Raw genomic sequence first — 57,671 nt, 5'->3', positions numbered from 1 at the left:
CGGCGGCGTTCCGCCTTGCTGGGTTCCGAAAGGGAGGTATCCGTGCCGGCTTCCGTCAGATCAGGGGTTTCGCCCGTCGCGGGGGGCGCCTGCGGGGCGGCGTCCGATCCGGTATCCGCCGCCGCAGTCGTATTACCGCTCTCATCCGGAGCAGTGGCCGCGGGAGCAGATGCGGCGGGAGCTGGTGCGGCGGGAGCTGGTGCGGCGGGCGTGTCCCCGCCGCCGGTAACGGCGTTCAGCATATTTCCGAAAGGATCTTCCTTGGGAGGAGCGGCAGCGATGGGCGCGCTGTCGGCAGGAGCGGCATTCGCTGGCGCGCTGTCTGCGGGAGCGGAATCCCCTGCCGGCGGCTGCGCCGCAGGCGCCGCCGCTACGGCGGGCGGCGTATCAACGGGCAGCTGCTGATCCCCTCCGCTGTCTGCGGGAGCAGGAGCGGCAGGCTGCTGCTCCGACGCGGCCAGGGCCGGGTCTTCAGCGGCCGCGCCACCCGGCTTTGCCGGCGCGATCATACTGAAATCCTGCATGTCGTACAACACAAAATGCTTTCCCTGCTTTTTCAGCAGGAATCCCTGGTCCTGGCTGCCGCCGATCCGGATCGAGAAACGGGCTTCGGGATATTCGTTTTTCGGGAAGCCGATCACCAGCGAGTTGGTCCCCGGCTGCAGCCCCGGAATAATAATATAACCTGCCGAAGAGGCGCTCAGCAGCTTGTCCTTCACCTTCACATAAAAAGGCATCCCCTCCTCGTTCTGGATATATACAAATGATTTCTTGGCCGACTGGGCACCGGCGGGCAGCGCAGCTGCCACGGCACAGGCCAGCAGTATTCCCCATTTTAGTTTTCGCATCATAGCATTTTTTGCCACGCAAGAATTATTCCATCTATCAGGTATACAAAATTAAACTTTTATCTGAATGACGGTCAACCCATACAGCCCTGCCGGGGCCGCCCGGCGTGTTCCCCAAAATTATCCCGTACGTTTGCACAAAATTTCAGCCGTCATGAATAATCTGTACCGCCTTTTTTACAGGCCTTTAACGATCCTGCTCGGTGTGACCATCTTCGCCGGCCATCGCGCCCAGGCGCAATCCCAAACGAACGACAGCAGCGCCACCGCCGTCCAACAGCAAAGCATGCCCCTGCTCGAGGTGCATGCCGGATCAGATCCGCTGCGCGACTACCGGGCTACCGCCGAGCGGATCACCGATCTTGTGGACACCCGTCTTGACGTGCGTTTTGATTTTGCCAAACGTTACCTCTACGGCAAGGAATGGGTGACCCTGCAACCCCACTTCTATCCCACCGACTCCCTCACCCTCGACGCCAAAGGCATGGATATCCACCGGGTGGCCCTCCTGAAAAACGGCCGGCAGGTGCCCCTGAAATACCGGTACGACAGCCTTCAGCTGCATATACAGCTCGATAAAACCTACACCCGGGATCAGCGCTACACGCTGTATCTGGATTATACCGCGCGGCCCGACGAGCTCAAGATGTCCGGGGGCAGCGCCGCCATTACTTCCTCAAAGGGCCTTTACTTTATCAATCCCGATGGCAAAGACCCCTATAAGCCCACCGAAGTATGGACCCAGGGCGAGTCGGAATCCAGCTCGGTATGGTTTCCCACCATCGACAAGCCCAATCAGAAAACAACCGAACAGATCACCATGACGGTCCCGGACGAATATACTACTTTGTCCAACGGCATGCTGATCTCCCAGAAGAAAAACAACGACGGTACCCGCACCGATACCTGGAAGATGAAACATCCGAACTCGCCCTATCTCTTTATGATGGCGGCAGGTCCCTTCAGCATAGTGAAGGACCACTGGAAAAACATCCCTGTAAATTATTACGTCGAAAAGGCCTATGCGCCGTATGCCAGGGCCATTTTCGGTCATACCCCGGAAATGATCGGCTTTTACTCCGACATCCTGGGGGTTCCCTATCAATGGAGCAAGTACGCCCAGATCGTAGGCCGGGATTATGTGAGCGGCGCCATGGAAAACACCACCGCTACCCTGCACGGGGAATTCCTGTACCAGACCGACCGGCAGATGCTGGACGATGATTACCGGAACGAATCAGTGATCGCCCACGAGCTTTTTCATCACTGGTTCGGCGATCTGGTGACCACTGAATCCTGGAGCAACCTTACGGTCAACGAGTCCTTTGCCGACTTTTCCGAAATGCTCTGGGCAGAACACAAATACGGCCAGGACCTGGCCGATCAGCACAGCTATGAAGCCATGCAGGACTATTTCGACTTTGCCAGATCCGGAAAAGATCATCCGCTGGTAAACTTTTACTACGCCGATAAAGAGGACGTGTTTGACCAGGTCACCTACCAGAAAGGCGGACGCGTGCTGAACATGCTTCGCAACTACGTCGGCAAGGACGCCTTTTTCAGCGCCCTGCACCAGTACCTGGAGCAAAACAAGTTCAAACCGGCCGAAGCGCAGCAGCTGCGGCTGGCCTTTGAGCAGGTAACGGGCAAGGACCTGTCCTGGTTCTGGAACCAATGGTATTACGGCGAAGGGTATCCCAAGCTGGACATCAGCTACCGGTATGAGGACGACCTGCACCTTGTACGGGTGATCGTAAGGCAGACACAGTCCGGCCGCGTTTTCCAGCTGCCCTTTGCCATAGATATCTATGCCGGCGGTAAAAAGGAAAGACACAGCGTGATGATGACGGAAAGGGCCGACACCTTCACCTATCATTACCGTGTACGGCCGGACCTCGTCAATGTGGACGGAGACAAGACGCTGCTCACCGAGAAGGAAGACCATAAAACCGTCAGCAACTTCGTCTACCAGTATCATCACGCACCTTTGTATCTGGACCGGCTCGAAGCCATCGAGGGCTGCGCCAAAGCGCAATCCTCCAGCGAAGCGGCCCGGCAGCTGCTGCTGGACGCGCTGAAAGATAAATTCGAAGGCCTACGCAGCGCGGCCATCAGCCATCTTGATCTCAAGGATGAAACAGTACGGCCGGCCGCACTGCCGCTGCTGACAAACCTGGCCCTCCGCGATCCCAAATCTTCCGTCAGGTCGGACGCCCTGCAGGCCATCACCGGCGACAGCGCTACGCTGAGCAGCCATGACGAGCTGATACAGCAGGCCCTGAAAGATTCCTCCCTGCGGGTGGAAAGCACCGCCCTGGATGCCTTCTCCGCCTACAACCCGCAGCAGGCTTATCAATGGGCAAAGCAGCATTCCCGGGAGGCGGAGGCGCCCCTTACCGAGGTCATCTGCGCTGTCCTGGCCCGGTACGGCGACGCGGCCGATTTCCCTTATGTGGCCATGAATTTCGACCGGAACGGCAGCTTCCAGAAGCTGGCTTATACCCAGCCTTATCTTTATATGCTGGCGCAGGTCATCACGGCTACGGACACCGTGAAGAACGGCCTGGACAAGACGAAGGACTTTGCACAGGAACTCGGCCCCCGGTATGGCGCCTATGTAATGAGCATGCTGGAAAATTTCGTAACGCTCAAGACCCGGCAGGCAGATGCCGCCGCGGACGACTCGCAGCGAACGGCCCTGCGGGAGCAGGCCGGCTACGGGCAACAGGCGATAGCGCACCTGCAGAAAACACTGAATAAATAGCTTTCCGAAGCATATACAGCAAAACGCCCGGTTTTTACCAGCCGGGCGTTTTTATTGAATAACATGTCTTTTTCAGGCCAATGCCGGACCCGTTCAGGGAACCTCGGATTCCGTCGTTATTGAAGGAGTCTTTTTCCGGGTTACCAGCTTCCGCCGGCTCCACCGCCGCCAAAGCTGCCGCCGCCAAATCCACCGAATCCTCCTCCACCGCCGCCAAAGCCTCCGCCGCGTCCGCCGAATCCGCCGCTACCCATTCCGCCGAGGAAGCCCCCGATAAAAGGTCCGGCGCCCCAGCCGCGCCGGGTATAGGAAGTACCTCCTCCGCCACCGCCACCGCGACGGCTGATGAAAAAGATGATCAGGATAATGATGATAAAAACAAAAAAGAAAAACGCGCCTTTCCCGCCGTCCTTATCCTTGTGCGGTTGGGCCTTGTACTCTCCCGCGGCGGCGGCAATGATGTCGTTCACCGCCGCATCCAGACCGGCATAATATTGCTGTGCACGGAAGGCGGGGATAATGTCGTTTTCAACGATCTCCTTGCAGGTGGCGTCCGGCAGGGGGCCTTCCATGCCGTATCCGGTGGCGATAAAGGCTTTATGATCCTTTACCGCGATCAGCAGGATCACCCCGTTGTTGAACTGCTTACCGCCCACTCCCCAGCTGCGCCCCAGCTTTACGGCATAGTCCACCATGGCATAATCGCCTACGCTCTCCACGATCACTACGGCGATCTGTGTAGAGGTGGTATCGTTATAGTTCCGCAGCTTATGCTCCAGCACATCGGCCTGATCCGGCATCAGCAGCCGGGCAAAATCATTGACCAGGCGGGGCGGCTCCGGACGGGCGGGCACATCCTGCGCCTGTGCCGGCCATACGCACAACGATAACAGAACACAAAGCGCCATGACCGGGCGTAACAAAAAGTTATGTTTCATAATCCAAACACGATATCGTCCGGCAATTCGTTTTCATCATCCGGCTCATAAGGGAAATGCTCCCGCAGGGAGACGCCGACTGCTTTTACACAAGTTTCCAGCCCTTCCACCATCGCTCCTTTCCGCAGAAAGGACAGCAGCTGCAACGCCTGCTCCTTCCAGAAATCTTCACCCACCTTCCGGTGCATTCCCTCATCGCCATATATGGCAAACTGCCGGTCTTTAAGCGCCAGGTATACCAATACTCCGTTATGATCCCGGGTATGCTGCATATTCAGCCCGGCAAACACCTCCCGGGCACGGTCCATCGGATCCACAAAGCTGCAATGACTTTCTACGTATAGCCGTATCTCCCCCGAAGTCATCCGCTCCGCTTCGCGGATAGCGGCTACCAGGCGTTCGTCTTCCGCCGGGCTGAAAAGAGATTTGTTTTCTTTTGACGGAGATTTTTTCATCCGTTGTCATTTTTATTTCAGTGCAGACGTTCAGGGTGCGGTGGTATCCGCGGATGCAGCGGCATTGCTGTTGCCGAAATTCACCGTAGGCGCCGTCTCGGCTCCGGCCTGCGCTTTGAAAAAGCCCTTTTCCTTGAATCCGAATATGCCGGCCCAGAGCACAGCAGGGAAACGCTTTATCTTGGTGTTAAATCCCTGCACGGCGTCGTTGAAGTCTTTCCGGGCTACGGTAATCCGGTTTTCCGTTCCTTCCAGCTGCGCCTGCAGGTCACGGAAGTTCTGGTTGGCTTTTAGCTCCGGATAACGTTCCGAGACGACCATCAGCCGTCCCAGTGCCTGGCTCAGCTGTCCCTGCGCCTGCTGGAACTGCTGGATCTTTTCCGGACTCAGATCGTTGGGATCTACCTTTATCTGCGTAGCGGAAGCCCTGGCCTGGATCACCTGCGTAAGCGTGGATTTCTCAAAATCCGCGGCTCCCTTTACGGTATTGACGAGGTTCGGGATCAGGTCTGCCCGGCGCTGGTACTGGTTTTCCACCTGGCTCCACTGGCTTTGTACATTCTGATCCAGCGTCACCATATTATTATAGCTGTTTTTGATGCCACATCCGCCGATCAGGAGGATCAGCGCCACAATGATCAGTATGGGAATGCAACCTTTTTTCATAGTACTGTCGTTTTGGGTTGAGGTAGTTTATTCAAAGATAATGCTTTCGCCTGTTAAAAAACCGCACGTTAAAATGCATTTTATCCATTCCATTATCCCGTCCCGGGGATAGAAATCCATCAATTGACCAGATCCGCTTTAGGATGCCTCGCTCTTCCAATAATAATCCCGCCGCTGACCCGGTTATCGCCACGGCCCGTGTCCGCCATCCGCTGGCTGGGATCGATCTCTATGCTGCTGATAGCCGAAACGCTGTCGGGAAGGGACAGGTGGTACACAGGGTTTGTCCAGCGCCAGGGCTTGTGAACGATACGGCGCCCCGCGCTGTCTTCCCGGGGCTTTGTCCCAAACATCTCGTAAAGCGGGATATAATGCATCTCGGTGTGCCCGTCCTTGTACCGCACCAGGAGGTCCACCGGCATCGGCATTTCTCCGATACGGCGGAGGGTGATCTGTGCGTGTCCGTCTTCGTTCTTCAGGTCCTCAATGCCGTAGTCGATGGTCTTGGTGGTATTGATCCAGTATTCCTGATACCAGTCCAGCTGCATACCGCTCACCTTTTCGGCCACCCGCATAAAATCATTGGGATCGGGATGCTTGAAACGCCATTTGCGGTAATACTGCATAAGGATGCTGTCCCGCACCTGCGCGCCGGTGATATAGCCCAGCTGCTCCAGAAATACGGCGCCCTTGGAATAGGCATTCTGTCCGTAGGCGAAGTTGGTCTCGTAATGATCGGCATGGGTAGTCATGGGTTCCGCCAGCCCGCTTTCTACCAGCGAAAAATAACCGCGGTAGGCATCCGCAGCTCCCAGGGGGAGCGCCTTATCCAGCTTGCCCAGCGTGATCTCCCGGCCCTTCGGATCATCTTTAAAAACCGAATCCGCATAAGCATGATAGTAATAATAGGAGACCTTGCCTTCCGCATAAGTGGCAAAGCCCTCGTCCATCCAGGGGTACATGGACTCGTTGGTGCCCAGCATCATCTGGTACCAGCTATGCATCCATTCATGAAAGACGGTTCCCAGGCTGGGTCCTGCGATCAGCGTGCCCATGGGGTATTCCATGCCGCCGTCGCCGCCCTGTATAAAGGAATACTGTTTGTAAGGATAAGGGCCGAAATGCTTTTCGATAAACGGCAATGCGCGTACGGCCGCTTTCAGCACCTCTTGCCAGGCTGCGGCGCTGGCGGTGTCTTTCTTATAGATCACATGCAGGGTGGTCTGCGCGGCGTTGTTCACCGTCTGCGAGAGATGCCGGTATCGCGGGTCAGCCGCCCACATAAAATCATGAACGTTGGGCGCATAAAAATGCCAGCTCAGCAGGCCGCCCCGGGGGGAGCTGACCTTTGTACCGGCTGCCGCATAACCATAACCGGTCTGCTGCGGGTTCTGTAAATAACCGGTTCCGCCGACCAGGTAATGCTTATCGAGGTCGATGGTGACATCGTAATCACCCCAGACGCCGTAGAACTCCCTGGCTATATAAGGGGTAGGATGCCATCCCCGGTAATCGTACTCGCATATCTTGGGATACCACTGGCTCATCGAGTAACGCACGCCCGCCGCGTTATCCCTGCCGCTGCGCCGTATCTGCACGGGCACCTGGCACTTGAAGATCAGATCAAACCTGACGCTGGAGCCAGGCAACACGGGACGGTCGGGCAGCACTTCCAGAATGGTTTCATGATAGCGTATTTCCTGCCGGCGTCCGTCCATCTTCAGCGTAACGACGCTGTCGTACCCGATCTCATCCGGCTTCAGGTGCAGGATACGGTCCCGGACACGGCTGTCCCAGTCGCGAACGGTATCGCCTTTTTCATTCAGCCCCAGGACGATTTTCCCCAGCTCGCGGCTGCGCACATCCATCATGCTGCCCGGCTGGAAAGCATTCCAGTACAGGTGAAAGAAAATGCGGTGGAGGGTATCAGGGGAGTTATTGTAATAGGTCACCTGCTCGGTGCCCGTTAGCCGGTTGGTATGCACATCCAGCTTTACCGCCATCTTATATTCCGCTTTTTGCTGCCAGTAGGTTCGCTGGGCCGTCGCCGCAGCGCAAAAGAACATACAAAGGAAAATACCGGCAACAAAACATCGAAATCTCTGCATGAGGGAAATTTAGGCTAAAGTAAAGAAAATAACCCGGCCACCGCGGAAGGGACCGGTGGAAAGTGCGGTTTACAGCCGCATATGTATCCGGCTCAGTACATGGTGATCTTATCGCTCAGCAGGCGACCGCGCGTGCTGTAGTACAGGTTCTTTTTCTGGACCGCATTCTTTTCCACCTGCAGCTTGTACTGCAGGGTGCCGCCCGGAAGGTCCACACGGTATACGTTATCCTGCTGCCAGCTTGCGTACTTGCTTTTGTTGAATCCGTCCTGCACCCCAGCCGGCAGGTCTTCAAAGGCCAGCGTTGTTTCCGTCCACTGCCAGGCGCCCCGGGAGTTGTATTTGGCAGTAGCGGCGGCGCCGTCGTTTTCAAAATGCACCAGCACATCCACTACCCGGTCTTCGTACTGTACCTTGCGCGCCTGCGGGTATTTCTGTTCAAAGGCGTCCTTTACCGCCTCGGGCAGCTGACGCAGCTGCGCAGTAGCCCGCCCGGCGGCAAACAGTCCTGTTACAAAAAGAAGAGATAGATAAAATAACTGCTTCATGATATTCGGTTTTCAAGCTTCCCAGCAAAAACAGCACCAGAGTTCCCCGGCTTCTTACTTCCGGATTATTTTCTGTAGAGCAATATCCGATATTTAAGATTATCATAGGTCAGTCCGGCCAGCAGACAACCCACCGCCAATAACAGAATGATCCTGTCAAACAGGAAAAATCCCCAACCGCCGGCCATGCCGCCGAGAAAGAAGCAGCCAATGATGGCCAGACGCAGCTTCACCGAAGCCGATAGCTGCTGCCGCTGGTCAGGCTGCCGATAAAAGAACAGCTGGGACAGCTCTATGCCCAGATCGGTAAAGAGTCCGGTCAGGTGCGTGGTCCGTACGATGGCTTTGGAAATATTGGTCACCAGCGCATTCTGCAGCCCCATGGCGAACAGCAGCATACAAGCGATCTCGTTCCCAAAATGCCGGACGGTATTTCCGTGCAGCAGGGCAACCGTGGTGAGGATAATGATCTCTGCCGAAACCGGGAGAGCGCTGGCATAACGCGGCTCTTTTCTCAGGGTGGTCTCCACGAGCATATTGGAGACGAACGCGCCCAACAGGAAGAAAAGGATGAACAACAGATAAAAACCGGCCCCGCGAAAGTCCTTCTTAAGCATCTGGTCGGCGATGCCGGCAAAGTGTCCGGTTACGTTGGTCGTCAGCTTCTGGACCGAAAAAAAACCGGTCACATTCACGATACCGGCCACAAAAGATAACAAAGAGGCCAGTTTCAGATTATGGATATATGTCCTGTTCTTACCCCTGTGACGGAACATGGCTACCGAGAAATTTGCCAAAGATAATACTTTGGGCCATGCGGGGACATCTGTACGTCCTTAGCAGAAAAACCCTTCGCATCAGAAATGCGGCAGCGCGGCCAGTATCCGTTCCCGTGTGGCAGCGCGGCCCAACACGGCGGCGATACCAAAAACGGCAGGGCCGAATTTTCCGCCGCAAAGCATTACCCGGAGCGGCAGCTGCAGCTCCCCCACCTTGATCTGCCGGCTTTCGGCCAGCGAACGGAACAGCGTTTCAAAAACCGGTTCCGACCATTCTCCCTCCTGCCCGAGCTCGTCTGCCAGGGCTTTAAAAAACTGTTCCTTTTCGGCGCTCCATTTCTTCATGACAGCGGCCGTATCATACTGTTCCGGTTGCCGGAAAAAGAAAAAGCTGTGGTCCCACAGATCGGTCAGCAACGTGCAGCGCTCCTTCACCAGCTCGATGACCTCCAACATATATTCCTCCGGGACCGCGCCTCCCTTTTCCTGCAGCATATCCCGGAAAAACGGAAGCAGCCGGGCAGCTGAGGCGGTTTTGATATATTCGTGGTTGAACCAGCGCGCCTTTTCATAATCGAACTTTGCCCCGCCCTTGTGGATACGTTCGATGGAAAAACGGTCAACCAATTCCTCCAACGAAAAAATCTCCTGCCCGCTGCCGTCGTTCCAGCCCAGGAGCGCCAGCATGTTGACAAAAGCTTCCGGCAGAAACCCCAGCTCGCGGAACCCGTGGGTCAGGTCGCCCGTGACGGGATCGGTCCAGTTCATGGCATATACCGGGAAACCAAGCCGGTCCCCGTCGCGTTTGCTGAGCTTGCCGTTGCCGTCCGGCTTCAGGATAAGCGGCAGATGCGCCCATGCCGGCATACCGGCTTCCCAGCCCAGGTAGCGCCAAAGCAACACATGCGCCGGCGCGCTGGGCAGCCATTCCTCTCCCCGGAAGACATGCGATATCTCCATCAGGTGATCATCGACCACCACGGCCAGATGATAGGTAGGCATGCCGTCGGCTTTCAGCAGCACCTTATCGTCCAGGTTTTCGGTATCGAAGCTGACCTCGCCACGGATCATATCCTGCAAGACCACGGTTTCGGGCTGTTCCGGTATTTTTATCCGGATCACATGCGGCGTCTGCTGTTGCAGCAGCGCCTGTACTTCGGCTTCCGGAAGCGTCAGCGAGTTGCGTAATCCGTTACGGCTATGCTGATCGTATCTGAAGTTGGGTATTTCCTTCCGTTTGGCTTCCAGCTCCTCCGGAGTATCAAAGGCATAATAAGCATGCCCCTGCTGCACCAGCTGTTCGGCAAAAGGACGGTACAGCTCCCGGCGTTCGCTCTGGCGATAAGGGCCATAGCTGCCCCCCGTATGGGGTCCCTCATCGGGCTCCAGGCCGCACCAGTGCAGGCAATCGATGATATACTGCTCCGCGCCCGGCACATAACGGGCCTGGTCCGTATCTTCTATACGGAGAATAAAATCCCCGCCCTGCTGCCGGGCAAAAAGGTAGTTAAACAGTACCGTACGCACGCCGCCCAGGTGGAGGCCGCCGGTAGGACTGGGTGCAAACCGCACCCGAACACGCTTTTCCATGAGCGCAAAGTTAACCGATTCCTGCAGAGCGGAAAAGCGGGATACGCGGGTTCATGACGGATAAAGCCGTAAATTCGCTCGGACCTTTAACCTTTTACCCTTAACCTTTCACCTCTACAGCATGTCTTATTTCGTCAAAACGCCCGGCCTGCTGCGCGCCTTATATAAAAGCTGCGTCTGGCGCTTCCGGCCCGCGGCGCCCACCGTATACCTCACCTTCGACGACGGCCCGCATCCCAAAGCCACGCCCTTTGTGCTGGAGCAGCTGCGGAAATACAAGGCGCTGGCTACCTTCTTCTGCATCGGAAAGAACGTGGCCGCCTATCCCGATGTCTACCAGCAGATCTTTATCGACGGACACGCTGTGGGCAACCATACGCACAACCACCTGAACGGCTGGAAAACAGGAACCCGGAAATATGTAGAGAATGTGCGGCTGGCCGAGCAGTATATCGACTCCCGCCTTTTCCGCCCGCCTTACGGAAAGATCACCCCTTTCCAGATCCGGGAACTCAAAAACCCGACCGCCCCTGCCGGGGACAGCATATCCGATTCCGGCGGCGGCGCGACCGGTTCCGGCGAAGCCACCGCTCCCCCGGGCATCCTCCCGGCAAGCGCTTCCGTACAGGGCTTCCGCATCATCATGTGGGATGTGCTCAGCGGGGATTTTGATACCGACCTGGATCCGAAAGATTGCCTGCAAAACGTCCTGTTCCGGGCGGAGTCGGGCTCCATCATCGTCTTCCACGACAGTGAAAAAGCCTGGGAGCGGCTCGAATATGCGCTGCCCCGCGTGCTGGAACATTTTTCCCGTAACGGCTTCCGGATGGCCGCCATCCCGCAGGAGAACGGGGAATAACCGGATTCTCCGTATACTTGCCCTATGCAACTGATCGACACACACGCCCATCTTTACCTGGAAACTTTTTCGGCAGACCGGGAAGCCGTGCTGCAACGCGCCCGGGATAACGGCGTGCAAAAGATATTTCTCCCCAATATCGACGGGGGAAGCATCGCCGGCATGCTGGCGCTGGAGATTGCCTGCCCGGATCTTTGTCATGCCATGATGGGACTGCACCCCTGCTCGGTGGACGGGGAGGTGGACAAAGCCCTGGACACCGTTCACTCCTGGCTGCAGCGCAGGAAGTTTGCCGCTGTTGGAGAGATCGGGCTGGACTATCACTGGGATATCACCTGGAAGGAGCAGCAGCTTCTTGCTTTCCGCCGGCAGGCCGACTGGGCGCTGGAGTATGACCTGCCCATTGTGATCCACAGCCGCAACGCCACCGCCGACTGCATTGCGGTGTTGAAAGAAAAACAAAACGGAAAGCTGCGGGGTATCTTCCACTGCTTCTCCGGCACCGCTGAAGAAGCGCAGCAGATCACCGACCTGGGCTTCCTGCTGGGTATCGGCGGGGTGGTCACCTTCAAAAACGCAGGGCTGGACAAGGTGGTGCAGCAGCTCGATCTGCGGCACCTGGTGCTGGAAACCGATGCGCCTTACCTGGCGCCCGTTCCCTACCGGGGCAAACGGAACGAAAGCAGCTACCTTACGCTGATCGCCGGAAAGATCGCAGCGCTGAAGGGCACCACTCTCGAGGAAGTAGCCGGGAGCACGACCGCACAGGCCCTCCGGCTTTTTGGTTACGATTTTTGAAAAAACAAACAGAAAAACGCTTCCGCGCCAAATTATCAAAAGATGAAGACCGCCCGCCGTCATTTTTCAAACCTATCGCCTGTTTTGATAAAGAATCCTGCAGGGACCGGCGCTATCGGTCTCCCGGATAATGCGGAATTTCGCGGAAATATACGTCCTTGGATCCACTTACCGCTACCCTTGCTGAAGTAACTGATATGCCGGCTGCACCCAGCACCAAGATACTGATCATTTATACCGGCGGCACCATCGGGATGATCTTCGATCAGAAAAAACAGACGCTCCGCCCCCTGGCCTTTTCCGAGATCAAGAACAGCATCCCCGAAATGTACCGTCTGGGGTATCATTTTTTTGTCCATCATTTCAAACCGCCGATCGACTCTTCGGACATGCAGCCGGAAATATGGGTGGAGATCGCAGGCATCATCGAACGCAACTACGACTATTACGACGGCTTCGTGATCCTGCACGGATCGGATACCATGTCGTTTACCGCCTCCGCGCTCAGCTTTATGCTGGAGAACCTGTCCAAACCCGTCGTGCTTACCGGCTCACAGCTTCCCATCGGCGAAATCCGTACGGATGCCCGGGAGAACATCATTACCGCGCTGGAGATCGCGGCCGCCCGGAACGAGCAGGGAGAAGCCATGGTCCCGGAAGTGGTTATTTATTTCGATTTTATGCTTTTCCGCGGCAACCGTTCCAAAAAATACAATGCCGAGAAATTCGAAGCGTTCTACAGCATGAACTACCCCGCGCTTGCGGAAGCCGGAGTGGCCATAAAATACCGGGAGCAGTACGTGCTGCCCATACCGTCGGCTCCGCTTACCGTGCATAAAAAGCTGGATACGCACATTGCAGTGCTCAAGATTTTTCCCGGTATCACCCCTGGAGTCGTACAGGCCATCCTGGATACGCCCGGTCTGCGCGGCGTTATCCTCGAAACATTCGGCAGCGGCAATGCCAGTACCGCCGCCTGGTTTATCCGCAGCCTGAAAGCGGCCGTCGACCGTGGCATCCTCATCCTGAACATCACCCAATGCGACGGCGGCTCGGTAGAATTCGGCCGTTATGAAACCAGCAAGCACCTTCAGGAAATCGGTATCCTCTGCGGCTTTGACATGACATTCGAAGCAGCCGTCACCAAAATGATGTATCTCCTGGGCCAACATCAGGATAGGCAGGAGATAAAACGCCTGCTGCAGACATCCCTGCGCGGTGAGCTTACGCCGGACGGTAACGGGTCACATACCTGGTAAGCCAGCCGCGTCCGGGAACGAACGTTTACACCTATATGCCGCGGGTGACGGCCTTCATCTTGGCCAGTCCGGTGCGGGCCACCTGCAGCGCATCCTGGCGGTAATAGCTTTCGTTAAAAACCTCCAGTGAAAGGACGACCGGCTTACCGGGATTTTTGAGGATCTGCAGCAGGGGGCGCAGCGGCGCAATACCATCACCCGGATAGACACGGTCCGGCTCGGATATTTTTGCGGGAGAAATACCGGCAGGATAATCATTGATGTGAAAAACGTCGATGGCGGCGCTGCCTACAAAACGCACGCTGTCAAAGCTGGAGCCTCCTTTGAAGATATGGAAGGAATCCAGCAGCACACGGGCATCGGGCTGCCCGCTTTCGATGGCCACATACAGCACCTGGCTGATCTTTTTCAGGTTCACGGAAGAGCCCCACATTTCCACCATCGGCATCACCCCCGTTTTCCTGCCCATTTCCAGAATGGTAAGATATCTTTCGGTAATGACATCCAGGTCGATCAGCGAAGCATCTTTGCCGTTGGCGCCCATAGGAGGAGCCGCAATGCGCTTGCATCCGATTTCCGCCAGCAGCTCCATCTCGCGCTGCAGCTGCTGAAGCCCGGCCTTTCGCGTGGCTTCGTCGTCCACGATCCATTTCGCAAACCCGATGGCATTCTCGATCTCCAGACCCAGGTCGCCGATTATCTTTTTTGCCGTTGCCGTGGAGCCGCCCTTATCCAGATACTCGCGGAAGGTATCGATCCAGATTTCCACCGAGCGGAAACCGGCCTTCGAAGCGGTCTCCAGCTCTTTGATAAACCCCAGCCGCTGCCCCCGGATGGTACTCATGTTCAGCGAATAGATAAAGGTCGAATCGGTAGTTTGTCCGGAAAGATGCTGCATGCTGAAGGGTTGTCTTAAAAAGGCAGCGCCGGCGCCGATACCCAGGGTTTTCAGTGCCTGTCTGCGGTTGAATACAAAATCGGTCATAGCTACCGGTGGTTTTTAAAGCGTGTTTCAAAAATACGTTTATTCGCGACATATAGGTTGCGAAAATATCGGGAAAGAAGTCGGCAGGGGAAGCGCATGCTATAACAACCGGATCGTCCTTTTCCCTGCAAAGAAAACAACGCTTTTTGCAGCAGCAGGACCGTTAAAGCAGTATCCGGCCCGACAATACCCGATGGCGCATTGGGAAAATCCAGAGAACCGGCAACTTTACCTTCCGCTGAGATGAGCGCGCTTTTCTTAATCTATATTAAGTATTCTCCTTAATCTATCTTATTGGCCGGCGGCGCCGATGCGTAGTATTTTTGCATAGTAAAAAAGAAACAGCAATAAGTACAACCGCTGAAGCGGACAGCAAGCGCACTAAAAACTAAAAAGGAGTCATCATCATGAAAAAGACAATCGAAAAAATTTTCCCGCGTCCGGCCAGTCCGGGTATGGTAGGAGACGGGTTCCGGGTGTATAACATGATACCCGGCGCAGGCATCACCCAGCGGAGGATCAGCCCTTTCCTGATGCTGGATTTTAATGCAGCCTTCGATTTCGGGCCTTCCGATCATGTAAGGGGCGTGGACGTGCATCCGCACAAAGGATTCGAAACGGTGACCATCGTTTACCAGGGCAGCGTGGCGCACCACGACAGTACCGGCAACAGTGGCGTGATCCATCCCGGCGATGTGCAGTGGATGACCGCGGGCGCCGGCATACTGCACAAGGAATATCATGAAAAAGAGTTCTCGAAGCGAGGAGGTCCTTTTGAGGTGGTACAGCTTTGGGTAAACCTGCCGGCGAAGGACAAGTCCTCCCCTGCCCATTACCAGCCTATTACCGCCGACCGGATGGGCAAGGCCGTACTGCCCGGAAATTCCGGACAGGTGAATGTAATCGCCGGAAAGTTTCAGGATACTGAAGGCCCTGCCAGGACCTATTCGCCGGTGAACCTGTTTGACTTCAGGCTGGAAAAAGGCGGCGAGACCACCTTCTCTGTACCTGCGGATCATAACACCGCTTTACTGGTCGTGAACGGGAACATCGAAGTAAACGGCGAAACGGCCAAAGAGCATAGCTTTGTATTGTTCAAAAACGAAGGGGAAGAGATCGGGCTCAAAGCGACCGATAAGTCGACGGTGCTCCTGATGAGCGGCGAGCCGATCAACGAGCCCATTGCCAGCTATGGTCCGTTTGTGATGAACACACAGGAAGAAATAATCGGGGCGATAAAAGACTTCCAGGCCGGCAAATTCGGTGTGCTGGAATAAGCAAGACCGTCATGAAACCGGGCGTCCTGATCCCCCTCACCGTGAGCCGCGTTGCAACAACGTCGCGTCACGCGGTGCACGGCAGTCGGGGGAACATTAAAAAGATAAAAAATTAACGGATGAAAAAATTAATCAGCCATGTCCTGGCAGGAAAGGAAAAGCATATCACAGAAGAGGAAATAGTATTGCAGCCGCTTCCGCACCGGGACTTCCGGTTCGCCAATCCGTTTATTGTACTGCACCACCTGCTGCCGGAGCATATCCAACCGGGAACGGCCCTGAGGATCCATCCGCATCCGCACAGGGGCTTTGCCCCGGTGACTTTTCAGCTGCAGGGCGAAGGTTACCACAAGGACAATGCGGGACATGATGAAACCATCAAAGCCGGGGACGTGCAGTGGATGTTTGCCGGAAAAGGATTGCTGCACAGCGAAGGCCCAACGCAGCATCTGCTGGATCAGGGCGGCACGCAGGAGCTGATACAGCTGTGGGTCAATGTTCCCAAAGCCCATAAATGGGATGACCCGACGTACCAGTCGGCCACCCGGGAACAATTACCCCGGGTGCTGGAACAGGAAGGGGTAACCCTGCGGCTGGCCAGCGGGGAATACGAGGGGAAAACCGGTCCTTTACAGAGCTATACCCCCGTTATTTCCATCATCGGCGAACTAAAAAAGGAAAAACGCGTACAGCTTACCGCCACACCCGGCTACTGGACCCTGCTGTATGTAGCCAGTGGCAACATCACCGCCAACCAGGAGCCGATCGCCGAACATCACCTCGTTGTCTTTGAAAAAGAACATGAGGAGATACTGGTTTCTGCGGAAGAAGACAGCCGGATATTGTTCCTTTCGGGCGAGCCCATCGACGAGCCCGTGGCGGCCAAAGACAACTTTGTGATGAATACTTCCGAAGAGATAGCGCAGGCCATGGCCGACTATAGGGACGGCGTCTTCGGGACGCTGGAGTTTTAAAGCAAAGCAGCCATCTGCATTTTTTATAACTTGCGGCCCACAATTTATATTTTATATGGCCGAACCCGAAGTCATCCCCTCAGCGACTCCTGTATATCGCATCCCGTTAAAATACAGGAAAATGGAGAACCTGCATATTGTCTTCTGGCTTCTCAAAGACATCAGCTGGTGCCTCATATGGAAGCCGCTCGGCGTAGCCATGATCTTTCCCACCCTCATCATTGCGATCGTTATCGCTTACCGCACGCGGCAGCTCGTTTCGGAACTGTGTCATAACGTTGCCATCGCCTTCTGGATCATTGCCAACTCTTACTGGATGATCAGCGAGTTCCTGCATTTCGATGAAACGGTAATTACCGGCGGCATCACCTACAAATACCTGGCGCTTATCCCTTTTACACTGGGTATTCTTATCCTGGCGTACTATTATCTTGGGTACAAGCCGGCTCACCCGGAAGAAGAGGGGACGTTGTAATATTGGACATAAAAGCGGCAAAATTCTCTTATTTGTTTCTATAATGCAGTATTTTTGCTGAAAAACAGAAACAAAATAAAATGAATTTTCTGAAGTTCAAAAATAGAATGTTTAATCTGGCATGCTTCAATGTTCATCAGATATACGCATGGCAGCCCGATTTTGACAGAAACAACCTCACACGCTGGGTAAAGAAAGGCTATCTCGTCCGGCTAAGGCAAGGCTATTATGCTTTTTCTGAATACAAGGTTAAAAGCGATTATGCACTTTTTTTTGCCAACCGTATATACCGTCCATCGTATATAAGTCTGCATACCGCATTGGCTTTTTACGGGATGATACCAGAGGCGGTGATACAGGTTACCAGTGTAACATCACTAAAGACAATTTCATTTATCAACGATTTCGGGGAATACTCTTACCACAATGTAAAAGAGCGCCTGATGTTCGGATACGAATTAAAACCTATGGCGGACAACCGCACCATACAGTTCGCCACGCCGGAAAAAGCACTGCTTGATTTGTTGTACTTGTACCCATTTTACAATAACGCGCAGGAGATAGAAGCCTTACGTTTGGACGAGGATTACCTGCACAATGATCTGAACAAGGAATTATTGACAGATTACAGTTCTGCCTTTCAGAGCAAAGCGCTTGAACTACGGTTAGAGTTATTTTTAAAAACTTACGGGCTATGATAAAGATAGAGCAAATAAAGAATTTTTTTCCTTTGCAGATACGTGATAACGCAGTTTTTTACAAATACATGCTCAAGGAATATTTGCAGCTGATGATATTGGATTACCTGTCATCTACGGTGTATGTTCAAAAAACTGTTTTTATCGGCGGCACCAATCTTCGCCTGGTAAAAGGAATAGACCGTTTTTCCGAAGATCTGGATTTCGATTGTAAAAGCTTTTCGAAAGACGAATTTATGGAGATGACAGATAACATTCTCCGTTTTTTGGAACGGTCTGGCTGGCGGGTGGAAACAAAGGATAATGATAACGCAAAGCTTACGGCTTTCAGACGGAATATCCGTTTCCCCGAGCTATTGTTTGATATGGGATTAAGCGGGCATAAAGAAGAACGGTTCTTGATAAAAGTGGAAAGTCAGGATCAGGGGATAACCTATAAACCCGTGATAACTGATATAAGCGGTTGCGGCTTTTTTTTCCCGTTTCCTGTTCCTTCGGATGGTATATTGTGCAGCATGAAAATAGCTGCTATGTTATCCCGCTCTAAAGGGCGTGATTTTTACGACCTGATGTTTTTACTGGCGCAGGCAGAGCCCGATTATAATTTTCTGACAAGCTGCTGCGGCATCCGTAATCTGCAGGAGTTGAAAGAGGCCACTAATAAACGTCTCAAAACTGTAGCGTTGAAAGTAAAACAACGGGATTTTGAACACCTGCTTTTCAACAAGGCAAATAGTGAAAAAATCCTGCGATTTGGCGATTTTGTGAATGCATTAAAAGAACAGTAGATAACCCGGCCCTCAGCTGCAAACAGCTTCGCTTTCCTTCCAGGCTCTCCCGTTGGGATTAGTTCCACACCGCTGCGCGTCTCTCCAATGATCTCCCCTTAGGGATTATTTCCACACCGTCCCGGTGATCTCATTTGGGATTAGCTACGTACCGTTACGCGGATATCCCGGGAGGAATCACCTCCACTTCGTTCCGGTGATCCCTCCCGGGATTAGCTTCGCTGATCCTCAGGGGATTACCTCCACTTCGTTCCGGTGATCCCCTGAGGAGGGCCTGCAGCTCCGATAAGCCCATTCGCTACGCGAATGGTGTTTTTTTATGGGGCGGCGCCTGCAAAGCTTGCTTTAGCAGGCGCCGCCCCATAAAAAAACCCGGCTATCGCCGGGCTTATCGGGTTGCGGAAAGGGAGGGATTCGAACCCTCGATACCTTGCGGTATACACGCTTTCCAGGCGTGCCAGTTCAGCCACTCCTGCACCTTTCCTGAACTGAATGCTTCTTCCTTTGCCGGAAAAAGGATTGCAAAGATATATCATTACGACATACCCGGCAATGTTTAACTTTAACCCGCCGCCTTGTCTCCGATCCCCAGCAGGGTAATGGCCTGCTGGGCGGCGATCTGGCTGGCGTCTTTCTTGTTATAGGCCTTGGCGGAACAGACCACCTCCCCGTTCAGCACGGCAGCCACGGTAAACAGGCGCCGCCCCCGCTCCATCCGCTCCTGCAGCACCTCGAACTCCAGCTGATACCCGTTTTTATTGGCCCAGCCGTAGAGCTTGTTCTTGTGATTGATCTCAATGTTTTCCAGCGTCTCCATATCGATATACGGCAGCACCAGCCGCTTGAAGACAAATCTTTTGGTGCGCCGGTACCCCTTGTCCAGGTACACCGCTCCCACCAGCGCTTCCAGCGTATTGCCAAAGATGCTGCTGATCTTAAGGGAGTTGTTGTTCTTGTTGTAGATCGTCATCCGGCGAAGCCCCATCTTGATGGCTATATCATTGAGCTGCTGCCGGTTCACGATTTTGGAACGCATTTCGGTGAGGTATCCTTCCGGCTTGTAAGGGTATTTTTTGAACAGGAAATCGCCGATAATAGCCCCCAGCACGGCATCGCCGAGGTACTCCAGCCGCTCGTTGTTCTCATGCGTCTTTTCCCGGCTGGAACGATGGCTGAGCGCCACCTCGTAGAGTGCGAGATTCCCGGGCGAAAAGCCCAGGAGGTTTTTCAGGTCCTTACTCAGCAGGGTGCGGGCATTAGGAGCAAATATTCCCAATATGCTTTTTCTGAGTGCCACGCGTTCAGGAAACGTATTTTTTGAAGATAACGGAGGCATTATGCCCTCCGAAGCCAAAGGTATTGCTTAAGGCAGCCCTTACTTCCCGCTGCTGCGCCTGGTTAAAGGTGAAGTTCAGCCGGGGATCGAACTGCGGATCGTCGGTAAAGTGATTGATCGTGGGCGGCACGATGCCGTCCCGGATGGCAAGGATGCAGCAGATGGCCTCCACGGCTCCCGCCGCCCCCAGCAGATGGCCGGTCATTGACTTGGTGGAGCTGATGTTCAGCCGGTAGGCCGCATCTCCGAATACATGCTGGATGGCCTTTACCTCTGCAATATCCCCCAGGGGGGTAGAGGTACCGTGTACATTGATATAATCGATATCCCCGGGATCCATCCCGGCATCCGCCAGCGCGCCTTCCATGACGCTGAGGGCCCCCAGCCCTTCGGGATGGGGAGCGGTCATGTGATGCGCATCTGCGCTGGCGCCACCGCCGGCCAGCTCGGCATAGATGTGCGCTCCTCGCTTCAGCGCATGCTCCAGCTCTTCCACCACCAGGCATCCCGCACCTTCGCCCATGACAAAACCGTCCCGGTCCAGGTCAAACGGCCGGGAAGCGGTGGCCGGGTCGTCATTGCGCTCAGAGATCGCCCGCATGGCATTGAACCCCCCCACGCCGGCTTCGTTGATCACGCTTTCGGAGCCCCCCGCCAGAATGATATCCGCCTTCCCCAGGCGGACATAATTCAGCGCCTCGATGAGCGCATTGGTGGAAGAGGCACAGGCCGATACCACGGCAAAGTTGGGACCGCGGAACCCGTGCCGCATAGAGATATGCCCCGCCGCGATATCGAGGATCATCTTGGGAATAAAAAACGGGCTGAAGCGCGGTGTGCCGTCACCCGTGTAAAAAGCTTTCAGCTCGTCGCAAAGCGTAATCAGTCCCCCGATACCCGAAGCGTGGATCACACCGACCCGGTCTACATTTACAGAGTTACGGTCAATCTTCGCATCGGCTACCGCCTGGTCAGAAGCGATCAGGGCTGTTTGCGTGAAGCGGTCGATTTTCCGGGCTTCCTTTTTGTCAAGATAGTCAACCGGGTTGAAGTTCTTTAGCTCACAGGCAAATTTGGTTTTAAACTTACCGGTGTCAAACAGGGTGATCTTATCAGCGCCCGACACACCGGACGTCAGCCCCTGCCAGGAGGTGGCAACGGAATGACCCAAGGGTGTAAGGGCACCCAGCCCTGTAATGACAACACGTTTTAATTCCATTAATCACGGAGGGGGTTGTTGAAAAGGACTTACTTTACGTGTTCTTCGAGATATGCGATAGCCTGACCCACCGTAGTAATGGTTTCCGCCTGTTCATCCGGGATGGAAATATTGAATTCCTTCTCGAATTCCATGATCAGTTCTACCGTATCCAAAGAGTCTGCACCGAGGTCGTTGGTAAAGCTGGCTTCCGGCGTCACCTCAGCCTCGTCAACGCCTAATTTGTCAATGATGATCTTTTTAACTCTTGATGCAATGTCTGACATAACGCTGTATATTTAGTTTTAACTTGGGTGCAAAAATATAATTTTTATCGAAACAACTGTTTTTTCTTGATAATCAACTCCAGCCAAAAGTTACAACTTTTATTTTGATATCCCCCAAATAAAAATAACCCCTTTTACCATTTATTTAATTTTATAACCATTTACATAAAAGCAGACATCCCCGCCTGCAAATGCTCACCCCGTTTCGTTATTTTTGTCCGTTCTGTGAAACGTTTACACCAAATGCAACAACAGGCACAGCCCGGCATCTCCCCGGTAACGGCAACACGCTTTAACTTACCGATTCGAAATCGCACCTATGAGTAATAAAACCATCCGCCTGCTTATCCTGATCATCGTCATCGGTTTGGTAGGGCTGCTCATTTACAATAAAGTAAAAAAGGACCAGCACAAAAATACGGCCGGAAAAATGCTGAAAAAAAGCCAGCTTCTTCCCGTGGACGTATATGTGGTAAAACCGGAACATCTCCCCAACAGCATCGACGCCCCTGGCTCGCTGCTGGGCAACGAAGCCATAAAGATACAATCCGAAACCAGCGGACGCATCACCGACATTTCTTTCAAGGAAGGCACGCATGTCGCCAAAGGAGACCTGATGGTAAAGCTCTTCGATGCGGACCTGCAGGCCCAGCTGGAAAAGCTGGAACTGCAGAAAGCCCTCGCCGAGAAAACGCTGAGCCGCCAGCAGAGCCTGCTGGCCATCAACGGCATCAGCCAGCAGGAAGTGGACAATACCCGCAACCAGGTGGCCGGCATACAGGCCGATATCGACTATAACAAAGCCCTGGTACGCAAAACGGAAATACGCGCCCCCTTCAGCGGCATCGTGGGACTCCGCTACCTCAGCGAGGGAGCCATCGTTTCCCCCTCCGACGTCATCGCGGATTTCCAGCAGACCGACCCCATCAAGCTGGACTTTTCCCTGCCCGAAAAATACCGCAGCCAGCTGAAGACCGGCGATCCCATTACCTTTACCATTGCCGCCTATTCCGGTAAAGTCTTCAAAGGCAACATCTATGCCATAGACCCGGCCATCGACGTCACCACCCGGACCGTCCGCGTGAGGGCCCGCTGCGCCAACAGCAGCGGCGCGCTGACGCCCGGCTCCTATGCCAACGTACACATCAGCTTTAAGGAAATTCCCGACGCCCTGATGATCCCCACCCAGGCCCTGGTACCCACTACCCGCGAAAGCCAGGTGGTGCTGATCAAAGGCGGCAAAGCGCGGTTCGTAACGGTTTATACCGGCCTGCGTACCGCCGATAAAATACAAATCACCCGGGGCGTCGCTGCCGGCGATACGGTGGTCACCGCCGGCACCATGCAGGCCAAGGAAGGATTACCGGTGGAAATCATTAACGTAGAAAACAAATGAGCTTACCTTCCATATCGCTGAGGCGACCGGTACTGGCCATCGTGATGAACATCATGATCGTGATCTTCGGGATCGTGGGGTTTACCTTCCTCGGCATCCGGGATTATCCGGCCATTGACCCGCCTATCATCAACGTCAGGACCTCCTATTCCGGCGCCAATGCCGACATCATCGAATCGCAGGTCACCGAGCCCCTGGAAAAGCGGATCAACGGCATCGCAGGCATCAAAACCATTTCTTCCACCAGCTCCCAGGGCTCCAGCAACATCACCGTGGAGTTTGAGCTGGATGCCGACCTCGAAGCCGCTGCCAACGACGTACGCGACAAGGTATCCCAGGCCCAGCGCGAGCTTCCGGACGACCTGGACGCCCCGCCCGTGGTCAGCAAGGCAGACGCCAACTCCTCGGCCATCATCATGATGACCCTGCAAAGCCGTACCAAAAACAGGCTGGAGCTGACGGACTATGCCGAAAACGTATTGCAGGAAAGACTGCAGACCATCCCCGGGGTGAGCTCCATACAGATCTGGGGCGACAAGCGCTATGCCATGCGGCTGTGGCTGGACCCGGACAAGATGGCCGCTTACGATATCACCCCCGGAGACGTGCAGGCTGCCCTGACCCGCGAAAACGTGGAGCTGCCCTCCGGTAAGCTCAGCGGTAACGGCACCGAGCTCACCGTGCGCACCTTCGGACGGCTCTTCACCCCGGACGAATTCAGCAAGCTCATCATCAAAAGCGTCAACGGCAGCTTTATCCGCCTGGCCGATATCGGCACTGTGGAATACGGTCCGGAAAACGAAGAAACGGTCATGAAAGAGAAAGGGGTCCAGATGATCGGCATGGCGCTGGTGCCGCTGCCGGGCTCCAACTATGTGGCCATCGCCGATGAATTCTACAAGCGGATCGCCGATATCGAAAAGGATATGCCCAAGGAATACCAGATCGGCCTGGGCTTCGACGACAGCCGTTTTATCAAAAAGTCCATCAAGGAAGTGGAAGAAACACTCATGATCGCCCTCGCGCTGGTAATCCTGATCATCTACCTGTTCTTCCGCGACTGGATCATCGCCCTGCGTCCCCTGTTCGACATACCGGTATCCCTGATCGGGACCTTCTTTATCATGTACCTCTTCGGCTTCTCCATCAACATACTGTCGCTGCTGGGGATCGTGCTGGCCACGGGTCTGGTGGTCGATGACGGCATTGTGGTCACGGAAAACATCTTTAAAAAGCTCGAAGCCGGCGTACCCAAGCTGCGGGCCTGCCGGGAGGGATCTGAAGAGATCTTTTTTGCGGTGATCGCCACCTCGATCACCCTGGCCTTCGTATTCCTACCCATCATCTTCCTCCAGGGATTCGTGGGCAGGCTTTTCCGCGAATTCGGTATCGTAGTGGCCGGCGCCGTGCTGATATCCGCCTTTGTGTCGCTCACCCTCACCCCGGTACTCAACCTGAAGATGGCCAGCGACGCCCATCACCGCTCCTGGTTCTACCGGAAAACGGAACCCTTCTTCCGCTGGATGGAAGACGGCTACAAAAGCTCCCTGGCCGGCTTTATGCACAAACGGTGGGTGGCCATGCTGATCATCGCCGCCTGTCTGGGCGCCATCTACCTGATAGGCGCCAACCTCAAATCCGAGCTGGCGCCGCTGGAAGACCGCAGCCAGTTCCGCGTAAGCGTCACCGCTCCGGAAGGCACCGCTTTTGATGCCATGGACAAGTACGTGGACCGCATCAGCCGCTTTATCACCGACTCCATACCCGAAAGGAAGCTGGTGATGGCCGTAACCTCTCCGGGTTTCGGCGGCAGCGGCGGGGCCAATACCGGCTTCTTTTACGTCACCCTGGGCGAGCCCACAGAACGGCAACGCTCCCAGCAGGATATCGTCAATTATTTCAACAGCCGGCAGAAATATTTTCCGCTCGGCCGCGCTTACGGCACCCAGCAGCAGACCATCCAGGTCGGACGCCGCGGCGGCGGGCTGCCCGTGCAGTTCGTGATCCAGAACATCAACTTCGACACGCTGCAGGCTTTCCTGCCCAAAATGCTGGACAAGGTCAACAGCGATCCCATGTTCCAGGTAACCGACGTGGACCTGAAGTTCAACAAGCCCGAGGTCAAGGTGAACATCAACCGCGACAAGGCCAATGAGCTGGGCATTTCGGTTGAAGATATCTCCCAGACCCTGCAGCTGGCCCTGGCCAATCTCCGCTACGGCTACTTTACCATGAACGGCAAGCAGTACCAGGTGATCGGGCAGCTGATGCGCGACAACCGCGATGATCCGGGAGACCTGAAAAACATCTACGTGCGGAATGCTGCCGGACAATCCGTTTCGCTGGACAACCTGGTGCAGATCACGCCGTCCATCAGCCCTCCCCAGATCTATCACTACGACCGTTACAAGTCGGCCACCATCTCCGCGGACGTAGCCCCGGGCTATTCCATCGGGGAAGGGATCGCCGAAATGCAGAAGATCGCGAAAAGCACGCTGGACGAGTCGTTTACCACGGCCCTCGCGGGTACCTCCCGCGACTATGCGGAAAGCTCTTCCAACGCCTACTTTGCCTTCATCCTGGCCCTGGTGCTGATCTTCCTGGTGCTGGCGGCCCAGTTCGAAAGCTGGGCGGACCCGCTGATCATCATGCTCACGGTGCCCCTGGCCATCGCCGGCGCCCTGCTCTCGCTCTGGCTGTTCAACCAGACGATCAACATCTTTTCGCAGATCGGGATGATCATGCTGATCGGGCTCGTGACGAAAAACGGCATCCTTATCGTAGAGTTTGCCAACCAAAAACAGGAGACCGGTCTTTCCAAGATCGACGCTGCCGTAGAAGCGGCTTCGCTCCGCCTGCGCCCTATCCTGATGACCAGCCTGGCCATGGCCCTCGGCGCCCTGCCCATTGCCCTCTCGCTCGGCGCGGCATCCACCAGCCGTATTCCCCTGGGGATCGTGATCGTGGGGGGCATCCTGTTTTCCCTGATCCTGACCCTGTTCGTGATCCCGGCGATGTATAGCTATCTTTCCCGGAAACGCGTACATTCATCCACGGAGGAAGAAGCCGGCAGCGGTAGCATAGACAACACGGATGCAGCGGCCGCACATGCCTGAACAGGTGGGCCGCCGCCATTTTTTGGCAGGCCATATATCAGGATCAATAAGGAATGACCAATGACTATTGACCTTTTGCCCTTCACCTTTTACCTTTAACCATCTAATGACCAATGACCCCAATAACATGACCCGGATAAAGACAAAGCAACGTTCCCTGGGCAGCTTTCTGCTGCTGGCCGCCTGCTGCCTGGGCGGCACCGCCACAGCGCAGCAAGAGATGACGCTGGACAATGCCATTGCCATCGGGCTGAAAAACAACTATGATATCCTGATGGCCCGGAACCAGGCCGATATCAGCGCCAACGACTACCATTACGCCTTCGGGGCCTTCCTGCCCACCCTGTCGGCCAGCGCCTCGCGCACCTGGTCGCAGACACAGATCAACCAGAAGTACTCCGATGGTCGCGCACAGAACAAAAGCAACACAAAATCCGACAATCTCGACGCTTCGGCAGACCTGAACTGGACCCTCTTCGACGGGCTCAAGATGTTCGCCACGCGCGACAAGCTCAAGGCCATCGTGGCGTCGGGAGAGCTTTCCTTCAAAAACCAGGTAGTCAATACCATTGCCGGCATCATCACCACTTACTACAATATCGTACAGCAAAAACAGCAGCTGCAGGCCATCAGCGAGCAGATGTCCATCTCGGAGGAAAGGGTGAAGATAGCCGCCAACAAATTCCAGAGCGGCCTGGGCTCAAAGATCGACCAGCTGCAGGCCCAGGTGGATCTGAACGCCCAGAAGGCCGCCTATCTCCAGCAGCAGACGGCCATTGCGGAAAGCAAAGCCTCGCTGAACCAGCTGATCGCCATGCCGGCAGACCGCGACTATGCCGTCGCCGACAGCATTCCCGTAAACCGCAGCCTGACCTACGACTCGCTCCGGGGAACGGTGTTTGAGCAAAACCCCGGCCTGCTGCTGGCCAAAAACGATATCACCGTATCCCAGCTGACGCTGAAAGAGCTCCAGCGGAGCCGCCTGCCCACCATCTCCTTCAATTCCAGCTACTCGTTCAGCCGGCAGAACTCGGGCGCGGGTTTCTTCCTGTTTAATCAGAACAAGGGGCTGCAGTATGGCTTCTCCGCGTTTGTGCCCATCTTCCAGGGTTTTAACCAGACCCGGCAGATCAAGGATGCCAGGCTGGATATTGCCTACCGCGAGCTCAACCTTCAGAATACCCGCTCACAGGTGGACGTGGCCCTGCTGAACAGCTTCAAAGAATATGATTATTACCGGAAGGCGCTGGCCCTGGAAGAGGAAAACCTGGGAGTAGCGCAGGAAAATGTCAAGGTAGCCCTGGAGGCCTTCCGGCAGGGTCAGACCTCCAGCCTGGAAGTCAAAGAGGCCCAGCAGGGGCTGGCAGATGCCACTTACCGGCTGATCTCCGCCCGTTACAATGTAAAGGTGTCCGAAACCGCCCTGCTGCAGCTGAAAGGAGACCTGCTGCAGTAAAAACATCCCGTCCGCCGCCGGATGGAACCATTAACCTTCCGACATGCCCCTCATACGCCTGATACAGCACGGCAGCCAAGCTTACCGGGAAATGGTACAGCTCCGCGATGAGCTGCTGCGTAAGCCGCTTGGGTTGCACTTTACGCCGGAATACCTGCAACGCGAAGCAACAGACATCCTTATCGGCTGTTTCGATGCCCCGGCCGGCGAAAAAGAAGGTCGGCTCATCGGCTGCTGCATTCTTTCGCCGTTGGATACCCAACTGATGCAGCTCCGGCAGATGGCCGTAGCCGCTTCACATCAGGGCAGCGGCATAGGAAGCAGCCTGCTGACCTTTGCGGAAAGCACGGCGGCAGCACAAGGATTCCGCATACTCATGATGCACGCCCGCAAAACAGCGGCACCCTTCTATGAGCACCTGGGCTACCGGATAGCCGGCGACGAGTTTACGGAAGTAGGCATTCCCCACTTCGAGATGCGGAAAATCATCGGTTGAAGTTCGCCGGAAGTTACCGGACAGACCCCATATGGCGCAGGTGACGCAGATGGGATACCAACGCCTTTCCGAACGTGGGATAGGCCTGATAAGGCACGTTGAATTCCCGGCAGGTCTGCTGTACCAGCCGGCTCAGCTGGGGATAATGCACGTGGGATATACGGGGGAAAAGGTGGTGTTCGATCTGGAAATTCAACCCTCCCACCAGCCAGGAAAGGGTACGGCTTCCCATGGCAAAATTGGCCGTGGTAGCTACCTGATGAAGCGCCCACTCATTCTCTATGCGCCGGGATCCCGGATCCGGAGCGGGAAACCGCGTATCTTCAACACAATGGGCCATCTGGAAAACAAACGACAGGGTGACCCCCAGCACGCCGTGCATAACCATAAAGCCGACGAGAGCAGGGACAAAGCCGAAGACCAGCGACGGCACGATCAAAAAGACGCCGACATTCAGCAACTTTCCGCCCCAGAAGATGGCATTTTCCCAGAAATTCATCTTCCGGACGCCGGTGGCTTCGATTTTCCGGGTAAAATACTTCTGAAAATCGGAAAAGAGGATCCAGGACAGGGACGTAAAGGAATACATTACAGGACCGTAAATATGCTGGTACCGGTGAAACCAATACCACTTTTGCTGGGGGCTGAACCGGAAAACGGGATGTTTAGCAATATCATCATCCTCGCCCGCAATATTGGTATAGGTATGGTGGACCACATTGTGTTTGATCTTCCACATAAAGCTGCTGCCGCCCATCATATCGAGCGTGTAGGATAATATTTCATTTACCTTGCGGTTCCGGGAGTAACTGCCGTGCGCCGCATCGTGCATGACATTAAAACCGATACAGGCCAGCAACAGTCCCATCAATACCCATAGCAGCAGAAAAGGAACAAAGGCCGGATGCAAAAGCAAAAGCACCAGGTAGGTTACGACGCCCGCGGTCAGCAGGATACCCGTCTTAATGAAAAGGCGCGTGTTTCCCAGTTCCTTCAGGTGCTGTTGTTCAAAATAATTTTTAACACGGGCATCCAAGGCCTCTTTAAAAGGCTTGTGCCGGTTATTGAATTTAACTTGAGACATGTTTAATTCTTATAAGAATAATTGACCCCTGGCTGATAAAAAACAAAAAAGTAAGAAGAAGCACGACACATCAGGGGACCGGGTGGGGAGAATCTTCTTGCCGAGGCGCATGAAGGTACGCTTAATATCCGGAACCAACAAAGATAATTATCGGCAATGATATACGGACGGCGCCCTGCCTTGGGAGGCGGACCATAATCCGTTACCTTTGCAGCAGATGCCGGAGCAGCTGATCTATATGGATTATAACGCCACCACACCCTGTGATCCGCGGGTGGTGGAGGCGATGCTGCCTTACTTTAGCGCCCGTTTCGGCAATGCGGCCAGCCATACCCATGCTTTCGGCTGGGAGGCCCGCGAGGCGGCGGAGCTGGCCCGCGAACAGGTGGCGGGATTGATAGGGGCGGAAGCCGGAGAGCTGGTTTTCACGTCCGGCGCCACCGAAGCCATCAATCTGGCCCTGAAGGGCATATTTGAACTTTATCGTCACAAGGGGAACCATATCATTACCTGTGTCACGGAACACAAGGCTGTGCTGGATACCTGCGCGGAGCTGGAGCGGCGCGGCGCGGCCGTCACCTACCTGCCGGTAGACGGAGCGGGGAGACTTGACCCGGATGCGCTGGCAGCCGCCCTTACGCCGCAGACCCTGCTGGTAAGCGTCATGTATGCCAATAACGAAACGGGCGTGATACAGGACATTCCTCTGCTGAGCCGCCTCAGCCGGGAACAGGGCGCGCTGTTCATGACCGATGCTACGCAGGCCCTGGGCAAGATCCCTGTGGAGGTAAACCGCGACGGCATAGACCTGCTCTGCTGCTCCGCACATAAGCTGTACGGGCCCAAAGGGGCGGGCGCCCTCTACCTGCGCCGCCGGGCGCCCCGCGTAAGGCTTCATCCCCTGATCCACGGCGGAGGACACGAAAAAGGGCTCCGTTCCGGTACCCTCAATGTGCCGGGCATCGTGGGGCTGGGTGCGGCCGCCGAGTGCTGCCGCAGGGAAATGCAGGCCGACGCTGCACGCCTCGGCGCCCTCCGGGATGAGCTGGAAAAGACGTTGCTCCGGACCGGACGCGCCCGGATAAACGGGGATGCCGGCCACCGCCTTCCCCATGTAAGCAACCTGGCCTTTCTCCGGACCGACGGCAATGCTCTCCTCAGCGCAGTGACCAAAAGGGTGGCCGTTTCCTCAGGATCGGCCTGCACCTCCGCCCTTCCCCGGCCCTCCCATGTGCTGTCTGCCATGGGGCTCGATCCCTCCCTGGCGCGGGCCTCCCTGCGTCTCAGCCTGGGCCGGATGACTACCCCGGAGGAAGTACAGGAAGCCGCCCGCTTTATCGGACAGACACTTGCGGAGCTTGGCCCCACCGAAACGGCCTGAAAGGCGGCGCCAACAATCTCCCTTCCCGCTTGTTAAAAGGAATGTAAAAGAATCTGTAATTTTGCAGCAGACAGCTGTTCATCTGTCAAAAAGAAATGTATCATGATATTCATCAGTGAAAAGGCAAAAAACCAGGTCCTGAGCCTCATGGAGGAGGAAAACAAATCCGAAGGCTATTTCCTGCGCGTTTCCGTAGTGGGTGGGGGCTGCTCGGGCCTGAGCTACAAAATGGAGTTTGACAACGAATCGCGACCCAACGACCAGGTGTTTGAGGATAAAGGGATGAAGCTGGTCACCGACATGAAAAGCCTGCTGTATCTTTATAATACCACACTCGAATTTTCCGACGGCCTGAACGGAAAAGGCTTCCACTTCAATAACCCGAATGCCTCACGCACCTGCAGCTGCGGCGAAAGTTTCGCGGTTTGACGTTTCTGGTTTGAGGTTCAATAGTTTAAAGTTTAACGTCTAAAGTTTCATTCCAGTCAGATAACCTTAGACCTTGAACGTTAAACTTAAAATGCCTTTCACCCTTCACCTTTCTCCTTTCTCCTTTTACCTTTCTTTATGAGATCCTGAGTCAAGCTCAGGATGACGTACCCTTCACCCTTCACCTCTCCGGCCCCTGAAGGGGCCGGAGAGTTCACCTTTCATGTAAATTTTTTGTTAATCACTAATTAAACGTTTGTTTAAATCAAACATTTGTTTAACTTTGCGGCCGAAACCAATAATCCCTGTGATGGAATGGAGTGAAAAACAATTGCAGATACTGGAGGTCGCCGAGGAGCTTTTTGCTGAAAAAAGCTATGAAGGCACTTCTGTACGCGACATTGCGCAGAAGGCAGAAGTGAATATTGCCATGATCTCCTATTATTTCGGCTCCAAGGAAAAACTGCTGGAGGCGCTGATTGAATATCGCGCCAGCTATGCCGCAGGCGTGGTGGACGAGCTGGAAAAAAAGGGAATCACCGATCCTCAGCGGAAAATGGACCGCCTGATCGACTTTTATGTGGAGCGGATACTGGTTAACCACCGTTTTCACAACATCATGAGCCGCCAGCTTTCCATGATCTCCGAAGAAAAGCTGCGGAACAAGATGATCGATATCAAACAAAAGAATATGGAGCTCGTGAGAAAGGTGATCCTCGAAGGGCAGCGGAAAAAAGTATTCCGCAAGGTGGACGTCGACCTTACCATGGCCACCATCACCGGCACCATTTCGCAGGTTACCCTGGCCAAAGGCTATTACTGCAAGCTGATGAACGCGGAAGATCTCGAATTCTCCGAATATATCAGTAAAATGAAAACAAGGGTTAAAACCCATCTCAAACAGCTGATCGGCGCACACCTGGATATAAAAAACGCTTAAACAATGGAAGTAATCACCCCAAAAATGAGAATCCTGAAAATGAAATGGCTTATCGCCGTCCCGCTTCTGCTGGCCGGCACGTTCCTGACACTTCGTCCGGCGGCTGCGCAGTCTTCCCAGCGCATTACCCTGGAAGACGCCCTCCGGCTGGGTCTTCAAAACAGCAAAACGCTCAAATTATCACAGGCCAAGATAGACGAGGCGGAAGCCCGCTACAAGCAGGCTGCGGATCAGCAGCTGCCGACCATCAAAGCCTCGGCCATGGGCAGCGGGGCTTATATCCCCACCCATAAAATACAGATAAAGGGGCTGATGGAAGAACCGGTGTACCTGCCGCGTACTACGGTCATGTATATCGGCACCTTTGCCGTTGAAAAGGCCATCTTTGCCGGCCACAAGCTGCGCTATGCAAAAACATCCGCAGACCTGCTGAAAAAGATCGCCGGCCTCAACGCAGACCGCGACAAGGATGACATCCTGTTCAACATCGTCAGCGCCTATATTAACCTTTATAAGATTGATCAGAACCTGAAGATCATCGCCCAAAACCTGGACGATGTGCAGGGGCGGCTGGAAGAAACGCAGAACTTTGAAGAGCAGGGGCTGGCCACGCTGAACGACGTGCTCCGCTTTAAGCTGGAAAAATCCAATGTGGAGCTGACCCGGATAGAGCTGGAAAACAACCGGAAGGTAGCCAACTACGCCCTGGCCATCCTGCTCGGCCTGCCGGACGACAGCACAAAGATCGAGGTAGACAGCATACAGGCCGACCCGCATGATGTGCAACCCCTGGACGCCTATCTGCAGGAAGCCCTGCGCAGCCGTAAAGACCTGGCTACCTATAACTACCAGAACCAGCTGACCGATATCAGCATCAGAAACATCAATGCCGACAAGCTGCCGACGCTGGGCGTGGGCGCCAATGTATATTACGTAAACCCCAACTCGCAGTTTATACCGCCGGCCAACAGCTTTCTGATACCGATGACCCTGGGCCTCAACCTGAGCTGGAACATTTCCAGCCTTTACACCTCAAAGCATAAGGTGGCCGAGCAGGAGGTAAAAAAGCGGGAGGTGGAAATCGGAAAAAGCGCCGCCTCCGACCAGATCCGTATCGATGTCAACCGGGACTACCGCGCTTATCAGCAAACGCTCGACAAGATAAAAGTGCTGCAGACCGCTGTGGAGCAGGCCGCCGAAAACGACCGGATCATGGAATCGAAATACCGGAACCAGCTGGCCACCACCACCGACCGGATCGATGCGCAGACCCTGCTTTACCAGTCAAAGGTTAACCTGGCCCTGGCCCGCGCCGACGCCGAGATCGCTTATTACAACCTTTTAAAATCCACCGGCACCATCGCCGCTACAGGCGCTGCCGCACAACCTTAACACAACCGGAGAACCTCAAAAAACAAATATATTAACAGATGAAACAGACCCAAAAAAGACGCATCTCACCCAAAAAAATTGTACCGGTTATTCTCGGACTTGTATTGGTATTCGGGATCATATTCGGGATCAAGGAGTACATATACTACCAGCATTATGTCACTACAGACGATGCCCAGATTGACGGGGATATCAGTCCGGTGGTGGCCCGGGTAAGCGGTTACGTGAAGGACATCCGTTTCCGCGACAACCAGTTCATCCATGCCGGCGACACCCTGGTGGTCATTGACGACAGGGACTACCGGATCAAGCTGGAACAGGCCAATGCCGCCCTCGACGCCGCACGCGCCAATGTGTCGGTATCCCGCTCCAACGTCAGCAGCGTAAGCGCCAACGTACCTCCGGCCCAGGCCAATGTGGCCGCTGCCGAATCCCGACTGTGGAAGGTGACGCAGGACTATAACCGGTACCTGAACCTCCTGAAGGACCATGCCATTACGCAATCGCAGTTCGACGAGGTGAAAGCGGCCAAAGACGCCGCCGAAGCAGAGCTGGCCGCAGCCAAGAAACAGGTGGCGGCCATCGGCGAGCAGATCGGCGCTTCGCGCGAACAGGTAGCCGCTACCCGTTCCAGCATCGCCCTGCGTCAGGCAGATGTGGATTTTGCACAACTGCAGTTATCCTATACCGTTATCATCGCTCCCGTGTCGGGCGTTATCTCCCGCCGGAACATACAGATCGGGCAGCTGGTACAGCCCGGACAGACCATGTTCGCCATTGTGAATGACAGCAGCATCTATGTAACGGCCAACTTTAAGGAAACCCAGCTGGCCCATCTGAAAGCCGGACAACCGGCGACCATCGAAGTGGACGCCTATCCGGACACCACCTTTGAAGCGGTTGTTGAAAACTTCTCGGGCGCCACGGGAGCCAAGTTCTCCCTGCTGCCTCCCGACAACGCTACGGGCAACTTTGTAAAGGTAGTGCAGCGCGTACCCATCCGTATTTATTTCAAACAGCTGACCCCCGAATGGCGGAGGAAGCTGCGGCCCGGGCTGAGCGTGTTTACCACCATACGCATCAAGGAATAAAACAGATGATATCCCGGTCCCTGACCGGGTGAAAGCGCGGGCGCCGGCGCCTCAAAAGTTGTTGCATCATGTCAGAAACAGGTATCAGGAAATGGATTATAACGGCAACGGTAGTATTCTCCACGCTCATGGAGCTGATCGATACTACCGTGGTAAACGTTTCCATGCCTCATATCATGGGCAACCTGGGCGCCACCTTCGAGGATATCGGCTGGATCATTACCGCTTATTCCGTTGCTATCGTAATGGTGCTGCCCATTTCGGGATGGCTGGGAGAACGGCTGGGGCGTAAAAACTACTATATCGCGTCCATCGTCATGTTCACCGTCTTTTCGTTCTTCTGCGGCAACGCGCACAATCTCGGGGAACTGATCTTTTTCCGCTTTCTTCAGGGTCTTGCCGGAGGAGGTATGGCCCCCACGGCACAGGCTATCCTGATCGAGACCTGGCCGGCGGAAGAGCTGGGCATGGCCATGGCCATGTTCGGGATGGGCGCTGTGCTGGGGCCGGTGATCGGGCCCGTGCTGGGCGGATACATCACCGACCATTTTTCCTGGCCCTGGGTCTTCTATATCAATATCCCGCTTTGTGCCATCGCCCTGTTCCTTATCGTCACCTTTATCCGGCCCACGCCGGCGGAAAAAAAGAAGTCCATCGACTGGTGGGGCCTTGCCCTGCTGGCCATATCGGTGGCCAGTCTGCAGATCGTGCTGGAAAGAGGAGAAAGGGAGGACTGGTTCGAGACCACCTATATCATCGTGCTGACCTTTGTCGCCGTCATCGGAGGGCTCATCTTTATCTGGCATGAGCTGAACACGGAGCATCCCGTGGTAAACCTGCGCATCCTGCGCCACCGCAGCTTTGCCATGGGCATCGCCACCACCCTGTTTTTCGGGATAGGCATGTTCGGCAGCGTGTTTGTGTACCCGCTGATGTTCCAGAATCTGCTGGGCTTTACCGCCGAACAAACCGGGCTGATCACCCTGCCGAGCGGCATCGTCACCATCCTGATGATGCCCCTGATCGGGAATCTTATGAAAAGAAAGGTACCCGCACAGGTCATCGGCACCTGCGGCATGATCGTCTTTTTCGTGTTCTCCATGTTGATGAACAAAACCACCCTGTCTTACGGGATGCATGATTTCTTCTGGCCGCTGGTGACCCGGGGCGTCGCCCTCAGCATGCTGTTTGTGCCGATCACCACGCTGGCCGTGCAGGACCTCAAGGGCAGGGAGATCGGGCAGGGCACCGGTCTCAACACGATGATGCGGCAGCTGGGCGGCTCCTTCGGGATCGCGCTGATCACCACCTTTGTGGACCGGAGGTCCATCTACCACGATACGATATTATCCGCTCATCTGAACAATTACAACAATGCCTTTATGCAACGGCTGAACGGGCTGCAGCACAGTTTCATGAGCCAGGGATTTGGTCTTTCCCAGGCGCGCGAGATGGCCTATGCCGCCCTGGACAGGGCCGTGCGGCAACAAAGCCTGCTGCTGTCCTATACCGATGTATTCTGGGTGGTCGGCATCTTTTTCCTGCTGATCATCCCCCTCATCCTGTTTCAGAAATTCAAGCGCGGCGGGGCGCCGGGAGCGGCGGCCCACTGACCGGAGAAAGACCGGAAGAATCATTTTACAACCCAAGAAGAAAGCTGTTATGGCAGAGAAAGGTATCAGAAAATGGATCGTGACGTTCACGGTAATTACAGCCTCCTTGCTGGAACTGATCGATACCACTATTGTAAACGTATCCCTCCCCGATATCATGGGCAATCTCGGGGCCACGCTGGACAGCGTGGGATGGGTGGTGACCGCCTATGCGGTGGCCAACGTTATCATACTGCCCATGTCCGGATGGCTGGGCAACCGGTTTGGAAGAAAGAATTATTTCCTGTTTTCCATCATCGCTTTTACCGTCTTTTCCTTTTTTTGCGGAAACGCCACCAGCCTGGGAGAGCTGATCCTATTCCGGGTACTGCAGGGGCTGGCCGGGGGGGGATTGCTGTCCACCTCCCAGGCCATCCTGATGGAAACCTGGCCCCCCGAAGAGATCGGCGTGGCCATGGCCCTGTTCGGCCTCGGCGCCGTCGTAGGACCTACCGTAGGGCCCACCATCGGCGGATACATCAATGACCACTTCTCCTGGCCCTGGATATTTTTTGTAAACCTTCCCGTAGGCGCACTGGCTTCGTTCTGCGTGATTACCTTTGTGCGTCCGACCCCGAAAACCGGCAACCAGAAGCCGGTCGACTGGTGGGGGATCCTTCTGCTGGCCGTCTCCGTAGGCTGTCTGCAGACAGTCCTGGAAAAGGGAGAACGGGAAGACTGGTTTGCCGCCACCTACATCATCGTTCTCTCCGCCGTTGCCGTCATAGGCGGTCTGCTCTTTGTGTGGAGAGAGCTGAGCACCGATCACCCTGTGGTGGATTTCCGGATATTACGATACCGCAATTTCGCCATCGGGCTGTTTACCACCTTCATCCTGGGACTGGGACTTTACGGCTCTGTGTTCGTGTTCCCGATCCTCTGCCAGAATATCCTGGGCTTTACCGCGGAGCAGACGGGCCTGATCCTGTTTCCCGGAGGCCTGGCCACCATCGTCATGATGCCCCTGATCGGCACCATGCTCAAAAAAAATATACCGGCACAGTTCATGGCTACGGCGGGCTTTCTGGTTTTCTTCGTGTTCTGCATGCAGATGATCCGCTATACCAACGGTGCCTCCGGCACGGGCGACTTCTTCTGGCCGCTGATCATCCGGGGCGTAGGCATGAGCATGCTCTTTGTTCCCCTGACCACGCTGGCGGTGCAGGACCTGAGAGGAGCGGATATCGGTCAGGGCACAGGGCTGAACAATATGATGCGGCAGCTGGGCGGCTCCTTCGGCATTGCACTGATCACTACCTTCCTGGACCGCCGGATGTTTTATCACCGCAATATGCTCATCGAGCATATCAACCCGTACAACAGCGCATACACCGACCGGTTCAACGGCATCATGCAGGGCTTTATCTCAAAAGGCTATGACAGCAACGGCGCCGCCCGCATGGCCCACCAGGCCATCGACGGAGCGGTAATGAAGCAGACGGCCCTGCTTTCTTACGGAGACGTGTTCTGGATCGTAGGCATGTTCTTTCTTTTTGTCATCCCCCTGCTGTATCTGCAGAAATTCAAGAAAGGAGGCGGAGCCATGCCCGCCGGAGCGCATTAAAACGGAACAAAACTGCCGCCTTCCCCGATAATATTTTGTATCTTACAGAGTAGGCATAGCCCTTCACAGAGGGTGTCTTGCGAGTAAAAACGAGTAGCTATGAGAACATTCATTGTCCCGACGGATTTCTCCATCAATGCCCAGCATGCCTCTTCTTATGCGGTGCAGCTGGCGGCCACGCTGGATGCGCGTATCGTGCTGATGCATGCCTATGAAGAGCCGGTGGCTATATCGGACTACGAGCTCAGCACCATTCATTTCGATACCATGAAGGCCCACGTGCTTCAGCGGCTGAACGAAAGAAAACAGGAGCTCCACGCCACCTACGGGGATAAGGTGCCGATCAGCTGCGTTACGGTCAACAACAACCTGGTGCCCCATATCCAGAAGCTTTACGAGAGCCATGACGCCCGGCTGGTGATCATCGGGCTGACTGGCGCGGGGATGGCCAACATTTTCCTGGGCAGCAATACGCTCAACCTCGTCAACAACATCGGTCATCCCGTGGTGGTGGTTCCCCCGCTGGCGGTTTTCCGCCCTATCCGGAAAGTGGTATTTGCCTGCGATATGAAGAATGTCGCCGCCACCGTACCGGCGGAAAAGATGAAGCGGATCCTGCAGGTGGTCAACGCCGAGCTCCTTGTCCTGAATATACAGCACCCCAAACAGCCCAGCCCGGAGATGGAGGCCGAAAAGGAGACCCTGCAAAAAATGCTGGAGGGCATTCCCTACTCTTTCCACTGTGTACATAAAAGAAATATCATTGCCGGCATCAAGGATTTCGTCCGGGAGCAGCAGGCGGATATGATCGTCATCATCCCGAAAAAGCGGGACTTCCTGGAGAACCTGATCCGTCCCAGTCATACAAAAGCGATGTTATTCCGCAGCACGATTCCCATCATCACCATTCCGCTGGACGAGGAATAGATATCCGCCGGTAATTTCAGTAATGCCCAGACAAGCCTTAAATACCATATTACTGTATTTCAAAAAGCAGCGTGCCTTTCATTACCGCAATTACAGGCTTTTTATGGCCGGGCAAACCCTGTCCCTGATCGGTACCTGGATACAGCGCATGGCCATGATGTGGCTCGCTTACCGGCTGACCAACTCCCCTTTTCTGCTGGGTCTCGTGGGCTTCTGTGAACAGGTTCCTATCTTTATCATTGCCCCCTTTGCGGGGGTATATGCCGACAAATGGGATAAACAGCGGGCCTTGTGCCGGGTGGAAGCCATGGCCCTGGGCCAGGCCGCCCTGCTGGGTATCCTTACGCTGAGCGGACTGGTGCATATCTGGCATATTATTGCGCTGAGCCTGTGCCTGGGTACCATCAACGCCTTTGAGATTCCCCTGCGCCAGTCGTTCGTGGTAGAAATGGTCAACCGGGACAAGGATGCCCTCGGAAATGCCATCGCCCTGAACTCTACGGTTTTTAACCTGTCGCGGCTGATCGGTCCCTCTGTGGCCGGCATCCTTATAGGATCCGCCGGGGAGGGATGGTGCTTTATGATCAACGCCGGCAGCTATGGCGTCATCCTCTGCTCGCTGCTGATGATGAGGGTACGGCCCTCCTCCCTGCCTTCGCCGTCCGGCGGCCATGATGTGGTGGCCCGGCTCAAGGAAGGCATCCGGTATGTGCGGACACAGCGGGTGATGCAGTCGCTGCTGCTCCTGCTGGCCATCGTCAGCTTTGCCAACGCCTCGCTGCGGACCCTGGCGCCCGTTTTTGCCCGGGATGTGCTGCACGGAGACGCCAATGCGCTGGGCTATCTGATGAGCGCAGCGGGGGTAGGCGCCATCCTCGGGGCGCTCTTCCTCACCAACAGCCGGCCCATGCCGCTGCTGATGCGGATCGTTTCCTTTACCGGCATGCTGCTGGGGGCAAGCATGATCTGTTTTGCCGCTTCCGGACTGCTGTGGCTGTCGCTCTGCTTTATGGCGGTAGGCGGCCTGGCCCAGATGATGCACACCGCCTGTACCAACACCCTGCTTCAGCTCTATACAGACGACGACAAGCGGGGAAGGGTCATGAGCTTTTACACCGTAAGCCTGCAGGGCACCATGCCCTTTGGCAGCCTGATATCGGGGTCGCTGGCGGGGATCATCGGCGGACCCTGGGCCATGGGCATCATGGGCGGCTTCTGTCTGCTGGGCACCCTGCTGTTCCGGGAAAAGCACCGGCAGCCCCGCGGGGGCAGCCCCGGGCAGGCGCCGCCGGAAGACAGCAGGGCCGCCGCCTGAATTATTTTCCGATTCGCCGGGAATGCAGTAACTTTCCCTGTCGTCCGTTTCAAAGCATCTCCGGCATGTTCAGCCTCAAACAGATATTTACCGTTACCTTTACCCTGCTGGCCGTTATCGACATCATCGGCTCCATTCCGGTATTGCTTTCCCTGAAGGAAAAAATGGGCGGCATCCACCCCGAGCGGGCCACGCTGGCCTCCGGCTTCCTGATGGTGCTGTTTTTCTTTGGCGGGGAACAGCTGCTGTCTGTCCTCGGCGTGGAGATCCATTCCTTTGCCGTGGCCGGGTCCATCGTTATCTTTATCATCGGGCTGGAGATGATACTGGGGCTGGAGATCTTTAAAAACGATCCCGCCGCCGGCAAGTCCGGCAGCTATGTGCCCGTGGCCTTCCCGATCATCGCCGGCTCCGGCACGCTGACGACGATCATCTCGCTCAAGGCGGACTTCGGCTATTACAATATCCTCGCGGGCATCCTCGTCAACCTGGTGCTGATCTATGTGGTGCTGCGCTCGCTGAACTGGCTGGAGCGCCGGCTGGGGAAAAGCGGGCTGATGGTCATCCGCAAATTCTTCGGGGTGATCCTGCTGGCCATCGCCATCCGTATCTTCAAAAGCAACCTGGGCGTATAGCCGGCCCCGGAGCGGGCGCCGCGTCTTTATTCCGCAGGAAGATGACCGACGTATTGCCACAATGCGGGAAATAACTATCTTTGCTGCCCGGTATACAAACAACCGGAAGTGGCCGGCCTCGTAGTACAATGGATAGTATGTGAGTTTCCGGAACTTAAGATCCAGGTTCGATCCCTGGCGAGGCCACTCCCTAAGCTGATATTCAGCAGTTTACCAAATAAAAAAGTGATCCCCGGGGACCACCTTTTTACAAACAACGCTAAAGGGTTCTTCCTACAACCTTCTCTGTTTTTTAGGTATATCGATCATAAAAAAAGGGCCGCTCGGGCCCTGAACAGGATAATCCGTAATCGGGGTTACAAGGGTTTCAACAAACAACGGATAAAGGGCCTTTTCACAAATCAGCTAAGGTGCTGCGGCGAACCACCGCGCCCTCCTCAAGATGCCGAAATAAAATAGGGTTTTCAAAGCATCTTGAGGCATTCATTCAAATGGGGTTTTCATACTCAATAACGACGTCAAGCGTTATTTCATGCACAGGGCACGAAATTATATATAATGATGGAGTAACATAGGATCATTGCAGGTAGCAATTCACTTCATAAGTCAATAACGTAAACCAGGTTCAATATAAACTGGTGATGGTGGTGGGCCAGAACGTAATTTCCGTGGTCGGACGGGAAGCCTGCCCGCCGGCAACACGTTCTTCACCCGCAAAATTTTGCATTTCCAGCAGCTTTTTATTTGTTACTTTTATAACTGCTCTTTTTTTGAGCTGTAACCGGGTGCCGGCTGCTGAATTGGTGAACGTTTTCATTGTGCAAAAATTTTAGAAGTGAACATGATGTTTACGGTTGTTGACAACAATTTCAAAAATCACTTTATTTACCTTTCCGTTAAAATTTAATGGACGAAACCCCTAATCGGCTACACCAACGCCCGCTTTTCATGGAAAATACCCTTCCGTATTCCCCGGCTTCCGCTCATCCGCCCCCCACAAAGCGCGCCAGGACCGCAAAAACCATCGGCCTTCATGCCCTGGTCTGGACGTTGTACTTCTTCTATGAAAACGGGATCGTGATGCTGGTGGACCCGTCCAGCATCACCTGGGGGTCCACCTTGCTGTTTTTTCCGCTTAATATTCTCGTGTTCTACGGCAATACCTACTTTATCCTCGCACGGACCGTGCCAAAGCGCCGGTATGTGGAGCTGGCTTTTTTCACACTTTTGCTGGCGGCCGTTTATCTCTTCGCCTATGCCCTGCTGGGCAGCTATATGCGCTCCCAGAAAATAGAGACGTTCTATCCCATATACAAGGAAAGCTCCTTCGTCCTGATCCGCATTTTCCGTATGTGTTATTTCCTGACACTCAGCTACGCCTACTGGTTTGCCACCTATACCATCAAAAAGGAGCGGCAGATCCGGAAGCTGGAAGAGATCCGGAGCGAAGAGGTCAAGCAGCGGGACAAGCTCGAAAAAGATATGCTGCGCTCAGAGCTGGATCATCTGCGTTATCAGATCAACCCGCATTTTTTATTCAATACTCTCAGCTTTATTTATACGCAGGTGTACAACTGCTCTTCCGATGCGGCCAGGAGCGTCCTGCTGCTTTCCGACATCATGCGTTATGCCCTGGACAACAAAACCCGGGATGGAAAAGTCCCCGTCATCAAAGAGATCCAGCATATCCGCAGCCTGATCGAAATCAATCAGCTTCGCTTTGGCAACCGCCTGCAGATATTCTTTGAGGTGAAAGATGAGCAGCTGCTGCAATACCGGCGCATCGTCCCCCTTGTGCTGATCACCTTTGTGGAAAATGCCTTTAAGCACGGCGACCTGCAGGATACCCGGCAACCCCTCGTCATGAAAATTGCATTGAAAGACGAAAGGCTGTATTTTTTCAGCCGGAACAAAAAGAAAATACCCCCCGCCCCGGGAACAGGCACCAACATCGGCCTGGAAAACGTAAAAAAAAGAATGGCGCTTATATACGGTCCGGAAGGTTTTCATCTGCAGCTCGACAATGACCCGGAAACGCCGTTTTACCAGGTGGAATTAACCATAAATGTCTGAAACATGCTGTCCTGCATTATTATTGACGATGAGCAACACGCCATTGACCTGCTGAAAAACTATATCGACCAGATTCCCTTTCTGCAGCTGGAAAAATCCTTCTCCAATCCCCTGCATGCCATAAAGTTTCTGAACGACCATAAAGCGGACGTGGCCTTTGTGGATATCCAGATGCCCCAGCTGTCCGGCATCGACTTCATACGGCTGGTTCAGGGGAAGACCCAGGTGGTGATCACCTCTGCCTTCAAGGAATATGCGCTGGAAGGATACGAGCACCAGGTGCTGGACTACCTGCTGAAGCCCATTACCTTCGACCGCTTTCTCAAAGCTGCGCAGCGGGCAACAGAGCTGTTGGAAAAACCCGCCGACCGGCCCGTGGCGGAACAGCCGGCGAACAGCTATATCATCGTCAAGAAAGACACCAAGAACCGGCTGCAGAAAATAGAGCTGGACGAGATACGGTTTATCGAGGGACTGAAAAACTATGTATCCATCTATACGGAACAGCAAAAGATCATCACCCTGCTGAACATGAAAGACCTTGAAGACAGCCTTCCCCGCAACCGTTTTATACGGATCCATAAATCCTATATCATCTCCCTGGACAAGGTCCGCACCGTGGAAGGTAATTTTGTTTTCCTGAAAAATTTCAAAACCGGTATACCGTTGGGGGAAACCTATAAAGCGTCCTTTCTGAATACCCTGAGAAACCACCAGGTCGGCAGCAAGAAAAACGGCTGACATGATGCAACTATCCTTTCTTCCCTGGCTTGTCCTGCGGGCGCCTACCCGGCCCTTTACCGGCACACCCCTTACCGCAGAGGACCTGGACCGGCTGATAAAGGATACCGCCTTTATGGACGCGCTCTGGCTGGCCTCGCCCGACCTCTACGAAGACGCCCTCCGCTGGCAGCGCGGCGATACCCGAACCGGGCGCAAACACCGGAAGCTTGTCAACGCATTGGTCAAATACCATAGCCGGATGCATACCCGGCCCACACCCTTCGGGCTTTTTGCGGGCTGCGCTGTGCTCCGCTGGGGCAACGCCACCGATATCGTGCTCAGCCCCGGCAGCAACCGGAAATACCTCCGTCCCGATATGGACATGCTCGGCGCCCTGGGGCAACAGCTGACCGGTCACCCGCTCATCCGCCGCCACCTGGATTACCGGATCAATAATTCGGCTTACATAAAGGGAAACGAGCTGCGTTATTTCGAATACCAGACCGAAAGCGGGCAACGCAAATACCAGCTTAGCGCTGTGGAGCTGACCCCGCCCCTGCATTTCCTGTTGGAGACCTGCCGGACCGGACCGGTACCCTTTGCCCGGCTGGCGTCTCAGCTGGCGCAGCGGGAACAGCTGCCCTATGCGGACATCAGCGGTTTCCTCGACGAGCTGATCAGCGCCCAGCTGCTGGTCAGCCACCTGGCCATACAGCTCACCGGACCGGGCTACCTGCCCCGCATCATCAGCATCCTCGAAACGGCCTGCAAAGCGACGGCCGACGGGGAAGTGCAGCAGATGCTGGACCGGCTCAGGGACCTGCAACAGCGGCTGGATGCCTGCGGAGAGGACAACGCCGCCCCGCTGGTGCCGGCGTTGCAGGAAATGACCGCCCGGGTGAAAGCGCTGAATGTTCCCTTTCAGCCCGCCCGGCTGTTCCAGGCCGACTGCCGCCTCGGGACCATCGGAAACAGCCTGGACAGCGCGCTGCAGGAACAGCTGCGGGACAGCCTGGAAGCGCTCCGCATCCTGGGCAGCGATGCCCCCGGCTCGCCCTGGCTCCGGAATTTCAAACAGGCCTTTACCGAAAAATTTGACACCGCTCCTGTACCCCTCTGCGACGCCACCGACCCGGACACCGGCATCCTGCACGACAAAAGCCAGTACCTGGTGGATTTCGGCGATGACGGGCTGAACCGCCTGAATGCCTTCATCTCCCCGGATAGCCCGGACGGAGGAGCGCCGGCAGACGACCATCCTGTAAAAACCTGGATGCGCGAAACGCTGATCGGCGCCTTCAAAACGGGACAGCATACCGTGCACCTTTCCGATGAGGAGCTGGCCCGTCTCCGGACCGGAGTACAGCTGCGCCCCCTGCCCGACACCTTCTCCGTGGTTTTCCGGCTGACAGGCCGGCCGGAGGCGCCGGTTTTTATCGAATCGGCGGGCGGCATCTCCGGCACCTCGCTGATCGCCCGCTTCGGTCATACGGACCCCGCCTTCCTGTCGTGCCTTAAGGCCGTAGACCGTTTCGAGGCCGCCCGCAATCCGGATTGCTGCCATGCCGGCGTAGTGCACCTGCCGGAAGACCGTACAGGCAATGTGCTGCAGCATCCCCCGATCCGGGACTTCGAAATACCCTATCTGGCCGGCTCTTCGTATCCGCCGGACCGGCAGCTGGCCGTCGCCGGCCTGTACCTGCAGGTCGTCAACGACGAGCTGCGCTTGTTTTCCCCCGCGCTGAAACGGTTTGTGGTCCCGCATATCGATCACGCCCATAATTTTACCTACAATACCCTGCCGGTATACCGCCTGCTGGGGGAGCTCCAGGGGCAGAACCGGCAAACCACCCTCAGCTTCTCCTGGCGCGTGAAGCTCCCCGGGATCCGCTTCTATCCCAGGCTGCAATATAAAAACACCCTCCTCTCCCTGGCGCAATGGAAGCTGGAGGCCGCCGACTTTCAACTGCTGACAGACGCCGCCCCCGGGAAAGAGCCGGAGGCCTTTGCCGCTTTTTGTAAACAATGGAACCTGCCACCCTTGTTTTCCCTGGCCGACAATGACCAGGAGCTGCTGGTCAGCCAGGCGGATACCTACCAGGTGCAGGCTTTCGCCGCCGCCATACGCGGACGCAGCAGGATCACACTCAAGGAATTCCTGTCGCCCGAAGGCTGCCCGGTGAAAGACCGGTCGGGGAATCCCTACGCCCATCAGATCATCGCCATTGCCGGAAACGAAGCGCCCGCCGCCGAACCCCTGCCTCCCGTTCCGGACCTGTCCGCGCTACCCCGCCGCGCCTTTCCGCCGGGCAGCGAATGGCTCTATTTTAAGCTGTACTGCAACCCTTCCGCTGCCGGCATCCTGCTGACCAGGGCTCTGGCTCCCCTTTGTGAAGCGCTCGAACAGGAAGGGCTTACGGACAAATGGTTTTTTATCCGTTACCGGGATACACAGGAACATCTTCGTCTGCGCTTTCACCTTACCGATACCGCCCATACCGGAACAGTGATCAGCCGCCTGCACGACAGCTGCCATCCCGCCGAAGCGGAGGGGCAGATCTGGAAAATCCAGACCGACACTTACTTCCGGGAAACGGAACGCTACGGTTACGACCTGATGCCGCTGATGGAATCCCTCTTTCATGCAGACAGCCGGTATGTGATCCGTGCCTTGTCCCATCCCGGCAATACCGCCCTGCTGCTGCCCGCCGCGCTGAAGTTTACCGACAACCTGCTGGAGCGCTGGGGTTTCAGCCTGGATGAAAAGACGGACTTTGCCGCCCGTATGAAAGCGGCCTATAACCGCGAGTTCGGCCCGGGAACCCCCGAGAAGAAGCTGTTCAATCAATACTACCGCGCCCATGCCGCCACGCTCGGGGAATGGCTGGAAGGACGGGCGGCGGACGGGCAGCCGCTGCTGCAATGGCTGCGGGAATACGACGGGCAGCAGGCGGCTCTTTTCGGGCAGATACCGCCCGGTCATGCGGTCCGCGAACCGGAAACCCGCTTCCGGCTGCTGGGCAGTATGATCCATATGCACTTCAACCGGCTTTTCGCCACCGAGCAGCGACGGCACGAAATGATCGCCTATAATACCCTCCATGCCTGCTACCGGGCTATGCAGGGGCGGCGGCAGGCGGCGCAGGCCCGATAATCCGCCGGCTACAAAATTTTGCGCCTCTCCCCATTTCAGTATCTTTGTGCCCCTGGATTCATCCGTTAATATTTGTCTTTTTCAATGGTCGGATGGAACCTCGCACATTAACATATCCCTGTGTGATAGGAATTATCATGCTCGGTTTCACCAACTTCAGTCGCTTTTTGATATACCGCTTATGATCCGCAGATTGTTTTTGCTTTACCGGTTACCCCTGGGTATTTTGTTGTTGCTCGCCGGCATATTGGTTACCTATACCACCGGTATCCTCATTTCCTGGATACTTTTCCTGCTGGCGCTGATCTGTATTTTCACGCATTTCTTCCTGGGACCGCTCGGCCTGGCCCAGACCTCGCTGGAACAGGGAGATATGGAGGGAGCGGAAGCTGTCCTGAAGAAGGTGCAGTTTCCCGGCCTGCTGTACAAGCCCATACGGGCCACCTATTATTTTCTGAAATCCATCATCGCCACCACGCGCCAGGACCTGGAGAACGCTGAGGCCTATATGAAAAAAAGTATTTCCATCGGGGTGCCCATGAAGGAAGTGCAGGCGCAGGCCTATTTTCAGCTGGGCAGCATTTCTTTCCAGCGGAGCAATGTAAAGCAGGCCGATGAGTACCTCAAAAAGGCCGTCAACATCGGGCTGCCGGACAACGAAAGCCGGGCGGCAGCCTACCTGCAGCTGGCTTCCATTGCCATGACGCGGCGGGATTTCCGCAACGTCAGGCTGTACCATAAGAAGTGCAAGGAGCAAAAACCCACCACTCCCGAAGTAGTGCAGCAGCTTAAAGAGCTGGACAGATACATTCCCCGGATGCCCGGAACCGGCGGAGGAAGGGGTAGATGAACCGGATATGCAGGCCATTTTAAACAAGGAGATCCGCCAGTTTTTCAGCAGCATCGCCGGCTATGTGTCGGTCGTCCTGTTCCTGATCGCCAATGCCCTGTTTTTATTCGTTTTTCCGGATACCAGCCTGCTGAACGACGGGTATGCCACGCTGGACCGTTTCTTTACCACGGCTCCCTGGATATTGCTTTTCCTGATCCCCGCCATTACCATGCGCAGCCTTGCGGAAGAAGCCCGCAACGGCACGCTGGAGCTGCTGCTTACCCGCCCCGTCAGCGCCTGGGAGATCATCGGCGGGAAATATCTCGCCTGCATCATCCTGCTGGTCTTTGCCTGTATCCCCACGGTCACCGCCTGGGTGACGGTACATGCCCTCGCGGCAGGCCCGGGGATGGTGGACGACGGAGCCATCACCGGCTCCTATATCGGCCTGCTGCTGCTGGGCGCCGTCTTTACCGCCATCGGCATCTGGACATCCTCCCTTACCAGCCATACCGTGGTGGCCTTTCTGACCGCCGTCTTTACCTGTTTTATTTTTTATACCGGCTTTGATGCGCTCAGCGGCATACCGGCTTTTGCCGGAGGAGCCGACTATTACCTGCAGCTGGCCGGCATCGATTTTCACTATGCTTCCATCAGCCGGGGCGTGGCTGATCTGCGGGACATTCTTTATTTCCTGAGCGTTATTGCGCTGTTCCTGCTGCTGACCAAACAATCGCTGGAAAGATACAAACAGTAAGGCCGGCGCCGTTTAATAAATCATCCATGTCCTGAACCATGAACCGACGGCAATATCAGAAACGGAGAAATATACTGCAGGTGCTGGCGCTACTCCTCCTGGTGGCGGCGATGAATGCGGCCGCTTCGTTTATGCCGCTCCGTTGGGACCTGACGGCCGAAAAGCGGTACACCCTCTCCGGCGCTACCCGGCACCTGCTCGGGCAGCTCGATGCCCCGGTACGGATAAAGGTCTTTTTAAAAGGGAAGTACCCGGCAGGGTTCAGGCATCTCGCCGTCAGCACCCGCGATCTGCTGGACGAGTTCCAGCGTTATGCCGGCGGCCGGGTGCGGTACGAATTTGTAAATCCCCTGGAGGGAGTGCCGGATTCGCTGAAAGCCACCGTACAGGATTCGCTGGCGGCCATGGGCATACTTCCTTATAATATACGCGCCCGCGAAAACAGCGCAGCCGGCATGTCTGTGCAGCTGGCCTTTCCCGCGGCGCTGGTGGATTATCACGGTCATCAGCTGGCCGTACAGCTCCTGCCGGCGCAGCCGGGCGCCGATCCCCTGCGCTCGCTGAACCAGGCCGGCGCGCAGCTGGAATACCGCTTTGCGCAGGCCCTTTACCGCCTGCAGCGGGATGCCCCCCCGCTGGCCGGCTATCTGCTCGGCAACGGCGAGCCAATAGGGCCGGAAGTTTTTGACCTGCTCACAATGCTGCAGCAAAACAGCCGTCTCGACACGCTGAATCTCGCTGCAGCGCCGGCCGTTCCGCCGGGCTTCGACCTGCTGGTGGTGACCCGCCCTCAACGGGCCTTCACGGAAGACGAAAAGCTGAAGCTGGATCAATACATCATGCAGGGCGGGAAAGTGCTCTGGCTGCTCGATCCCGTAGCGGCTTCCATGGACAGCCTGCAGCGCCGCTCCTCCTTCGTCGCCTTTGACCGGGGGCTCAACCTGGAGGATATGCTTTTTACCTATGGGGTACGCATCAACCCTGACCTGATACGCGACCTGCAATGCTTTTCCATTCCCCTGACCGTCGGCAGCCAGGGAGGCCGTCCGCAGATAGAGCGGCTGCCCTGGCCCTACTTCCCCCTGCTGGACGGTACCGCGGACCATCCCATTGTCAAAAACCTGGATCTTGTGCTCGCCCGGTTTGCCAGCTCCATCGATACCATCCGGAACAACGCGGTCCGGAAAACCGTATTGCTGGCTTCGTCGGACCACAGCCTCAGGGCGGGCACCCCCCGGGAGGTATCTTTCGAAGAGCTGAAGACAGCTCCCGACCCGCGGAGCTTCGGAGCATCCCATCTGCCGGTGGCCGTGCTGCTGGAAGGCCGCTTTCCGTCCGTCTTCCGGAACCGGCTGGATGCGGATATGCGTAACCGTATCGACAGCGTCTTTCCCTATCCTTACCGGGACCGCAGCGTGCCGGGAAAGATGATCGTGGTATCCGATGCCGATATTGCGCTCAACGAAGTATCCCCCCAGGACGGACCGCTGGCCATGGGCACCGACCTGTATACCCGCCAGCAGTTCGGCAACCGTGAATTCCTGCAGAACTGCCTGAGCTACCTCGCCGACACCAGCGCTATCCTCGAAGCGCGCAGCAAGGACTTCCGGCTCCGGCTGCTGGACCCCGAGCGGGTGCGTACCGCCGGCAGCCGCTGGCAGCTCATCAACTTCGTCGTCCCCCTGCTCTTTGTACTGCTCTGCGGAGCGGGCTTCCGCTATCTGCGGCAACGCCGCTATTCGTCCTGAACGGCAACGCCCTTCCCGCGGGACGGCAAGCGCAACTTTCCCTATATTTGTGGCCAGATTAACCGCCATGACCCACGAACAGATTACCTATCTCATTTTCGGAATTGTGCTGATCGGCGCGCTGATCTTTGACCTCGGATTACTCAGCAAGAAATCGAATGTGGTGTCGATGAAGAAGGCCCTGGTGCAGACCCTGTTCTGGGTCGGCCTGTCGCTGGCCTTTTATTTCTTCATCCGCTGGGAGGACGGAAAGGATATGGCCCTCGACTACCTGAGCGCCTATCTTTTGGAGTGGTCGCTTTCCATCGACAACATCTTTATCTTCATTCTTATCTTCAACGCTTTTGGGGTAAAGGAGAAATACTATGGCCGTACCCTGCTCATCGGCATCCTGATGGCTATCGTGTTCCGCGCCATATTTATTACCGTGGGGGCCGCCCTGATCTCCCGCTTCCACTGGATCCTTTATATCTTCGGCGCCTTCCTGCTGTATACCGGCGTCAAAATGTTTACCAGCGGACACGACGATACCTATAACCCCGAGGAAAGTCGCATATACCAGTTCATGAAACGTTTCCTGCGGATGACCGATCAGGACGATACCGAGGGAAGGCTGATCGTCTGGAAACGCAAGAAGGCCTACTTCACCCCGCTGTCGCTCGTCATTGCGATGTTGGCCACCACCGACCTGCTTTTTGCGCTCGACTCCATACCGGCCGTTTTCCTGATCTCCGAAGAGCCGCTGGTGGTCTATACTTCCAATATCTTCGCCGTGCTGGGTCTGCGTTCGCTGTTCTTCCTGCTCCGCGGGGCGGCCGACAAGTTCGATTACCTGCAGCAGGGCATTGCCGTGGCGCTGGTATTCATCGGTCTGAAGATGCTGGCCGAGATTGTTCATCTGAAATTACCCAATTATCTCTCCCTCATCGTTATCGTAGTTTGTGTGTTGACCTCCATCCTGTACTCTATGTGGCACAAGCGGAGAGGCAGCGGCGCCGGAAATCATTAACGGCTGAAAAAAAGCATAGCATATCGTGGAATATCGTGTAGCGCAGATTTGTAAAATAGTAAAAGGTGAATTATTACAGGGTGCGGAAGACCGGCCGGTTACCCATTTGCTGTCAGACAGCCGCAAGCTGATCTATCCCGCCGTTTCCCTTTTTATCCCCATCGTCGGTACCCACCGGGACGGGCATCAGTATATCGGCGAGCTCTATGAAAAAGGAGTCCGTTGCTTCCTGACCAGCAGGGCGATCCCTGCCGGGGAATACCCGGAAGCGGCGTTTATCCGGGTAAAGGATACGCTCCGGGCGCTGCAGATGCTCACGGCCTGGCACCGGCAGCAATTTCATATACCGGTGATCGGCATCACCGGCAGCAACGGGAAAACGGTGGTCAAGGAATGGATATACCAGCTGCTGGAATCGGATTACAATATTGTGCGCAGCCCCAAAAGCTACAACTCGCAGATCGGCGTACCGCTATCGGTATGGCAGATGCAACCCGAGCATGAGCTGGCCGTTTTTGAAGCCGGCATTTCCATGCCGGGCGAAATGGCGCATATCGAAAGCATCATACGCCCCACCATCGGCATCTTTACCAACATCGGGGAAGCGCATAACGAGGGTTTTCTGAACGTACGGCAGAAGATCAATGAAAAGCTGGTGCTGTTTACCCGGACTGAAGTGCTGATCTACTGCAAGGACTATCCAGAGCTGAACGAATGTATCCTGCAGTTTCACAACCATATCCGGAGAAAGGCCAGCGATCCGGAAAAGTCGCAGCGTCTGCTGACCTGGTCTGCCCGGCATGAGGCCGACCTGCGGGTGATCAGCATCGACAAAAATGAAAACCATACGCGTATAGACGCGCTATACGAAGGACAGCCCGTTTATATCCGCATTCCCTTCACGGACGACGGGTCCATCGAAAATGCCATCCACTGCTGGTGCCTGCTGCTCTGGCTGGGAACCCCGGAAACCATCATCCGCGAACGGATGGAAGGGCTGACCAATATCGCCATGCGGCTGGAGCTCAAACAGGCTGTCAACAACTGCTCCCTGATCAATGACAGCTATAATTCGGACCTGGGCTCGCTGGTGATCGCCCTGGATTTTTTACAGCAACAGCAGCAGCATGCCACCCGCACGGTGATCCTCAGCGACATCCTGCAGAGCGGCAAGCGGGACGCCGAGCTTTACGAAGCCGTGGCCCGGCTGCTGGAACAAAAAGGGGTGAACCGCCTGATCGGCATCGGCAAAAGCATCAGCCGGGAAAAAAACAGCTTTCTGGGTATTGCCGGTCTGCAATGCGTTTTCTTTGACAGTACCGAGGCTTTTGCGGAACAGTTCCGTCACCTCAGCTTCCAGAACGAGACCATCCTGCTGAAAGGGGCCCGCGTATTCGCCTTTGAGCGCATCAGCAGGATGCTGGAGCAAAAGGTCCACCAGACCGTGCTGGAGATCAACCTCAGCGCGCTGGTCCACAACCTGAAGCAGTACCAGTCGCTGCTCCGGCCTTCCACCCGGATGATGGTAATGGTAAAAGCCTTTTCGTACGGCAGCGGCAGCTACGAGATCGCCAGCCTGCTGCAGTTTCACCAGGTGGATTACCTGGCGGTGGCCTATGCGGACGAAGGGGTGGAGCTGCGCAGGGCCGGCATCACCCTGCCCGTCATGGTGATGAATCCCGAACCCGGCACTTTTGACGCCATCATCCAGTGGCAGCTGGAGCCGGAGATCTATTCCCTCCAGATGCTCGACCTTTTTGAGCAGGAGCTCAAAAAACCGGATATCCGCGAGTTCCCCATACACATCAAGCTGGACACCGGCATGCACCGGCTCGGCTTTGAGCCGCAGCACCTGGAAACCCTCTCCGGGCTCCTGCGCCGGAGCCCGCACCTCCGGGTAAAGAGCGTTTTCAGTCACCTTGCCGCCAGCGAGGACCCGCAGCAGGATGACTTTACACGACAGCAGGGTGAACTTTTTCTCAGGATGAGCGACACACTGCAGAAAGCGCTTCCCTATACGTTCTTACGGCATATCGCCAACAGCGCCGCCATTGAGCGGCATCCCGACCTGCAGCTGGACATGGTGCGGCTGGGTATCGGCCTCCACGGGCTGAGCCAGCCCGGCGGTCCGCTGCACGAAAAGCTGCACAACGTAAGCACCCTCCGTACCACGGTTTCCCAGCTGAAAAAGATACCGCCGGGGGATACAGTGGGTTATGGCCGCCAGGGAAAAGCGCCCGGAGGAATGACGATCGCCACGGTAGCCATCGGCTATGCGGATGGCTATATCCGCCGGCTGGGCAACGGCCGGGGCCATATGCTGGTGCAGGAACAGCTGGCGCCGGTGATCGGGAATGTCTGTATGGATATGCTGATGCTCGACGTCAGCGCCATCCCCGAGGTGCAGGAAGGCGACGAGGTGATCGTATTCGGACCGGATCTTCCGATCTCCAGGCTGGCTGAGTGGGCCGGCACCATTCCCTATGAGATCATGACCGGCATCTCCCAGCGGGTCAAGCGGGTGTATTTTCAGGAATGACCCCTCAGTCCATGCTGAACTTTTTCAGCAACGCTTTTCCGCCGCTATGGTCATTCAGCTGAAGGAAGTAGACGCCCGCCTTCAGATCGCCGACGTAAAAGCTCTTGAAAACGGTGCCGCGCTGCAGGGACAGCTGAAAGGTTTTCAGGACCTTGCCCTTTACATCCGCCAGGATGAGGCTTGCCGAAACGGTGCCCGGAGCGGCGATCTCCAGGTTGGCGGTAGTGTGGTCCTCCCCCAGCCGTACGCTGGTCATTTCCAGCTGCGTAATGGGCTTTGAGGTGTTGACCACCTCGGAAAGATATTCCTTACCGTCCGCATCCACCTCCCGGAGGCGGTAGTACAGCGTTCCTCCGATGGGTTTGGGATCGTCGAAATAGTAATGCTGCGCGGTTTCGGTATTGCCGGCGCTGCGGGTCTCCCCGATGGAAGAGAAATGCAGGCTGTCCACCGAACGCTCTACGATGAACCGTTCGTTATTTTTTTCCAGCACCGTGCTCCAGCGCAGGTTCACCACCTGCTGCGCCGGGTTATAAGCCGCTGTCAATACCGTTATTTTTACGGGGAGACGGGCAGCCCGGGAGCGATATGCCCCGCGTTCCGGGAGCGGCTTCCCCGGGAAGGGGGAATGAGCGGCAGCGGCGGTGGATAAACCGGCCATCAAAAATGCCAAAAACAACAACGAGCTGTTTTTCATTTATTTTAAAATATAAATTTTTGTTAATTGAGCAATCGCCGCTCCATTAGCGCAAAAATCAGGCCGCAGCGTGCCGAGGCCGTCCGCTGCAGCCGGCAGATACGTATAATAATTTAATAACCATTACCTTTGCCAAAATTTTAACGTCTTGAAGTTCCGTTCCGCGCTCATCCTGATCCTCGTTATACTGGTAGCCGACCAGACCTTGAAATTCTGGATCAAAACGCACATGTACATGCAGGAGGAATTCAATGTCATCGGGCATTGGTTCCGTATCCATTTCATCGAGAACGAGGGGATGGCCTACGGCATTTCCTTCGGGGGCGAATGGGGCAAGGTGCTGCTTACCCTCTTCCGGCTGGTAGCGGTGGTGATCGGTTTTTTCTTTCTGAAAAAGCTGGTCCGCGAGCGGTATCACAAGGGGCTGATCATCTGCGGCGCCCTGATCCTGGCCGGCGCCATGGGCAACCTCATCGACAGCCTGTTTTACGGCCTGCTGTTTTCTGCCGGGGGGTACAGTGAGCTGGCCCGCTTTCTGCCGCCGGGCGGCGGATATGCGGGCTTCCTGCACGGACGGGTGGTGGATATGCTATACTTTCCCCTGTACGAAGGATACCTGCCCCGGTGGATCCCCTTTAAGGGGGGAGATTATTTTATCTTTTTCCAGCCGGTGTTCAACATCGCGGATGCTTCCATCTCTGTCGGCGTCATCGCCATCCTGCTTTTCCAAAAAAGATTTTTTCACCGGCACCGGGGAAGCTAAAGTTGATTTGATGATTTGATAATTTGGTAATTTGGCGATGGAGTAATTATCAAATCAGCACATCATCAAATCATCAAATCTCTTGAGTGGGAAGTACCGGGTTCATCTCAGACACCGCCGGCGACCCAATCGGCAATCCGCCCAGCCAAGTCTGATGATCCTGCTCCTGCCATTTATTGACAGGCGGGGTAATGCGGGCGCCGTCGGCAAAATAGATGATGGTCATCACCTCCCGCCTCAGGGGCGAAGCGTTTCCCGGGGCATTGTGTATGGTATAGCCGTAATGCCAGGTGGCGTCTCCCGCTTTCATGCGGGTGGCCCGGGTAATGGGGAAGCCCGTCGTTTTTACATACTGGTCGAATTCACTTTCCGAATCGTCTGAAATTTCGTAATCAAACACCGATCCGCGGGTATGCGAGCCCGTAGCAAAGGTGAGCATGCCCATCTCTATGGTGATATCCACCAGGGGCATCCACATGGTAATGGTATCCGGCGTGTCCAGCGGCCAGTAGTACTGGTCCTGGTGCCAGGGCGTCGGGCCGCCGCCCGGCTCTTTGAACAGGGCCTGGTCGTGGTAGACGCGTACCCGTTCCACCCCGAGCAGCTGGGCGGCGATGCGGGCAAAACGGGGAGCCAGCACAAACTGCCGCACCTTTTCATCCACACGCCAGAGGTTCATGATCTGCAGAAACGCCTTGCCATAGGTATCCCTGTCTTCAAGCTTTCTTTTTTCGGTATTGTATTTGTCGGCTGCGCCGACGATCACGTCGCGGTAAGCCGCCGCTTCTGCGGAACTGAGGATATCCCGTATCAGGATATGTCCGTTTTGCCGGAACTCGCGGGCCTGTTCGCCGGTGACGGTTACAGCATCGGTCAGCGCAGGCAGGGTAATGTCGCTCATAGGAAGAATTTTATCCTTCAAAGTAAGCGCGATTTTACCCGGAAAAGAACGGGAATATTGGCAAATTATAGGCTTATTTTATCCGCGATGCGACTGGGGCAGCATTGCCGGACAAAAAAAGCAAAGATCAGGACAGGGCAGCCACCGCTTTGGGCTTCAGCCGGTAGAGCCTTCCGGGACGGTGCGGCACATCGTTCTCCATTTCGTTGAGATCCTCAAGGAGCTCCATGCTCATGATCTTTTTCCGGAAGTTACGGCGGTCCAGCGCCACGCCCAGGATGGCCTCATGCACATGCTGGAGCTGGCGAAGCGAAAACTTCTGCGGCAGCAGCTTAAATACCACCGGGCTTCTTACAATATCTTCCTGCAGGTGTTCGAAACAGGTATCGAAGATCTTCTTGTGGTCAAATGCCAGCGTCCGGATATCCTTAACGGGATGCCAGTGCAGTTCGTTGGCCTGGGTGGTGAGCTTGCAGTTCGAAATATTCACCAGCGAATAATAGGCCGTGGAAACAACCCTTCCCGCCGGATGACGCCGCGGTGCGCCGAAGGTATGCACCTGCTGCAGGTACACGTTCCGCAGTCCCGTACGCGCCTTCAGCACCCGGTAAGCCGCTTTGTCCAGGTCTTCCTCCGGCCCTACCAGGTCGCCCAGCAAAGACCATTTTCCCTTGTATTTCGGGAGGTCGCAGCGGATCAGCAATACTTTCAGCTCGCGTTTGTCGAATCCGAAGATCACGCAGTCCACCGAGATGGCCACGCCAAAATAAGCGTTCAGCTCAACAGCGTGAGTGTTGATGTTTTTAATAGTAGATTTGGACATTGAAATACGCTTTTAGTTATTTAGCGCATATTGTTTATCGCTCTACCTCCCCGGCAGGTAAAGCGCCCCGAAGGTAAAATAAAAATATATTACAAGGGAATGTATAATCAGAATACGACGCAAAAATTACTCCGCCTGGCGGGCAAGCTGCTGGCGCAGGCCGGTTCTTCCGGCGCCGGCGGCGCAGACGAACAAACGATCGCCGACGTCCGCCAGGTCATTAACTTCGCCGACTGGCGTTATTATATCCAGGATGATCCACTGCTGGCCGATCAGGAGTACGATAAACTGTTCAGCCTGCTGAAGCAGCTGGAACAACGCCGCCCGGAGCTGATCACGCCGGATTCACCGACCCAACGTATTGCACAGGGACTTACCCGTGCGTTCCCCACCGTGCAGCACCTGGTGCCGATGCTGAGCCTGGACAACTCCTATAACGAGGCCGACCTGCTGGACTGGGCGCGGCGAAACGGTTCCCTTACGGGCAGCAGCGATATCGAATACTGCGCAGAGCCCAAGTTTGACGGGGCCAGCATCTCGCTTATCTATGAAGACGACCGCCTGGTCCGGGGCGCCACCCGGGGCAACGGCATCGCCGGAGACGATATCACCGTCAATATCCGTCAGATCAGGTCCATCCCGCTCACCGCTCCCTTTTCCCGCTTTGGCATACGGCAGGCAGAGATCCGCGGGGAAGTGCTCATCCACAAGGATGCTTTTAAGACGTTCAACGAGCAGCGGCTTGCCGATAATCTCCCCCCGCTGGCCAATCCCCGGAATGCGGCTTCCGGCTCGCTCCGCATGGTGGATCCTCGGGAAGTGGGCAAACGCGGGCTGGTGGCATTCCTGTATCATCTCGCTTTCTACCAGCCGGAGAGCGCAGCGGGCGAAGAAGAAGCGCTGAAGACCCACTACGGCACCCTGGAGATGCTGCAGGAGCTGGGGTTCCGTACGCCGCTGAAGGCAACGCGCAAAATAGCCGGCATCGCCAATGTGGTGGAATGGTGTCATCGCTTTGAAACCCAGCGGGACGACCTCCCCTACGAGGTGGACGGCGTGGTCATCAAGGTAAACGATTATGCCCTGCAGGAAAAGATGGGCATGACCACCCATCATCCGCGCTGGGCCATGGCCTTTAAGTTCAAAGC

The 57,671-nt window shown here is 55.5% G+C and carries 50 protein-coding genes and 2 tRNA genes (2 of these 52 only partly in view); 34 read left to right on the top strand and 18 right to left on the bottom strand.

Annotated elements, in window-relative coordinates; genetic code table 11:
- Positions 1-848, bottom strand: partial view of a DUF4476 domain-containing protein gene (locus ABD851_RS10005; RefSeq protein ID WP_344978755.1) — the 5' portion only. It extends 685 nt beyond the left edge of the window; the window shows 848 of its 1,533 coding nt (coding positions 1-848); it begins with the start codon at positions 846-848; its stop codon lies beyond the left edge, outside the window.
- Positions 849-1,002: 154 nt separating this feature from the next.
- Here ABD851_RS10005 and ABD851_RS10000 point away from each other — a divergent pair, with 154 nt between their 5' ends.
- Positions 1,003-3,612 (top strand): M1 family aminopeptidase, encoded by a 2,610-nt coding sequence (locus ABD851_RS10000; RefSeq protein ID WP_344978753.1) that lies wholly within the window; start codon positions 1,003-1,005, stop codon positions 3,610-3,612.
- A 140-nt stretch (positions 3,613-3,752) separates the two neighbouring features.
- Here the strand turns inward: ABD851_RS10000 and ABD851_RS09995 are convergent, their stop codons facing one another.
- The 7 genes from ABD851_RS09995 to gltX form a co-directional block, all read right to left on the bottom strand.
- Positions 3,753-4,550, bottom strand: coding sequence for a TPM domain-containing protein (locus ABD851_RS09995; RefSeq protein WP_344978751.1), 798 nt, complete (start codon positions 4,548-4,550; stop codon positions 3,753-3,755).
- Positions 4,547-5,005, bottom strand: a complete 459-nt coding sequence (locus ABD851_RS09990) for a TPM domain-containing protein (protein ID WP_344978750.1) — start codon at positions 5,003-5,005, stop codon at positions 4,547-4,549. Before ABD851_RS09990 ends, ABD851_RS09995 begins: the two co-directional genes overlap by 4 nt.
- Positions 5,006-5,035: 30 nt before the next feature.
- The gene (locus ABD851_RS09985) at positions 5,036-5,671 is read right to left on the bottom strand and encodes a LemA family protein (protein WP_344978748.1); all 636 of its coding nucleotides are present in this window, start codon (positions 5,669-5,671) and stop codon (positions 5,036-5,038) included.
- A gap of 119 nt (positions 5,672-5,790) precedes the next feature.
- The gene (locus ABD851_RS09980) at positions 5,791-7,779 is read right to left on the bottom strand and encodes a M1 family metallopeptidase (RefSeq protein ID WP_344978746.1); all 1,989 of its coding nucleotides are present in this window, start codon (positions 7,777-7,779) and stop codon (positions 5,791-5,793) included.
- A 92-nt stretch (positions 7,780-7,871) separates the two neighbouring features.
- Entirely contained in the window at positions 7,872-8,327 is a 456-nt protein-coding gene (locus tag ABD851_RS09975) for a PepSY-like domain-containing protein (RefSeq protein WP_344978744.1), read from the bottom strand.
- A 65-nt stretch (positions 8,328-8,392) separates the two neighbouring features.
- Complete coding sequence (locus ABD851_RS09970) at positions 8,393-9,124, bottom strand: YoaK family protein (RefSeq protein ID WP_344978742.1); 732 nt, start codon at positions 9,122-9,124, stop codon at positions 8,393-8,395.
- A 60-nt stretch (positions 9,125-9,184) separates the two neighbouring features.
- The gene (gene gltX / locus ABD851_RS09965; RefSeq protein WP_344978741.1) at positions 9,185-10,696 is read right to left on the bottom strand and encodes a glutamate--tRNA ligase; all 1,512 of its coding nucleotides are present in this window, start codon (positions 10,694-10,696) and stop codon (positions 9,185-9,187) included.
- 121 nt (positions 10,697-10,817) lie between these two features.
- Between gltX and ABD851_RS09960 the strand changes: the two genes are divergently transcribed.
- From ABD851_RS09960 to ABD851_RS09950, 3 genes are all read left to right on the top strand, one after another.
- Complete coding sequence (locus tag ABD851_RS09960) at positions 10,818-11,555, top strand: polysaccharide deacetylase family protein (protein WP_344978739.1); 738 nt, start codon at positions 10,818-10,820, stop codon at positions 11,553-11,555.
- 24 nt (positions 11,556-11,579) lie between these two features.
- Complete coding sequence (locus tag ABD851_RS09955; RefSeq protein WP_344978738.1) at positions 11,580-12,353, top strand: TatD family hydrolase; 774 nt, start codon at positions 11,580-11,582, stop codon at positions 12,351-12,353.
- Positions 12,354-12,511: 158 nt separating this feature from the next.
- A complete protein-coding gene (locus tag ABD851_RS09950; RefSeq protein ID WP_344978736.1) occupies positions 12,512-13,612 on the top strand; it encodes an asparaginase in 1,101 nt (366 codons plus the stop codon).
- 31 nt (positions 13,613-13,643) lie between these two features.
- Here the strand turns inward: ABD851_RS09950 and ABD851_RS09945 are convergent, their stop codons facing one another.
- Complete coding sequence (locus ABD851_RS09945; protein ID WP_344978734.1) at positions 13,644-14,597, bottom strand: sugar phosphate isomerase/epimerase family protein; 954 nt, start codon at positions 14,595-14,597, stop codon at positions 13,644-13,646.
- A 407-nt stretch (positions 14,598-15,004) separates the two neighbouring features.
- Between ABD851_RS09945 and ABD851_RS09940 the strand changes: the two genes are divergently transcribed.
- The 5 genes from ABD851_RS09940 to ABD851_RS09920 all read left to right on the top strand — a co-directional run bounded on the left by ABD851_RS09940 (position 15,005) and on the right by ABD851_RS09920 (position 18,809).
- Positions 15,005-15,874 (top strand): pirin family protein, encoded by an 870-nt coding sequence (locus ABD851_RS09940; protein ID WP_344978732.1) that lies wholly within the window; start codon positions 15,005-15,007, stop codon positions 15,872-15,874.
- Between the two features lie 119 nt (positions 15,875-15,993).
- The gene (locus ABD851_RS09935; RefSeq protein WP_344978729.1) at positions 15,994-16,848 is read left to right on the top strand and encodes a pirin family protein; all 855 of its coding nucleotides are present in this window, start codon (positions 15,994-15,996) and stop codon (positions 16,846-16,848) included.
- A 121-nt stretch (positions 16,849-16,969) separates the two neighbouring features.
- Positions 16,970-17,323 carry a hypothetical protein gene (locus tag ABD851_RS09930; protein WP_344978727.1) on the top strand — a complete coding sequence of 118 codons (354 nt, stop codon included), beginning with the start codon at positions 16,970-16,972 and terminating at the stop codon, positions 17,321-17,323.
- A gap of 80 nt (positions 17,324-17,403) precedes the next feature.
- Entirely contained in the window at positions 17,404-18,021 is a 618-nt protein-coding gene (locus ABD851_RS09925; protein WP_344978724.1) for a type IV toxin-antitoxin system AbiEi family antitoxin domain-containing protein, read from the top strand.
- Positions 18,018-18,809, top strand: a complete 792-nt coding sequence (locus tag ABD851_RS09920; protein ID WP_344978721.1) for a nucleotidyl transferase AbiEii/AbiGii toxin family protein — start codon at positions 18,018-18,020, stop codon at positions 18,807-18,809. The genes ABD851_RS09925 and ABD851_RS09920 overlap by 4 nt, the downstream gene beginning before the upstream one ends.
- 399 nt (positions 18,810-19,208) lie before the next feature.
- Here the strand turns inward: ABD851_RS09920 and ABD851_RS09915 are convergent.
- From ABD851_RS09915 to ABD851_RS09900, 4 genes are all read right to left on the bottom strand, one after another.
- Positions 19,209-19,293: transfer RNA gene (locus ABD851_RS09915), tRNA-Ser, on the bottom strand.
- A 78-nt stretch (positions 19,294-19,371) separates the two neighbouring features.
- Positions 19,372-20,106: a ribonuclease III gene (gene rnc, locus ABD851_RS09910; RefSeq protein WP_344978718.1), complete on the bottom strand. Its 735-nt coding sequence runs from the start codon at positions 20,104-20,106 to the stop codon at positions 19,372-19,374.
- Positions 20,107-20,110: 4 nt separating this feature from the next.
- A complete protein-coding gene (gene fabF, locus ABD851_RS09905) occupies positions 20,111-21,364 on the bottom strand; it encodes a beta-ketoacyl-ACP synthase II (RefSeq protein ID WP_344978716.1) in 1,254 nt (417 codons plus the stop codon).
- A 29-nt stretch (positions 21,365-21,393) separates the two neighbouring features.
- On the bottom strand, positions 21,394-21,630 hold the full coding sequence (locus ABD851_RS09900) for an acyl carrier protein (RefSeq protein ID WP_344978714.1): 237 nt from the start codon (positions 21,628-21,630) through the stop codon (positions 21,394-21,396).
- Positions 21,631-21,949: 319 nt separating this feature from the next.
- Between ABD851_RS09900 and ABD851_RS09895 the strand changes: the two genes are divergently transcribed.
- The 4 genes from ABD851_RS09895 (at position 21,950) to ABD851_RS09880 (ending at position 28,094) form a co-directional block, all read left to right on the top strand.
- Complete coding sequence (locus tag ABD851_RS09895; protein WP_344978712.1) at positions 21,950-23,026, top strand: efflux RND transporter periplasmic adaptor subunit; 1,077 nt, start codon at positions 21,950-21,952, stop codon at positions 23,024-23,026.
- Complete coding sequence (locus ABD851_RS09890; protein ID WP_344978710.1) at positions 23,023-26,142, top strand: efflux RND transporter permease subunit; 3,120 nt, start codon at positions 23,023-23,025, stop codon at positions 26,140-26,142. The genes ABD851_RS09895 and ABD851_RS09890 overlap by 4 nt, the downstream gene beginning before the upstream one ends.
- A 106-nt stretch (positions 26,143-26,248) precedes the next feature.
- Positions 26,249-27,598 carry a TolC family protein gene (locus ABD851_RS09885; protein WP_344978708.1) on the top strand — a complete coding sequence of 450 codons (1,350 nt, stop codon included), beginning with the start codon at positions 26,249-26,251 and terminating at the stop codon, positions 27,596-27,598.
- Positions 27,599-27,641: 43 nt separating this feature from the next.
- Complete coding sequence (locus ABD851_RS09880; protein ID WP_344978706.1) at positions 27,642-28,094, top strand: GNAT family N-acetyltransferase; 453 nt, start codon at positions 27,642-27,644, stop codon at positions 28,092-28,094.
- 13 nt (positions 28,095-28,107) lie between these two features.
- Here the strand turns inward: ABD851_RS09880 and ABD851_RS09875 are convergent, their stop codons facing one another.
- The gene (locus ABD851_RS09875) at positions 28,108-29,178 is read right to left on the bottom strand and encodes a fatty acid desaturase family protein (protein WP_344978703.1); all 1,071 of its coding nucleotides are present in this window, start codon (positions 29,176-29,178) and stop codon (positions 28,108-28,110) included.
- A 217-nt stretch (positions 29,179-29,395) separates the two neighbouring features.
- Here ABD851_RS09875 and ABD851_RS09870 point away from each other — a divergent pair, with 217 nt between their 5' ends.
- The 11 genes from ABD851_RS09870 to ABD851_RS09820 all read left to right on the top strand — a co-directional run bounded on the left by ABD851_RS09870 (position 29,396) and on the right by ABD851_RS09820 (position 40,690).
- Positions 29,396-30,559 carry a cysteine desulfurase family protein gene (locus ABD851_RS09870; RefSeq protein ID WP_344978944.1) on the top strand — a complete coding sequence of 388 codons (1,164 nt, stop codon included), beginning with the start codon at positions 29,396-29,398 and terminating at the stop codon, positions 30,557-30,559.
- Between the two features lie 102 nt (positions 30,560-30,661).
- On the top strand, positions 30,662-30,988 hold the full coding sequence (locus tag ABD851_RS09865) for a HesB/IscA family protein (protein WP_344978701.1): 327 nt from the start codon (positions 30,662-30,664) through the stop codon (positions 30,986-30,988).
- Between the two features lie 310 nt (positions 30,989-31,298).
- Positions 31,299-31,928: a TetR/AcrR family transcriptional regulator gene (locus tag ABD851_RS09860; RefSeq protein WP_344978699.1), complete on the top strand. Its 630-nt coding sequence runs from the start codon at positions 31,299-31,301 to the stop codon at positions 31,926-31,928.
- A gap of 24 nt (positions 31,929-31,952) precedes the next feature.
- Positions 31,953-33,320, top strand: coding sequence for a TolC family protein (locus ABD851_RS09855; RefSeq protein WP_344978697.1), 1,368 nt, complete (start codon positions 31,953-31,955; stop codon positions 33,318-33,320).
- A 38-nt stretch (positions 33,321-33,358) separates the two neighbouring features.
- A complete protein-coding gene (locus ABD851_RS09850) occupies positions 33,359-34,411 on the top strand; it encodes an HlyD family secretion protein (protein WP_344978695.1) in 1,053 nt (350 codons plus the stop codon).
- A gap of 68 nt (positions 34,412-34,479) precedes the next feature.
- Positions 34,480-36,024 carry a DHA2 family efflux MFS transporter permease subunit gene (locus ABD851_RS09845; RefSeq protein ID WP_344978693.1) on the top strand — a complete coding sequence of 515 codons (1,545 nt, stop codon included), beginning with the start codon at positions 34,480-34,482 and terminating at the stop codon, positions 36,022-36,024.
- A 49-nt stretch (positions 36,025-36,073) separates the two neighbouring features.
- Positions 36,074-37,627: a DHA2 family efflux MFS transporter permease subunit gene (locus ABD851_RS09840; RefSeq protein ID WP_344978691.1), complete on the top strand. Its 1,554-nt coding sequence runs from the start codon at positions 36,074-36,076 to the stop codon at positions 37,625-37,627.
- Between the two features lie 99 nt (positions 37,628-37,726).
- Positions 37,727-38,554, top strand: coding sequence for a universal stress protein (locus ABD851_RS09835; RefSeq protein ID WP_344978689.1), 828 nt, complete (start codon positions 37,727-37,729; stop codon positions 38,552-38,554).
- Positions 38,555-38,576: 22 nt separating this feature from the next.
- Entirely contained in the window at positions 38,577-39,869 is a 1,293-nt protein-coding gene (locus ABD851_RS09830; protein WP_344978687.1) for an MFS transporter, read from the top strand.
- 65 nt (positions 39,870-39,934) lie between these two features.
- The gene (locus ABD851_RS09825; protein WP_344978685.1) at positions 39,935-40,504 is read left to right on the top strand and encodes a MarC family protein; all 570 of its coding nucleotides are present in this window, start codon (positions 39,935-39,937) and stop codon (positions 40,502-40,504) included.
- Positions 40,505-40,618: 114 nt separating this feature from the next.
- Positions 40,619-40,690 (top strand) — tRNA-Arg (locus tag ABD851_RS09820).
- Between the two features lie 439 nt (positions 40,691-41,129).
- On the opposite strand, the gene ABD851_RS09815 is transcribed toward ABD851_RS09820, so the two are convergent.
- On the bottom strand, positions 41,130-41,321 hold the full coding sequence (locus ABD851_RS09815; protein WP_344978683.1) for a hypothetical protein: 192 nt from the start codon (positions 41,319-41,321) through the stop codon (positions 41,130-41,132).
- A 131-nt stretch (positions 41,322-41,452) separates the two neighbouring features.
- Here ABD851_RS09815 and ABD851_RS09810 point away from each other — a divergent pair, with 131 nt between their 5' ends.
- The 8 genes from ABD851_RS09810 (at position 41,453) to ABD851_RS09775 (ending at position 53,339) form a co-directional block, all read left to right on the top strand.
- Entirely contained in the window at positions 41,453-42,577 is a 1,125-nt protein-coding gene (locus ABD851_RS09810; RefSeq protein WP_344978681.1) for a sensor histidine kinase, read from the top strand.
- Between the two features lie 3 nt (positions 42,578-42,580).
- Entirely contained in the window at positions 42,581-43,318 is a 738-nt protein-coding gene (locus tag ABD851_RS09805) for a LytR/AlgR family response regulator transcription factor (protein ID WP_344978679.1), read from the top strand.
- A 1-nt stretch (position 43,319) separates the two neighbouring features.
- The gene (locus ABD851_RS09800; RefSeq protein ID WP_344978677.1) at positions 43,320-46,454 is read left to right on the top strand and encodes a lantibiotic dehydratase; all 3,135 of its coding nucleotides are present in this window, start codon (positions 43,320-43,322) and stop codon (positions 46,452-46,454) included.
- Between the two features lie 181 nt (positions 46,455-46,635).
- Entirely contained in the window at positions 46,636-47,304 is a 669-nt protein-coding gene (locus tag ABD851_RS09795; RefSeq protein ID WP_344978675.1) for a tetratricopeptide repeat protein, read from the top strand.
- Between the two features lie 7 nt (positions 47,305-47,311).
- Positions 47,312-48,043: a gliding motility-associated ABC transporter permease subunit GldF gene (gldF, locus tag ABD851_RS09790; protein ID WP_344978673.1), complete on the top strand. Its 732-nt coding sequence runs from the start codon at positions 47,312-47,314 to the stop codon at positions 48,041-48,043.
- A gap of 38 nt (positions 48,044-48,081) precedes the next feature.
- The gene (gldG, locus tag ABD851_RS09785) at positions 48,082-49,791 is read left to right on the top strand and encodes a gliding motility-associated ABC transporter substrate-binding protein GldG (protein ID WP_344978671.1); all 1,710 of its coding nucleotides are present in this window, start codon (positions 48,082-48,084) and stop codon (positions 49,789-49,791) included.
- Between the two features lie 49 nt (positions 49,792-49,840).
- Entirely contained in the window at positions 49,841-50,800 is a 960-nt protein-coding gene (locus tag ABD851_RS09780) for a TerC/Alx family metal homeostasis membrane protein (RefSeq protein ID WP_344978669.1), read from the top strand.
- 25 nt (positions 50,801-50,825) lie between these two features.
- Positions 50,826-53,339 carry a bifunctional UDP-N-acetylmuramoyl-tripeptide:D-alanyl-D-alanine ligase/alanine racemase gene (locus ABD851_RS09775; protein ID WP_344978667.1) on the top strand — a complete coding sequence of 838 codons (2,514 nt, stop codon included), beginning with the start codon at positions 50,826-50,828 and terminating at the stop codon, positions 53,337-53,339.
- Between the two features lie 4 nt (positions 53,340-53,343).
- On the opposite strand, the gene ABD851_RS09770 is transcribed toward ABD851_RS09775, so the two are convergent.
- Positions 53,344-54,012 (bottom strand): T9SS type A sorting domain-containing protein, encoded by a 669-nt coding sequence (locus ABD851_RS09770; protein WP_344978665.1) that lies wholly within the window; start codon positions 54,010-54,012, stop codon positions 53,344-53,346.
- A gap of 172 nt (positions 54,013-54,184) precedes the next feature.
- Here ABD851_RS09770 and ABD851_RS09765 point away from each other — a divergent pair, with 172 nt between their 5' ends.
- The gene (locus ABD851_RS09765; protein WP_344978663.1) at positions 54,185-54,799 is read left to right on the top strand and encodes a lipoprotein signal peptidase; all 615 of its coding nucleotides are present in this window, start codon (positions 54,185-54,187) and stop codon (positions 54,797-54,799) included.
- Positions 54,800-54,872: 73 nt separating this feature from the next.
- Here ABD851_RS09765 and ABD851_RS09760 read toward each other — a convergent pair whose 3' ends face one another.
- Positions 54,873-55,700 carry a phytanoyl-CoA dioxygenase family protein gene (locus tag ABD851_RS09760; RefSeq protein ID WP_344978660.1) on the bottom strand — a complete coding sequence of 276 codons (828 nt, stop codon included), beginning with the start codon at positions 55,698-55,700 and terminating at the stop codon, positions 54,873-54,875.
- 127 nt (positions 55,701-55,827) lie between these two features.
- Positions 55,828-56,523 (bottom strand): NUDIX hydrolase, encoded by a 696-nt coding sequence (locus ABD851_RS09755; protein WP_344978658.1) that lies wholly within the window; start codon positions 56,521-56,523, stop codon positions 55,828-55,830.
- Positions 56,524-56,622: 99 nt separating this feature from the next.
- On the opposite strand from ABD851_RS09755, the gene ligA reads away from it, so the two are divergent.
- Positions 56,623-57,671, top strand: partial view of an NAD-dependent DNA ligase LigA gene (gene ligA / locus ABD851_RS09750; RefSeq protein ID WP_344978655.1) — the start only. Its footprint extends 1,090 nt past the window's final position; 1,049 of the gene's 2,139 nt are visible here — the first part of the coding sequence; the start codon lies at positions 56,623-56,625; its stop codon lies off the right edge, out of view.

Origin of the sequence: Compostibacter hankyongensis, assembly GCF_039541075.1 — a bacterium.
In the GTDB taxonomy this organism is placed as follows: Bacteria; Bacteroidota; Bacteroidia; order Chitinophagales; family Chitinophagaceae; genus Compostibacter; species Compostibacter hankyongensis.
Note: the sequence above shows the minus strand (reverse complement) of the source record. Positions and strands in the feature narration are given on the sequence as shown.

Bases quoted from the DNA above. Each gene is read 5' to 3' on its own strand.
- ABD851_RS10000 (WP_344978753.1), top strand. From the start codon at position 1,003: ATGAATAATCTGTACCGCCTTTTTTACAGGCCTTTAACGATCCTGCTC.
- ABD851_RS09995 (WP_344978751.1), bottom strand. From the start codon at position 4,550: ATGAAACATAACTTTTTGTTACGCCCGGTCATGGCGCTTTGTGTTCTG.
- ABD851_RS09990 (WP_344978750.1), bottom strand. From the start codon at position 5,005: ATGAAAAAATCTCCGTCAAAAGAAAACAAATCTCTTTTCAGCCCGGCG.
- ABD851_RS09985 (WP_344978748.1), bottom strand. From the start codon at position 5,671: ATGAAAAAAGGTTGCATTCCCATACTGATCATTGTGGCGCTGATCCTC.
- ABD851_RS09980 (WP_344978746.1), bottom strand. From the start codon at position 7,779: ATGCAGAGATTTCGATGTTTTGTTGCCGGTATTTTCCTTTGTATGTTC.
- ABD851_RS09975 (WP_344978744.1), bottom strand. From the start codon at position 8,327: ATGAAGCAGTTATTTTATCTATCTCTTCTTTTTGTAACAGGACTGTTT.
- gltX (WP_344978741.1), bottom strand. From the start codon at position 10,696: ATGGAAAAGCGTGTTCGGGTGCGGTTTGCACCCAGTCCTACCGGCGGC.
- ABD851_RS09960 (WP_344978739.1), top strand. From the start codon at position 10,818: ATGTCTTATTTCGTCAAAACGCCCGGCCTGCTGCGCGCCTTATATAAA.
- ABD851_RS09955 (WP_344978738.1), top strand. From the start codon at position 11,580: ATGCAACTGATCGACACACACGCCCATCTTTACCTGGAAACTTTTTCG.
- ABD851_RS09945 (WP_344978734.1), bottom strand. From the start codon at position 14,597: ATGACCGATTTTGTATTCAACCGCAGACAGGCACTGAAAACCCTGGGT.
- ABD851_RS09940 (WP_344978732.1), top strand. From the start codon at position 15,005: ATGAAAAAGACAATCGAAAAAATTTTCCCGCGTCCGGCCAGTCCGGGT.
- ABD851_RS09935 (WP_344978729.1), top strand. From the start codon at position 15,994: ATGAAAAAATTAATCAGCCATGTCCTGGCAGGAAAGGAAAAGCATATC.
- ABD851_RS09930 (WP_344978727.1), top strand. From the start codon at position 16,970: ATGGAGAACCTGCATATTGTCTTCTGGCTTCTCAAAGACATCAGCTGG.
- ABD851_RS09925 (WP_344978724.1), top strand. From the start codon at position 17,404: ATGAATTTTCTGAAGTTCAAAAATAGAATGTTTAATCTGGCATGCTTC.
- ABD851_RS09920 (WP_344978721.1), top strand. From the start codon at position 18,018: ATGATAAAGATAGAGCAAATAAAGAATTTTTTTCCTTTGCAGATACGT.
- fabF (WP_344978716.1), bottom strand. From the start codon at position 21,364: ATGGAATTAAAACGTGTTGTCATTACAGGGCTGGGTGCCCTTACACCC.
- ABD851_RS09900 (WP_344978714.1), bottom strand. From the start codon at position 21,630: ATGTCAGACATTGCATCAAGAGTTAAAAAGATCATCATTGACAAATTA.
- ABD851_RS09895 (WP_344978712.1), top strand. From the start codon at position 21,950: ATGAGTAATAAAACCATCCGCCTGCTTATCCTGATCATCGTCATCGGT.
- ABD851_RS09890 (WP_344978710.1), top strand. From the start codon at position 23,023: ATGAGCTTACCTTCCATATCGCTGAGGCGACCGGTACTGGCCATCGTG.
- ABD851_RS09885 (WP_344978708.1), top strand. From the start codon at position 26,249: ATGACCAATGACCCCAATAACATGACCCGGATAAAGACAAAGCAACGT.
- ABD851_RS09880 (WP_344978706.1), top strand. From the start codon at position 27,642: ATGCCCCTCATACGCCTGATACAGCACGGCAGCCAAGCTTACCGGGAA.
- ABD851_RS09875 (WP_344978703.1), bottom strand. From the start codon at position 29,178: ATGTCTCAAGTTAAATTCAATAACCGGCACAAGCCTTTTAAAGAGGCC.
- ABD851_RS09870 (WP_344978944.1), top strand. From the start codon at position 29,396: ATGCCGGAGCAGCTGATCTATATGGATTATAACGCCACCACACCCTGT.
- ABD851_RS09865 (WP_344978701.1), top strand. From the start codon at position 30,662: ATGATATTCATCAGTGAAAAGGCAAAAAACCAGGTCCTGAGCCTCATG.
- ABD851_RS09860 (WP_344978699.1), top strand. From the start codon at position 31,299: ATGGAATGGAGTGAAAAACAATTGCAGATACTGGAGGTCGCCGAGGAG.
- ABD851_RS09855 (WP_344978697.1), top strand. From the start codon at position 31,953: ATGAGAATCCTGAAAATGAAATGGCTTATCGCCGTCCCGCTTCTGCTG.
- ABD851_RS09850 (WP_344978695.1), top strand. From the start codon at position 33,359: ATGAAACAGACCCAAAAAAGACGCATCTCACCCAAAAAAATTGTACCG.
- ABD851_RS09845 (WP_344978693.1), top strand. From the start codon at position 34,480: ATGTCAGAAACAGGTATCAGGAAATGGATTATAACGGCAACGGTAGTA.
- ABD851_RS09840 (WP_344978691.1), top strand. From the start codon at position 36,074: ATGGCAGAGAAAGGTATCAGAAAATGGATCGTGACGTTCACGGTAATT.
- ABD851_RS09835 (WP_344978689.1), top strand. From the start codon at position 37,727: ATGAGAACATTCATTGTCCCGACGGATTTCTCCATCAATGCCCAGCAT.
- ABD851_RS09830 (WP_344978687.1), top strand. From the start codon at position 38,577: ATGCCCAGACAAGCCTTAAATACCATATTACTGTATTTCAAAAAGCAG.
- ABD851_RS09825 (WP_344978685.1), top strand. From the start codon at position 39,935: ATGTTCAGCCTCAAACAGATATTTACCGTTACCTTTACCCTGCTGGCC.
- ABD851_RS09815 (WP_344978683.1), bottom strand. From the start codon at position 41,321: ATGAAAACGTTCACCAATTCAGCAGCCGGCACCCGGTTACAGCTCAAA.
- ABD851_RS09810 (WP_344978681.1), top strand. From the start codon at position 41,453: ATGGAAAATACCCTTCCGTATTCCCCGGCTTCCGCTCATCCGCCCCCC.
- ABD851_RS09805 (WP_344978679.1), top strand. From the start codon at position 42,581: ATGCTGTCCTGCATTATTATTGACGATGAGCAACACGCCATTGACCTG.
- ABD851_RS09800 (WP_344978677.1), top strand. From the start codon at position 43,320: ATGATGCAACTATCCTTTCTTCCCTGGCTTGTCCTGCGGGCGCCTACC.
- ABD851_RS09795 (WP_344978675.1), top strand. From the start codon at position 46,636: ATGATCCGCAGATTGTTTTTGCTTTACCGGTTACCCCTGGGTATTTTG.
- gldF (WP_344978673.1), top strand. From the start codon at position 47,312: ATGCAGGCCATTTTAAACAAGGAGATCCGCCAGTTTTTCAGCAGCATC.
- gldG (WP_344978671.1), top strand. From the start codon at position 48,082: ATGAACCGACGGCAATATCAGAAACGGAGAAATATACTGCAGGTGCTG.
- ABD851_RS09760 (WP_344978660.1), bottom strand. From the start codon at position 55,700: ATGAGCGACATTACCCTGCCTGCGCTGACCGATGCTGTAACCGTCACC.
- ABD851_RS09755 (WP_344978658.1), bottom strand. From the start codon at position 56,523: ATGTCCAAATCTACTATTAAAAACATCAACACTCACGCTGTTGAGCTG.